This is a genomic window from Streptomyces sp. LN549, from assembly GCF_043203805.1.
Classification (GTDB): Bacteria; Actinomycetota; Actinomycetes; order Streptomycetales; family Streptomycetaceae; genus Streptomyces.
In genome coordinates, this window is sequence record NZ_JAZHRI010000002.1 from 3,548,481 (window position 1) to 3,604,149 (window position 55,669).

52 protein-coding genes, 1 tRNA gene and 2 pseudogenes (2 of these 55 only partly in view) are annotated in these 55,669 nt (G+C 70.6%); 26 read left to right on the forward strand and 29 right to left on the reverse strand.

The window, feature by feature from the left end; genetic code table 11:
- From SH922_RS15850 to SH922_RS15865, 4 genes are all read right to left on the reverse strand, one after another.
- Positions 1 to 204, reverse strand: the 5' portion of a protein-coding gene (locus SH922_RS15850) for an MsnO8 family LLM class oxidoreductase (RefSeq protein WP_393058603.1). The gene continues 798 nt to the left of window position 1, outside the view; the window shows 204 of its 1,002 coding nt (coding positions 1-204); its start codon is at positions 202 to 204; its stop codon lies off the left edge, out of view.
- Positions 201 to 803, reverse strand: coding sequence for a hypothetical protein (locus SH922_RS15855; protein WP_393058604.1), 603 nt, complete (start codon positions 801 to 803; stop codon positions 201 to 203). The genes SH922_RS15850 and SH922_RS15855 overlap by 4 nt, the downstream gene beginning before the upstream one ends.
- 36 nt (positions 804 to 839) lie before the next feature.
- Positions 840 to 1,688: an alpha/beta hydrolase fold domain-containing protein gene (locus tag SH922_RS15860; RefSeq protein WP_393058605.1), complete on the reverse strand. Its 849-nt coding sequence runs from the start codon at positions 1,686 to 1,688 to the stop codon at positions 840 to 842.
- A 130-nt stretch (positions 1,689 to 1,818) separates the two neighbouring features.
- Entirely contained in the window at positions 1,819 to 3,390 is a 1,572-nt protein-coding gene (locus tag SH922_RS15865; RefSeq protein ID WP_393063582.1) for an MFS transporter, read from the reverse strand.
- Between the two features lie 221 nt (positions 3,391 to 3,611).
- On the opposite strand from SH922_RS15865, the gene SH922_RS15870 reads away from it, so the two are divergent.
- Entirely contained in the window at positions 3,612 to 4,280 is a 669-nt protein-coding gene (locus tag SH922_RS15870) for a TetR/AcrR family transcriptional regulator C-terminal ligand-binding domain-containing protein (protein ID WP_393058606.1), read from the forward strand.
- A 319-nt stretch (positions 4,281 to 4,599) separates the two neighbouring features.
- Here the strand turns inward: SH922_RS15870 and SH922_RS15875 are convergent, their stop codons facing one another.
- Together SH922_RS15875 and SH922_RS15880 are read right to left on the reverse strand one after the other, a co-directional pair.
- The gene (locus SH922_RS15875; protein WP_393058607.1) at positions 4,600 to 5,346 is read right to left on the reverse strand and encodes an HNH endonuclease family protein; all 747 of its coding nucleotides are present in this window, start codon (positions 5,344 to 5,346) and stop codon (positions 4,600 to 4,602) included.
- Between the two features lie 132 nt (positions 5,347 to 5,478).
- Entirely contained in the window at positions 5,479 to 6,351 is an 873-nt protein-coding gene (locus tag SH922_RS15880) for a hypothetical protein (protein WP_393058608.1), read from the reverse strand.
- 106 nt (positions 6,352 to 6,457) lie between these two features.
- On the opposite strand from SH922_RS15880, the gene SH922_RS15885 reads away from it, so the two are divergent.
- The 4 genes from SH922_RS15885 to SH922_RS15900 all read left to right on the forward strand — a co-directional run bounded on the left by SH922_RS15885 (position 6,458) and on the right by SH922_RS15900 (position 9,786).
- On the forward strand, positions 6,458 to 7,042 hold the full coding sequence (locus SH922_RS15885) for a TetR/AcrR family transcriptional regulator (RefSeq protein ID WP_393058609.1): 585 nt from the start codon (positions 6,458 to 6,460) through the stop codon (positions 7,040 to 7,042).
- 335 nt (positions 7,043 to 7,377) lie between these two features.
- Positions 7,378 to 8,457, forward strand: coding sequence for an MFS transporter (locus SH922_RS15890; RefSeq protein WP_393058610.1), 1,080 nt, complete (start codon positions 7,378 to 7,380; stop codon positions 8,455 to 8,457).
- A gap of 108 nt (positions 8,458 to 8,565) precedes the next feature.
- A complete protein-coding gene (locus tag SH922_RS15895; RefSeq protein ID WP_393058611.1) occupies positions 8,566 to 9,000 on the forward strand; it encodes a GNAT family N-acetyltransferase in 435 nt (144 codons plus the stop codon).
- 147 nt (positions 9,001 to 9,147) lie between these two features.
- The gene (locus SH922_RS15900) at positions 9,148 to 9,786 is read left to right on the forward strand and encodes a LysE family translocator (RefSeq protein ID WP_393058612.1); all 639 of its coding nucleotides are present in this window, start codon (positions 9,148 to 9,150) and stop codon (positions 9,784 to 9,786) included.
- Positions 9,787 to 9,809: 23 nt separating this feature from the next.
- On the opposite strand, the pseudogene SH922_RS15905 reads toward SH922_RS15900, so the two are convergent.
- A pseudogene (locus SH922_RS15905) lies at positions 9,810 to 9,918 on the reverse strand (IS5/IS1182 family transposase); the annotation flags it as partial.
- A 49-nt stretch (positions 9,919 to 9,967) separates the two neighbouring features.
- Between SH922_RS15905 and SH922_RS15910 the strand changes: the two are divergent.
- Positions 9,968 to 10,480 carry a protein phosphatase gene (locus SH922_RS15910; protein WP_393058613.1) on the forward strand — a complete coding sequence of 171 codons (513 nt, stop codon included), beginning with the start codon at positions 9,968 to 9,970 and terminating at the stop codon, positions 10,478 to 10,480.
- Between the two features lie 68 nt (positions 10,481 to 10,548).
- Here SH922_RS15910 and SH922_RS15915 read toward each other — a convergent pair whose 3' ends face one another.
- Both SH922_RS15915 and SH922_RS15920 read right to left on the reverse strand, forming a co-directional pair.
- Positions 10,549 to 11,334 carry a GntR family transcriptional regulator gene (locus tag SH922_RS15915; RefSeq protein WP_393058614.1) on the reverse strand — a complete coding sequence of 262 codons (786 nt, stop codon included), beginning with the start codon at positions 11,332 to 11,334 and terminating at the stop codon, positions 10,549 to 10,551.
- Positions 11,331 to 11,873 (reverse strand): GntR family transcriptional regulator, encoded by a 543-nt coding sequence (locus SH922_RS15920; protein WP_393063583.1) that lies wholly within the window; start codon positions 11,871 to 11,873, stop codon positions 11,331 to 11,333. Before SH922_RS15920 ends, SH922_RS15915 begins: the two co-directional genes overlap by 4 nt.
- A 154-nt stretch (positions 11,874 to 12,027) precedes the next feature.
- Between SH922_RS15920 and SH922_RS15925 the strand changes: the two are divergent.
- A pseudogene (locus SH922_RS15925) lies at positions 12,028 to 12,417 on the forward strand (ATP-binding protein); the annotation flags it as partial.
- Positions 12,418 to 12,448: 31 nt separating this feature from the next.
- Here the strand turns inward: SH922_RS15925 and mfd are convergent.
- The 4 genes from mfd to SH922_RS15945 form a co-directional block, all read right to left on the reverse strand.
- The gene (gene mfd / locus SH922_RS15930) at positions 12,449 to 15,979 is read right to left on the reverse strand and encodes a transcription-repair coupling factor (RefSeq protein WP_393058615.1); all 3,531 of its coding nucleotides are present in this window, start codon (positions 15,977 to 15,979) and stop codon (positions 12,449 to 12,451) included.
- Between the two features lie 266 nt (positions 15,980 to 16,245).
- On the reverse strand, positions 16,246 to 18,825 hold the full coding sequence (locus SH922_RS15935; RefSeq protein WP_393058616.1) for an ABC transporter permease: 2,580 nt from the start codon (positions 18,823 to 18,825) through the stop codon (positions 16,246 to 16,248).
- The gene (locus SH922_RS15940; protein WP_148019058.1) at positions 18,822 to 19,610 is read right to left on the reverse strand and encodes an ABC transporter ATP-binding protein; all 789 of its coding nucleotides are present in this window, start codon (positions 19,608 to 19,610) and stop codon (positions 18,822 to 18,824) included. Before SH922_RS15940 ends, SH922_RS15935 begins: the two co-directional genes overlap by 4 nt.
- Positions 19,611 to 19,948: 338 nt before the next feature.
- Entirely contained in the window at positions 19,949 to 20,560 is a 612-nt protein-coding gene (locus SH922_RS15945; RefSeq protein WP_393058617.1) for a TetR/AcrR family transcriptional regulator, read from the reverse strand.
- A gap of 74 nt (positions 20,561 to 20,634) precedes the next feature.
- Here SH922_RS15945 and SH922_RS15950 point away from each other — a divergent pair, with 74 nt between their 5' ends.
- Both SH922_RS15950 and SH922_RS15955 read left to right on the forward strand, forming a co-directional pair.
- A complete protein-coding gene (locus SH922_RS15950; RefSeq protein WP_393058618.1) occupies positions 20,635 to 21,327 on the forward strand; it encodes an NAD(P)-dependent oxidoreductase in 693 nt (230 codons plus the stop codon).
- Entirely contained in the window at positions 21,324 to 21,728 is a 405-nt protein-coding gene (locus SH922_RS15955) for a pyridoxamine 5'-phosphate oxidase family protein (RefSeq protein WP_393058619.1), read from the forward strand. Before SH922_RS15950 ends, SH922_RS15955 begins: the two co-directional genes overlap by 4 nt.
- A 166-nt stretch (positions 21,729 to 21,894) precedes the next feature.
- Here SH922_RS15955 and SH922_RS15960 read toward each other — a convergent pair whose 3' ends face one another.
- Positions 21,895 to 22,779 carry an aldo/keto reductase gene (locus tag SH922_RS15960; RefSeq protein WP_393058620.1) on the reverse strand — a complete coding sequence of 295 codons (885 nt, stop codon included), beginning with the start codon at positions 22,777 to 22,779 and terminating at the stop codon, positions 21,895 to 21,897.
- A 14-nt stretch (positions 22,780 to 22,793) separates the two neighbouring features.
- On the reverse strand, positions 22,794 to 23,735 hold the full coding sequence (locus tag SH922_RS15965) for an NAD-dependent epimerase/dehydratase family protein (RefSeq protein WP_393058621.1): 942 nt from the start codon (positions 23,733 to 23,735) through the stop codon (positions 22,794 to 22,796).
- Between the two features lie 70 nt (positions 23,736 to 23,805).
- Here SH922_RS15965 and SH922_RS15970 point away from each other — a divergent pair, with 70 nt between their 5' ends.
- On the forward strand, positions 23,806 to 24,717 hold the full coding sequence (locus SH922_RS15970) for a LysR family transcriptional regulator (RefSeq protein ID WP_393058622.1): 912 nt from the start codon (positions 23,806 to 23,808) through the stop codon (positions 24,715 to 24,717).
- 32 nt (positions 24,718 to 24,749) lie between these two features.
- Here SH922_RS15970 and SH922_RS15975 read toward each other — a convergent pair whose 3' ends face one another.
- On the reverse strand, positions 24,750 to 25,370 hold the full coding sequence (locus SH922_RS15975; protein WP_393058623.1) for a helix-turn-helix domain-containing protein: 621 nt from the start codon (positions 25,368 to 25,370) through the stop codon (positions 24,750 to 24,752).
- Positions 25,371 to 25,708: 338 nt separating this feature from the next.
- Here SH922_RS15975 and SH922_RS15980 point away from each other — a divergent pair, with 338 nt between their 5' ends.
- Positions 25,709 to 27,157, forward strand: coding sequence for an NCS2 family permease (locus SH922_RS15980; protein ID WP_393058624.1), 1,449 nt, complete (start codon positions 25,709 to 25,711; stop codon positions 27,155 to 27,157).
- 152 nt (positions 27,158 to 27,309) lie between these two features.
- Here SH922_RS15980 and SH922_RS15985 read toward each other — a convergent pair whose 3' ends face one another.
- Positions 27,310 to 28,767 carry an MFS transporter gene (locus SH922_RS15985; RefSeq protein WP_393058625.1) on the reverse strand — a complete coding sequence of 486 codons (1,458 nt, stop codon included), beginning with the start codon at positions 28,765 to 28,767 and terminating at the stop codon, positions 27,310 to 27,312.
- A 172-nt stretch (positions 28,768 to 28,939) separates the two neighbouring features.
- Here SH922_RS15985 and SH922_RS15990 point away from each other — a divergent pair, with 172 nt between their 5' ends.
- Complete coding sequence (locus tag SH922_RS15990; RefSeq protein ID WP_393058626.1) at positions 28,940 to 29,395, forward strand: MarR family winged helix-turn-helix transcriptional regulator; 456 nt, start codon at positions 28,940 to 28,942, stop codon at positions 29,393 to 29,395.
- A 90-nt stretch (positions 29,396 to 29,485) separates the two neighbouring features.
- On the opposite strand, the gene SH922_RS15995 is transcribed toward SH922_RS15990, so the two are convergent.
- The 3 genes from SH922_RS15995 to SH922_RS16005 all read right to left on the reverse strand — a co-directional run bounded on the left by SH922_RS15995 (position 29,486) and on the right by SH922_RS16005 (position 33,990).
- Positions 29,486 to 30,379, reverse strand: coding sequence for a cellulose-binding protein (locus SH922_RS15995; protein WP_393058627.1), 894 nt, complete (start codon positions 30,377 to 30,379; stop codon positions 29,486 to 29,488).
- A 192-nt stretch (positions 30,380 to 30,571) separates the two neighbouring features.
- Entirely contained in the window at positions 30,572 to 33,007 is a 2,436-nt protein-coding gene (locus tag SH922_RS16000) for an SUKH-4 family immunity protein (protein WP_393058628.1), read from the reverse strand.
- A gap of 5 nt (positions 33,008 to 33,012) precedes the next feature.
- The gene (locus tag SH922_RS16005; protein WP_393058629.1) at positions 33,013 to 33,990 is read right to left on the reverse strand and encodes an SMI1/KNR4 family protein; all 978 of its coding nucleotides are present in this window, start codon (positions 33,988 to 33,990) and stop codon (positions 33,013 to 33,015) included.
- Between the two features lie 304 nt (positions 33,991 to 34,294).
- On the opposite strand from SH922_RS16005, the gene SH922_RS16010 reads away from it, so the two are divergent.
- Both SH922_RS16010 and SH922_RS16015 read left to right on the forward strand, forming a co-directional pair.
- Entirely contained in the window at positions 34,295 to 34,828 is a 534-nt protein-coding gene (locus tag SH922_RS16010) for a YwqJ-related putative deaminase (RefSeq protein WP_393058630.1), read from the forward strand.
- 10 nt (positions 34,829 to 34,838) lie between these two features.
- Complete coding sequence (locus SH922_RS16015; RefSeq protein WP_393058631.1) at positions 34,839 to 35,372, forward strand: SUKH-3 domain-containing protein; 534 nt, start codon at positions 34,839 to 34,841, stop codon at positions 35,370 to 35,372.
- Between the two features lie 13 nt (positions 35,373 to 35,385).
- On the opposite strand, the gene SH922_RS16020 is transcribed toward SH922_RS16015, so the two are convergent.
- Complete coding sequence (locus tag SH922_RS16020) at positions 35,386 to 36,687, reverse strand: sensor histidine kinase (RefSeq protein ID WP_393058632.1); 1,302 nt, start codon at positions 36,685 to 36,687, stop codon at positions 35,386 to 35,388.
- 199 nt (positions 36,688 to 36,886) lie between these two features.
- Between SH922_RS16020 and SH922_RS16025 the strand changes: the two genes are divergently transcribed.
- The 6 genes from SH922_RS16025 to SH922_RS16050 all read left to right on the forward strand — a co-directional run bounded on the left by SH922_RS16025 (position 36,887) and on the right by SH922_RS16050 (position 41,670).
- Positions 36,887 to 36,958: transfer RNA gene (locus SH922_RS16025), tRNA-Gln, on the forward strand.
- A gap of 109 nt (positions 36,959 to 37,067) precedes the next feature.
- Positions 37,068 to 38,516 (forward strand): bifunctional UDP-N-acetylglucosamine diphosphorylase/glucosamine-1-phosphate N-acetyltransferase GlmU, encoded by a 1,449-nt coding sequence (glmU, locus tag SH922_RS16030; protein ID WP_393058633.1) that lies wholly within the window; start codon positions 37,068 to 37,070, stop codon positions 38,514 to 38,516.
- A gap of 120 nt (positions 38,517 to 38,636) precedes the next feature.
- Positions 38,637 to 39,611, forward strand: a complete 975-nt coding sequence (locus SH922_RS16035; protein ID WP_024490433.1) for a ribose-phosphate diphosphokinase — start codon at positions 38,637 to 38,639, stop codon at positions 39,609 to 39,611.
- A 201-nt stretch (positions 39,612 to 39,812) separates the two neighbouring features.
- Positions 39,813 to 40,391 (forward strand): 50S ribosomal protein L25/general stress protein Ctc, encoded by a 579-nt coding sequence (locus SH922_RS16040; RefSeq protein ID WP_393058634.1) that lies wholly within the window; start codon positions 39,813 to 39,815, stop codon positions 40,389 to 40,391.
- Between the two features lie 113 nt (positions 40,392 to 40,504).
- Positions 40,505 to 41,098, forward strand: a complete 594-nt coding sequence (gene pth / locus SH922_RS16045; protein WP_393058635.1) for an aminoacyl-tRNA hydrolase — start codon at positions 40,505 to 40,507, stop codon at positions 41,096 to 41,098.
- Between the two features lie 101 nt (positions 41,099 to 41,199).
- The gene (locus SH922_RS16050) at positions 41,200 to 41,670 is read left to right on the forward strand and encodes a hypothetical protein (RefSeq protein WP_393058636.1); all 471 of its coding nucleotides are present in this window, start codon (positions 41,200 to 41,202) and stop codon (positions 41,668 to 41,670) included.
- Positions 41,671 to 41,719: 49 nt separating this feature from the next.
- On the opposite strand, the gene ppc is transcribed toward SH922_RS16050, so the two are convergent.
- Positions 41,720 to 44,449 carry a phosphoenolpyruvate carboxylase gene (ppc, locus tag SH922_RS16055; protein ID WP_393058637.1) on the reverse strand — a complete coding sequence of 910 codons (2,730 nt, stop codon included), beginning with the start codon at positions 44,447 to 44,449 and terminating at the stop codon, positions 41,720 to 41,722.
- A gap of 368 nt (positions 44,450 to 44,817) precedes the next feature.
- Here ppc and SH922_RS16060 point away from each other — a divergent pair, with 368 nt between their 5' ends.
- The gene (locus SH922_RS16060) at positions 44,818 to 45,798 is read left to right on the forward strand and encodes an acyl-CoA desaturase (RefSeq protein WP_393058638.1); all 981 of its coding nucleotides are present in this window, start codon (positions 44,818 to 44,820) and stop codon (positions 45,796 to 45,798) included.
- A complete protein-coding gene (locus SH922_RS16065; RefSeq protein ID WP_393058639.1) occupies positions 45,795 to 46,481 on the forward strand; it encodes a TetR family transcriptional regulator in 687 nt (228 codons plus the stop codon). Before SH922_RS16060 ends, SH922_RS16065 begins: the two co-directional genes overlap by 4 nt.
- Before the next feature lie 35 nt (positions 46,482 to 46,516).
- On the opposite strand, the gene SH922_RS16070 is transcribed toward SH922_RS16065, so the two are convergent.
- Positions 46,517 to 46,900 carry a VOC family protein gene (locus SH922_RS16070; RefSeq protein WP_393058640.1) on the reverse strand — a complete coding sequence of 128 codons (384 nt, stop codon included), beginning with the start codon at positions 46,898 to 46,900 and terminating at the stop codon, positions 46,517 to 46,519.
- Entirely contained in the window at positions 46,900 to 47,697 is a 798-nt protein-coding gene (locus SH922_RS16075; protein WP_393058641.1) for a trans-aconitate 2-methyltransferase, read from the reverse strand. Before SH922_RS16075 ends, SH922_RS16070 begins: the two co-directional genes overlap by 1 nt.
- 88 nt (positions 47,698 to 47,785) lie before the next feature.
- On the opposite strand from SH922_RS16075, the gene SH922_RS16080 reads away from it, so the two are divergent.
- Complete coding sequence (locus SH922_RS16080) at positions 47,786 to 48,283, forward strand: MarR family transcriptional regulator (protein WP_326736646.1); 498 nt, start codon at positions 47,786 to 47,788, stop codon at positions 48,281 to 48,283.
- Here SH922_RS16080 and SH922_RS16085 read toward each other — a convergent pair.
- Positions 48,242 to 49,063, reverse strand: coding sequence for a LuxR C-terminal-related transcriptional regulator (locus SH922_RS16085; protein ID WP_393058642.1), 822 nt, complete (start codon positions 49,061 to 49,063; stop codon positions 48,242 to 48,244). The two genes, SH922_RS16080 and SH922_RS16085, sit on opposite strands and share 42 nt — an antisense overlap.
- Before the next feature lie 267 nt (positions 49,064 to 49,330).
- Here SH922_RS16085 and SH922_RS16090 point away from each other — a divergent pair, with 267 nt between their 5' ends.
- Complete coding sequence (locus SH922_RS16090; protein ID WP_393058643.1) at positions 49,331 to 49,774, forward strand: GNAT family N-acetyltransferase; 444 nt, start codon at positions 49,331 to 49,333, stop codon at positions 49,772 to 49,774.
- A gap of 16 nt (positions 49,775 to 49,790) precedes the next feature.
- Here SH922_RS16090 and galK read toward each other — a convergent pair whose 3' ends face one another.
- Genes galK through galT form a run of 3 tightly spaced genes read right to left on the reverse strand, consistent with a single transcriptional unit; the run spans position 49,791 to position 52,974 of the window.
- Positions 49,791 to 50,957 carry a galactokinase gene (galK, locus tag SH922_RS16095; RefSeq protein WP_393058644.1) on the reverse strand — a complete coding sequence of 389 codons (1,167 nt, stop codon included), beginning with the start codon at positions 50,955 to 50,957 and terminating at the stop codon, positions 49,791 to 49,793.
- Positions 50,954 to 51,934 (reverse strand): UDP-glucose 4-epimerase GalE, encoded by a 981-nt coding sequence (gene galE / locus SH922_RS16100; protein ID WP_393058645.1) that lies wholly within the window; start codon positions 51,932 to 51,934, stop codon positions 50,954 to 50,956. Before galE ends, galK begins: the two co-directional genes overlap by 4 nt.
- Positions 51,931 to 52,974, reverse strand: coding sequence for a galactose-1-phosphate uridylyltransferase (gene galT, locus SH922_RS16105; RefSeq protein WP_393058646.1), 1,044 nt, complete (start codon positions 52,972 to 52,974; stop codon positions 51,931 to 51,933). The genes galE and galT overlap by 4 nt, the downstream gene beginning before the upstream one ends.
- A gap of 224 nt (positions 52,975 to 53,198) precedes the next feature.
- Between galT and SH922_RS16110 the strand changes: the two genes are divergently transcribed.
- Both SH922_RS16110 and SH922_RS16115 read left to right on the forward strand, forming a co-directional pair.
- Positions 53,199 to 54,869 carry a sodium:solute symporter family protein gene (locus tag SH922_RS16110; RefSeq protein ID WP_393058647.1) on the forward strand — a complete coding sequence of 557 codons (1,671 nt, stop codon included), beginning with the start codon at positions 53,199 to 53,201 and terminating at the stop codon, positions 54,867 to 54,869.
- Between the two features lie 15 nt (positions 54,870 to 54,884).
- A complete protein-coding gene (locus SH922_RS16115) occupies positions 54,885 to 55,181 on the forward strand; it encodes a hypothetical protein (RefSeq protein ID WP_393058648.1) in 297 nt (98 codons plus the stop codon).
- 36 nt (positions 55,182 to 55,217) lie between these two features.
- Here the strand turns inward: SH922_RS16115 and SH922_RS16120 are convergent, their stop codons facing one another.
- A protein-coding gene (locus tag SH922_RS16120) for a LuxR C-terminal-related transcriptional regulator (RefSeq protein WP_393058649.1) crosses the window boundary here: on the reverse strand, positions 55,218 to 55,669 show its 3' portion. The gene runs 244 nt beyond the window's last position; only the last 452 of its 696 coding nucleotides appear in the window; its start codon lies beyond the right edge, outside the window; it ends in the stop codon at positions 55,218 to 55,220.

Sequence of the window (55,669 nt, forward strand, 5' to 3'; positions counted from 1 at the left end):
GGCGAAGGAGCGGGATTCGTGGTGCTCGGCCAGCCAGTAACGGTGGTAGCCGAGGGCTTCGGCGTACTGGGCGAGCGTGACGGTGGTGCGCAGTGCGTCGGCAGCGGACTGGCCCTCCCCGATCGGGGACTGGTCCAGGACGGAGAGCCGGATCGTGGCCGGGTCGCCGTGGGCGGTGCCGGCGGGGACGGGGTGGGTGGTCATCGCGGCTGGACCTCGTTCGGGGTGGGTGCGGCGGCATCGGCGACCGTGGTCGTCGGCTGATCGGGGTCGGGGTGGGGGTGGGGGTGGTGACCGTGGTCGCGGAGGACGGGGACGATGCGCCAGTCGCGCTGGAAGACGAGGTTGTGCAGGTCGGCGGCGACGATGGCGCGGAAGGTGGGGACGAGTTCGGCGGCCTGCGCGGGGGTGAAGACGTTGAGCGGCCACTCGGCGACGGTCGCGCCGCGCAGGTGCGGGTGGTGGAAGCCGGCGCCGTAGTGGGCGTGCAGGGTGAGGGCGGCGATCCCGGCGCGGCGCTGTTCGGGCCAGGTCAGACGCCAGGCGGCGAAGTGGCCTCCGTACTGGTCGGGGCGCAGGCCGGTGGCGCGGATCGTTCCGGTGCCCAGCAGCAGGTGGGTGTCGAACTCGGCGAGGACCTGGCGGGCGGGGGCGTCGAGGAGCTCGGCGGCCTCACCGAACGCTGTCTCCTTGGACGGCCGGTCGGCGTGTCCGGCGTGGGTGCCTTCACGCAGGTCGGCGAAGTGGCGTACGAGGGCCTCAAGCGGTGCGGGGACGGCGGAAGGGGCAGCTGTGGTGGTCATCGCGGGGTGTCCTTTGCTTCGGTACGGGCTGCTGCTTCAGGTACGGGCTGCGCCGGTGGTGACGGTGCGCAGACGTCCGGCGAGTGCGGGAAGGAGCTTGCTGTCGGAGTGCAGGAGGTCGGCGTGGGCGGTGCCGGGCGGGTGGACGAGATCGACGGGGACGGCGGCGGTACGCAGCCGGGCGGCGTAGGCGAGGACGTCGTCCGCGACCGGGTCCAGTCCGCCGACTGCCAGCACGGTGGGTGGCAGTCCGCGCAGGTCGGGGGCGTCGAGCGGGGTGGAGTACAGGACCCGGCCACCGGCCGTGGGGGCCGGGGACGCGGTGCCGCGCAGAGCCCGCCAGGCGCGGCGCAGGTCGGCGGGTTGAGGGAAGGCCGCCGGGTCGCGTCGGTGGCTGGCCCCGGAACAGGCCGGGTCGAGGGGCGGGTAGGCGAGCAACTGGGCGGCCAGCGGCGCCCGATCCGGGTCCGCGCCCCGGTGGTCGCGGGTGGCCAGGGCGGCCGCCGCGGCCAACGTGCCGCCGGCGCTGTCCCCGCCGACTGCCACCGGTACCGCCTCGGCGCCCGCCCGGCTCCGGGCCCAGTCGAGAACGGTGAGAACGTCCTCCAGGGCGGCGGGATGGCGGTGGGCAGGGGCGAGCCGGTAGTCGACGCTCAGCACCCGCCACCCGGAGAGCTCGGCCAGCCGCTGTGTGACGGGGTGCCATTCGGCCGCCGATCCCCGCTGCCAGCTCCCTCCGTGCGCCCACACCAGCCACCCGCCACGGCCCGTGCGCCCGGTGCCGGCCGGGGAGTGCAGACGGGCGCGGACGGGCCGTCCTCCCGGGATCGTCACGTCGGTCCACTGGGCCGGGCTGGTCCGCCGGCGCGCGTTGGTCGTGTTCATCGGGGAGGTTCCTTCCGGGAGCGGGGTGGAGGGTGATCGGGAGGGGGAGGCGGCGGCGGAGCGCGCCGGGCCCGCCTCCGCCGCCGGTGGTGCCGGGGGCGGGGCCCTGCGCGCACGGCGGGGCCTGCCGTCAGGCGTTCTGCGCGACAGCGGGGGCGTCCTGCGACTTCTCGTTCGCCACAGCGGGGGCGTCCTGCCACTTTTCGTTGGCGCCTGCGAGGGCGTCCTCGGGCTTCTTGTTACGGAGGAAGAGCGCCGCGATGACGACCCCGAGGGCGACGAGGGCGGCGTTGACGGCGATGGCGACGGTGACGCCGTGGTGGATGGCGGAGGCGGAGGCGGCACCGGCGGTGGTCGCCGTGACGACCGTCGACATGATCGGGGTGCCGAGGGTGATGCCTACCTGCTGGGACATCGAGGCGAGCCCGGTGGCCAGGCCCTGTTCCTTGTCGGGCAGACCGCTGGTGGCGGTGACCATGAAGCCGACGATGACGAGCATGTTGCCGATGCCGCCGAAGAAGGTGGCGGGCAGGAGCAGGGCGAGGGCGGTGCCGGTCGTCGTACCGAGGAAGAGCAGTGAGGCGGTGAAGACCGTCTGGATGATGCCGCCGGCGATCAGGGCGGTCAGGGTGGAGGTCCTTGCGATGACCTTGGGGGCGAGCAGTCCGCCGGCAACGGTGCCGATGCCCAGGACGCCGAAGGAGATCCCGGCGGTGAGCGGCGAGAAGTCCAGCGTCTTCTGCAGGTAGAGGGTGAGGAGGTAGACGAGCGAGGTCTCGGTGACGAAGGCGAGCATGCCCAGCACGTTGCCCCAGGCGACGTTGCGGCGGCCCAGGGTCTTGAGCGGGACAAGTGGCTCGGCGACCTTGCGCTCGATCAGGAAGAAGGCGGCGAGGAGCGCGGCGCCGCCGACGAGACCGGTGACGGCGTGGGCGTTGCCCCAGCCGTGTTCGCCGGCCTGGGTGAGGCCGTAGACCAGGGCGAGCAGTCCGCCGGTGACGGCGAGCGCGCCGGGCAGGTCGAGCTTGGGGCGGGTGGCGGGCTTGGACTCCTTGATGACGGCAGGTGCGATGAGGACGACGGCCAGCGCCACGGGGACGTTGATGAAGAACGCCCAGCGCCAGGAGAGCAGGTCGGTCAGGACGCCGCCGAGGATCGCACCGGCGGTGAACCCGGCGGACATCAGAGCCCCGTTGATGCCGAGCGCCTTCTGACGGAGCGGACCCTCGGGAAAGATCGTGGTGAGGAGGGAGAGCCCTGCCGGGGTGGCAGCGGCGGTGGCCAGGCCCTGGGCGACGCGGGCGATCAGGAGCATCTCGGGAGTGGTGGCCAGCCCGCCGACGAGGGACGAGGCGCCCAGCAGCACCAGGCTCCCGATGAAGATCTTCTTGCGGCCGATCAGGTCGCCGATCCGCCCGAAGAAGAGGGTGAAGCCGGCCGCGCTGAGCGCGAACGCCGTCGCGATCCACTGCAGGTTGGAAAGGGAGAACCCGAGGCCGTCGCCGATCGCAGGGAGCGCGACGTTCAGGATCGAGAAGTCGACGGCCAGCATGAACTGGGCCACCAGCAGCACCGTCAGGATCAGCTTCAACCGGCCGGTCAGGCGCTGCGGTTGATTTTCCGGGGCGGTCGCCCGGGGGGTGGGGACGGGCCGGGACGGGCGCTGCTTCCCGGGGACAGCCCCCGAGTTCGCCTTAGTCATAGACATGACAGGAATTCCTTTCTTCCCGCCGCTCGCCGGCACGGCGGGGCACGGGAGGGCAGGGCGGCATGGGCTTCAGAACCGCAACCCCTAATGGGCCTGCCGTTCCGTTACGCCATGAAAGTAGCACTGCGGCTCGCCAATGGGAACCCTAGTCCCGATAAGATGGAGTGGCGCCGTGAGAAATCAGGCGCCGTGAGAAACATCAGAAGGAGATCGCCATGCCCACACCCCCGGCCACCCCGCCGGCCGGCAACCAGACGGCCCCGGCCACTCCCCCGGCCCCTGTCGGCACCGTGCGTCCCGGCGGCCGCACCGCCCGGGTCCGCGAAGCCGTACTCAAGGCGGCCGGCGACACCCTCGCCACCGACGGCTTCGCCTCCCTCGACCTCACCGAGATCGCCCGCCGCGCCGACGTCGGCAAGACCACCGTCTACCGCCGCTGGGGCACCCCCGGCGCGCTGGCCGCCGACCTCCTCAGCGACATGGCCGCGACCTCCCTCCCCCGCGCCGACACCGGCACCCTCGACGACGACCTCACCGCCAACGCCCGCCTCGTCGTCAAGACCCTCACCGATCCCCGCCAGGGCCGCCTCTTCAAGGCCCTGATCGCCGCCTCCCTCTGCGACGACCAGGCAGCCGAGGCCCTCCACCACTTCTACGAGGTGCGCATCGCCGAATGGTCGGGCTGCGTCACCGACGCCATCGACCGCGGCGAACTCCCCGACGGCACCGACCCCCACGCCGTCATCGGCGCCGTCTCCGCGCCCCTGTACTACGCCCTGCTCAACACCGGCCGCGCGCTCACCGAGGACGACGCGGACACCGCCGCCCGGAGCGCCGCCGAAGCGGCCCGGGCCGGCGTCTGGCAGTCCCCTCGGCCGAACTGACGTGGCGGGGCAGGACCAGGGCTCCACACCGATGGCGACATCGCAGGCCGTGCCGCCGGACCACCGGCCCGCGACACGCAGAGTTGGCCTTGCGATGTGCCCGCCGCCAGTCCACCGGACGCAGCCGGCCCAACAGCCGGTCCCACTCATCCCCGGTCATCTTGCCCAGCGGGTCATGCCGAGGGGAAGGGACAGCCGTTGGGCCCCGGGAAGGTCCGACAGCCTCAACGCCTCCGGTCCATCCGCCAGTCATCGACCAACCATGGCCCGAACGTACCCAGGCACGTTCAGCAGACCGTCTCCGGACTTCCCGGCCCCTTCAGGCTCCGCACTGCCGCAGCATCATCTGCTTGTCCGCCGCAGTCACCGGCAGCTCGTACTTGAGAGAGACCTGGGCGAACCGAAGCGAGTACGAGCACCGGATCTGCTTGTTCGGCGGCAGCCAGGACGCCGGACCGGAATCGCTCTTGGAACCGTTGGTCGGTCCGTCGACCGGGATGAGGTTGAGCGGGTCATTGGCGATCCGCTGCCGCTTGGCGTCGTTCCAGCGGGCGGCGCCCATCTGCCAGTCGTACGAGAGCGGCATGACGTGGTCGATCTGGACCTTGGTGGCCTGCTGCTTGCGCCACTCGATGGTCGAGCCGGTGTACGGGTCCTTGAGCGTCATGGCGACGACCACACAGTCGGAACCCGAGCGGAGCGCGATGTCCTTGCCGTCGCGAGCCAGCAGGTCGTTTCGCGTGTCGCAGCCGTTCCGCGAGAGCGGGATGCCGTCGACCGAGTCCTTCCAGGCGTACCCGAACTTGTCCCTCTCGTATCCGGTCTTGGGTCCGCGCCCCTTGGTCGCCACCTTCTCGATGACCTTCCGGGCCGCCGCCCGGTCCGCGTCGGAGGTGAGGGGGGCGAGGCCCGGCTTCGTACCGTCGGGGTTGTGCAGCGGGCTTGCGCCGAAGCCGGTGACGGACGGGCCGCCACCGTTCGAGCTGCCGGTACCGGAGGACACCTGCTCGGGGTCACAGCCGGTCAGGGCCAGCACCGCCACCACGCCCAGGGCGGGCACGATCACTCGACAATCGCGGGGAGATATCACTCGAAGCCGTCCTGACGGGGAGAAAGCCGAACCAACTCGGGAATCCTACGGACGTCTTCCCCGCCGGGGCGTGTTCATGGCATCCGCTCACTCCGGATGCGTCCGGAATCACACCTTGCCGATGCCCAGCGTCGTCTCCGACGGCAGCAGTCCGGAGCCGATCACCGCCACCCACAACGGCCCCAGCAGCTCCACGAGCCGCTCCCGTTCCTCATCCCCCAGCGCCCGCCACGGGGCGGCCGCCGCCTCGTCCGTACGCCGCTCGACCTCGGCACGCAGCGCCCTGCCCGTCTCCGTGGCCGCGCCGTCGTCCGCCAACAGCCCCCGCTTGAGCAGTCGTTCACGGGCCTGCGACCACTCCTCGTCGCTCCATCGCCGGCTCGCGAAAACCTCCGGGCGCGCCGCACCGACGGCAGCGAACGAAACCAGCGCCTCGACCGGGTCCAGCTCCGCGTCGGCGAGCGCCGCGAGGTTTCCGTCGCCGCGGTGTTCGCGCAGGACGGTCGCCGCCTGCCAGAGCGCGAGGTGCGGTTCGTCCGGCCAGGGCAGTGCGGCGTTGGCCGCGGCGAGCGGGCGGTCCGTCGTGTCGGCGGCCTCCGCGACGCGTCGCACGAGCGCGGCGGCCTCGGCCGTCTCCGGAGCGGCGGCCGCCTCCCCCAGCAGCGTCCGGTACGTGCGGTCGACGGCCCGGCGCCGGGCGGCGAGCACGGCGTCCGGCGAGGCGACGGACCAGACGGCCGGGACGTACGCGCCCACCATCCGCGGGCTGAAGCTGTAGAAGGTCTCCGCGACCCGGCCGGCCCGGGCCCCCGCCTCCCCGAGCGGCGCCGCCCGCCAGGCGAAGTAGCTCGGCCAGCGCTCGTCCACGGCGTATCCGAGCGCCGAGGCCTCCTCGAAGGCCTCCGGCGCGTAGTAGAGAACAGCGTGCAGGGGCTCCAACAGGTGCCACATCTGCCGTACGCGACCCAGCTCGTCGGACATGTCTCCGCCTTCCCCGATCCCACTTCATCTTGCCACTGACTAGATCCCCAGAGTGCACCTCGCTCCGCAAACTTGTCAATGACTAGATTCCGCGTAATCTGCTGTCATGAGCAGCGACCGCACCTACCACCACGGCGACCTGCGGCGGGCCGTCCTCGGCGCCGCCCTCGACGTCATCCGCACCGAGGGCCCCGCCGCACTGAGTCTGCGCGACCTGGCCCGCAGGGCAGGCGTCTCCCACGCCGCGCCCGCCCACCACTTCAAGGACCGCACCGGCCTGCTCACCACCATCGCCACCGAGGGCTACGAACTCTTCGCCGCCGCCCTGGCCGACGCGCCGGACCTGCGGGAGCGGGGCGTACGGTACGTACGGTTCGCGGCCGAACACCCGGCCCACTTCCAGGTGATGTTCCAGCCCGACCTCTGCCGCGCCGACGATCCGAACCTGCTCGCGGCGAAGGAGCGGGCGTCGGAGGAGCTGCGCGCAGGCGTCACCGAACTCCCCGCCGCCGGACGCGGCGACGACGCCCGCCTCGCCGGTGTGGCCGCCTGGTCCCTGGCCCACGGCTTCGCCACCCTGCTGCTCAGCGGCAACCTGAGCGGGGCGGTGGGCGACCGGGACCCGGAGGAGGTGTTCAGATCGCTCGCGGACCTGCTGTTCGACGATCCGAAGAGTCCTGCCGCCGAGTGACCGGCGAGGGGTGAGGGGCGCGTTTCGGACGTCGGAGAGCCCGGCTCCGGCGGGGCGCCGAGGGCCGGGCGCCTCCCTGGCACTGGTCGGCGGCCTCCCTGTTCTGGCCTGATCAGACGTGTGGCGGAGCGGTGGAGTCGTAGAGTCCACCGCCATGTCCATCGAATCGGCCCGGCCGTCGCTGTGGCGGAACCAGCAGTTCGCACTCCTGGCCTCCGCGCGCGCCGTCTCGGTCCTGGGCAACGGCTTCGCCCGCGTGGCGCTGGCGTTCGCCGTGCTGGCCCTGCCGGGCGCCGGTCCGGGGCCGGTTGTCGTTGGTCCTGGCCTGTCAGGCGGTGCCGCAGCTGGCTCTCGTCCTGCTGGGCGGCGTGATCGCGGACCGGATGTCCCGCTCCCGGCTGATGGTGCTGGCCGACGTGGTCGGCGCTGTGGCGTACGGCGGACTGGCGGTCATGATCCTGGCCGGCCATGCCCCGTTGCTGTTGATGTGCGTGCTGGCTGTGGCCGCGGGCACGGCGACCGCACTGTTCGCCCCGGCGATGGACGGGATGGTCCCCCTGGTCGTACCGGCCGAGCAGCTCCAACAGGCCAACGGATCGCTGCGCGTGGCTACGAACGTCTCGCTGCTGCTGGGCTTGGCCCTGTCCGGTGTCACGGTGGCCTGGCTGGGGGCCGGCTGGGCCCTGACGTTGAATGCCCTCTCCTTCCTGATCAGTGCGGTGCTGACGTCATTGCTGACGATCGGTGAACGTCCACGGAAGCAGTCCTCCGGCTGGGCGGACCTCCGGGAAGGATGGCGGGAGTTCTCCTCCCGGCAGTGGCTCTGGGCCGTGGTCGGCGTGCTGGGCCCGCTGGCGGCCGAGAACCACCTCGGTGGCGCGCGCGCCTGGGCGGTGATCGTCGCCGCACAAGCCCTCGGAGCGGTCGCGGGCGCGGGCCTGGCGGCCAGGGTGCGGGTCGAGCGGCCGATCCTGGTGGCGGTTCTGGCCCTGCTGCCGTCGGCCGTGCCGATCGTGCTGTTGGGGCTCGGGGCTCCGGTGTGGCTCATCGCGGTGGCGATGTTCGGGTCGGGAGTCTCCTCGGACGTCTTCGGCGTGCTGTGGTCCACCACGATGCAGCGGGAAGTGCCGGAGGAGGCACTGTCCCGGGTGAGCTCGTACGACTGGTTCGGCTCGCTCGCGTTCGCCCCGCTGGGCCTGCTGGCCGCGGGACCGGCTGCTGACGCATGGGGTACGGACCGGATGCTGTTCGTCTGCGCCGCTCTGGTCGTTGCGGCGACCTTGGGGGCCTTGCTGGTTCCGCAGGTGCGCACTCTTCGTTCCCCGGCACGGGCCGAGCGGCCTGCGGCGGCGGATCAGCCGGAGATCCGGAAGGCCGTGGGCACAGAATCCATGGGCGAGGAAGCGGCAGGCTAGAGCACGGCTCTGCCGGTCGTGGGTGGCTGCCCCGGGTCAGCCACGCGCCCGTGCACCTCGCCCTGCCGGTACGCCTTCGCGGCCCTGCTCGATGGATAGGCTCCTGCCATGGACGTCCGCGTAGAGATCATCCGGGAAGTCAGTCAGGAACTCGTCGACGCCTTCGGCCGGCTGCTCCCGCAGCTGTCGGCAACGGCCAAGCCCCTGGATCACGAGGCCATCGACCGGATGGTCACGTGGGACGCCAACACCGTGCTGGTCGCCCGGACGTCCGAGGCGATCGTCGGCACCCTGACTCTGGTGCTCCTGCCCTTGCCGTCCGGATCACGGGCCCGCATCGAAGACGTCGTCGTCGACAGTGCGGCGCGAGGCCGCGGAGTCGCCGCACTCCTCACCCAGGAGGCCTTGCGGATCGCCCGGGAGGCGGGCGCACGTACGGTGGACCTCACTTCCCGGCCGGATCGTGCTGCGGCGAACCGGCTGTACGAACGCCTCGGCTTCCAGGCTCGGGAGTCGACGGTCTATCGCTTCCCGATCGACTAAGGGGCTGCAGATCATTAACACGTCGTCTTGATCTTGTTGTGGGGTTCGCCGGTTTGGGCGAGTGTCCTTGCAGCAGAAGCTCACCGGCGCGAATTCCCGAGCACCCGGAAGCGAAGCAGTAGACCCGGCGGGGTAGCCTGGCATTCCATGGCAATAAGCACCGCCCTGTGGTCCTTCGCCCTGGTTGTAGGGCTTCTCACTCTGACTCCCGGACTCGATACCGCGCTGATCTTGCGCACCTCCGCTCTCGGCCGGCGCAGGAGAGCCTGGGGCGTCGTCCTCGGCATCCAGACCGGCACCCTGCTGTGGGGTGCGTTCACCTCGCTTGGAGTGACCGCACTCCTCACGGCCTCCCACCTCGCCTACACCGCGTTGCGCTTCATCGGCGCCGCCTACCTGATCTGGATGGGGGCCCGCATGCTCCGGGACACCTTCCGGGAGCTGCCCACGTCGGACGCAAACGATCCCGCCCTGGCAGCCGGCACGGACTCGGTCACCGGTGGCTGGCGGCAGGGAACGCTCACCAACCTTCTGAACCCGAAAATGGGCGCCTTCTACGTCGCCGTCCTGCCCCAGTTCATCCCCCCAGGCACAAGTCACTTCACCATGGGTCTCCTGCTCACCACGGTGCACATCCTCATCGGTCTGCTCTGGTCTGCCGTCCTCATCGGCTTCGCTCGTGTGCTGCATGGCTGGCTCCGCAAGTCCCAGGCTCGCCGCCTGCTCGATCGGATCACCGGCTCGGTCATCGGAGTCTTCGGCATCAGACTGGCACTCAGTAACTGATCACCCGAGGGTCAAGGCCCAGCGGCGGGCTGCGGGATGACCGCCCCGGATACCGCGTCGCCGAAGGTGCCCACGGATGGCGCGGGAGGATGAGGCGCGATCCGCGAGGACGACTGCACGGCGGGTCACCGGGAACACCGGCGCCTGACCGTGTCGTTGGTCCTCTGGGAGAGGAGCGCCGGTGAAGACGCGCCAGAAAGATCGCGACACCCCCGAACCACAGGCACCGTGGAACGAAGTCAGGCCGCGGTTATGGATTGGCGGACACTTCTGGGCCGACCCCGACGGCACTCTGCAGAATGCGATAGTCGACGGTCAATTCGACCTGGTCATCAGCCTGTTCACTAGAACGGGCCATGGCCCGGCCCTCGGAGTCGAGCATCTGATCAACGAGATCCCCGACAACCCGCTCACGGCCGAGCACCTCCTCTCGGTCCAGCGGCTGGCCGTCATCGCCGCAGAGGCCGTACGGAACGACCGCACCGTTCTCGTACGCTGCCACTCCGGCTACAACCGCTCCGCCCTTGTTGTCGCGCAGACATTGATCGAGCTTGGCCAGGACGCCGCCACCGGGATCCGCCTCATCCGACAGCGACGATCACCCTGGGTCCTGAACAACCGGACCTTCGAGCAGTACCTCCTCACTGGACTCGACGTCGCCTACCTCCTGGCCGGACTCGAAACCCCCACCTGACCAGCAGCACCGGAGGTGGAACACCAAACTCGGCCATCGGCGCCTTCGAGTGCGGGCCGTTCCGACTGTCACCGGTGTGCGGCTGTGAACTCGTATTGCAACTCGTACAGATGGCCCGCCTTCACCATGACGGTCGCCTCGATGGGCCGCTCGGCCTCGCTGTAGACGACACGCAGCGTGCGCAGAACCGGCAGCCCACCGGGCAGCCGCAGCGCCTGGTACTGATCCTGCGTGGGCACCCGTGCGGACACCCGGTCCACGCTGAGCCGGGGTGGGTAGCCCAGGTCGGCGAGCAAGGTCGGCGTGCCGCCAGGGATCTTTCGGCCCTCCGCAATCGCCGTCCCCCGGGCGATCTCCAGCGGGTAGTACGAGGTCACGAGTTCGACGGGTTCGTCGTCGACCATGAGGAGTTGGCGCCGCAGGAGCGCGAGGCCGGACTTCGGCAGCCGAAGCGCTTCGGCGACATCCGCGGGCGGCTCACACTCGACGACGTCAAGGAGTGTGCTGTGCGCGCGGGAGCCCTCCTTTGCAGTCTCGGTCAGCCATCGGTACGGCTCTCCCGAGCCCGCCGGAGCCATGTACGAGGCTGGGCGGACGGTTCGTTGGCGATGCTCGCGGACCGTTACCGAGGCACCGGCCTTGCCGATCACCAACTGCTCTTCCTTGAGCAGCTGGAGCGCCTTCTGAACGGTTGCGTTCGAGGCGTTGAACCGATTCTTGAGCTGCACGGTGGACGGCAGACTGGCACCGGGAGCGAGGTCCCCGCCCATGATCTGGTCCCTGAGGTCGGCCGCGATCCGTTCGTGCAGTGAACGGCGGTCGACGGCATCCGCTTCGGGTCTGGGCACAGTCATCCGATCCTGATCTCGTACCGAAGCTTCTGGCGTCGGGGAGGCATCACCATGACATCGGCCTGAATGGGCCGGTCCGCGTCGTCCAACGTGACCCGGGTCAGTTGCAGTACTGGTTCCCCCGCATCCAGCAGCAGTTGCTCCCGCTCATGCCCGGTTGCCACCCGCGCGGTCACGTCCTCACGCACACGGTCGCCGACGTGACCCAGGTCCGCCAGAAGCCTGATCGCCCCGCCCGGGATCTTGGCAGTCCCGGCCAGACCGGTTCCGCCCGCGATGTCCACGGGGTAGTAGGTGTCCGTCAACTCGCACGGCTCACCGTCGAGATACATGATCCTGCGGCGCGTGACCACATTCTGCCCGGCGGGCAGCCCCAGCAGCTCCGCCACCATCTCCGGAGCCTCTACCTCGCCGGCCTGGACGATGCGCTGGCTGCCCCGGCGCCCCTCTGCGGCGGCCTCCGCCGTCCACGCGTCGCCTTGAGCCGCGGAAGGCGCGGCGAGATACGGCACCGAGGTGCTGGTCCATTCCCTGCCGCCCATGTCCTTCTCCTCCGCACCGATGCCCTGACCAGCCTGCCGCATCACACCGTAAGGGACGCAGGGGGCACTCCCACAGAGTAAACCTTGCCGCTTTTCGGGAATAGCAGTAAGGTCTTGCCCACGTTACGACCCGCGAGCAAGGCGGTGAACCACCGTGTCCCTGTCGCAACAACGACGCTTTCCCCGCAGGCGCACCTCTGTTGGTGCCTCACGCGAATTCGTCACCGGCGTCCTCAACGAGTGGGACCTCTGCCCCCTGGTCGAGGACATAGAGCTGTGCGTCTCGGAGCTCGCCACCAATGCGTTGCTGCACGGCGCGCCACCCGGCCGAGAGTTCAGCGTCGCCCTCCACCGGGCCGAGGAGCTGGTCCGGTTGGAGGTCCGCGACAGCGGGCCCGGTCAGCCGATGGTCCAGCACCCCGACGACGATGCCTGCTCGGGGCGCGGGTTACGCCTCGTGAGCGCACTTGCCGACGACTTCGGGGTCGACGATCACGTCGTCGGCAAGACCGTATGGCTGGTCTTCAAGGCCCCGGCCGCACCGGCACCGGCACCAGCACCAGCACCGGCGACCCTCACGACCCCAGGATCGTCGTCAGGAACTCCCCCGTCCACGCCAGCAGTTCACGTCCCACCACGGGCTTGCCGCCGATCTTGCCGCCGGTGGGGCGCGGGACCAGGATCTGGTGCAGGGCCGGCTTGATGATCGTCTTCGGGTAGAGGCGCTTCAGGCGCAGCTCCTGCGACTCGCGCAGCTCCACCGGGGCGAAGCGGATGTTCGACCCCTGGAGCACGATGTCACCGACCCCGCAGGCGCGGGCCAGCATCCGCAGGCCGGCCACCAGGAGAAGGTTCTCGACCGGCTCCGGGAGCTTGCCGTAGCGGTCGGTGAGCTCCTCGCGCACCGCCCTGATGTCCTCCTCCGAGGAGGCCGAGGCGATCGAGCGGTAGGCCTGGAGGCGCAGCCGCTCGCCGGGGGCGTAGTCGTGCGGGACGTGAGCGTCGACCGGGAGCTCGATCTTGACCTCCAGCGGCGGCTCCTCCTCCACACCGCCTTCGAGGGAGGCCCGGTAGTCCGCGACCGCCTCGCCGACCATGCGGACGTACAGGTCGAAACCGACGCCCGCGATGTGGCCGGACTGCTCGCCGCCCAGGAGGTTGCCCGCGCCGCGGATCTCGAGGTCCTTCATGGCCACGTACATGCCCGCGCCCATCTCGGTGTGCTGGGCGATCGTGGCAAGACGCTCGTGGGCCGTCTCGGTGAGCGGCTTCTCCGGCGGGTAGAGGAAGTAGGCGTAGCCGCGGTCGCGGCCACGGCCGACGCGGCCGCGCAGCTGGTGGAGCTGGGAGAGGCCGAAGTTGTCGCCGCGCTCCACGATCAGGGTGTTGGCGTTGGAGATGTCGATGCCTGACTCGACGATCGTGGTGGAGACCAGGACGTCGAACTTCTTCTCCCAGAAGTCCACCACCACCTGTTCCAGGGCCTGTTCGGACATCTGGCCGTGCGCCGTCGCGATCCGCGCCTCGGGGACGATCTCGCGCAGCCGGGCGGCGGCGCGGTCGATCGACTCGACGCGGTTGTGGATGTAGAACGCCTGGCCCTCGCGGAGCAGTTCGCGGCGGATGGCCGCGCCGATCTGCTTCTCCTCGTACGGCCCGACGAAGGTGAGGACCGGGTGGCGCTCCTCGGGCGGGGTGGTGATCGTCGACATCTCGCGGATGCCGGTGACCGCCATTTCGAGCGTACGGGGGATGGGCGTCGCGGACATGGTGAGGACGTCCACGTTGGCGCGGAGCTTCTTCAGCTGCTCCTTGTGCTCGACGCCGAACCGCTGCTCCTCGTCGACGATGACCAGGCCCAGGTCCTTGAACTTCGTCTCGGAGGAGAAGAGGCGGTGGGTACCGATGACCAGGTCGACGGAGCCCTCGCGGAGCCCTTCGATCGTCGACTTGGACTCGGACTCCGACTGGAAGCGGCTCAGCGCCCGTACGTTGACGGGGAACTGGGCGTAGCGCTCGGTGAACGTGCCGAAGTGCTGCTGGACGAGAAGGGTCGTGGGGACGAGGACGGCGACCTGCTTGCCGTCCTGGACCGCCTTGAAGGCCGCCCGGACCGCGATCTCCGTCTTGCCGTAGCCGACGTCGCCGCAGATCAGCCGGTCCATGGGGACGGACTTCTCCATGTCCTCCTTGACCTCGGCGATGGTGGTGAGCTGGTCGGGCGTCTCCGCGTACGGGAAGGCGTCCTCAAGCTCGCGCTGCCACGGGGTGTCCGGGCCGAAGACATGGCCGGGTGCCGCCATCCGGGCGGAGTAGAGCTTGATCAGGTCGGCGGCGATCTCCTTGACGGCCTTCTTGGCGCGCGCCTTCGTCTTGGTCCAGTCGGCGCCGCCGAGCCGGTGCAGGGTCGGGGCCTCGCCGCCGACGTACTTGGTGACCTGCTCCAGCTGGTCGGTCGGGATGTAGAGCCGGTCACCGGGCTGGCCGCGCTTGGCGGGGGCGTACTCGACGAGGAGGTACTCACGGGTGGCGCCCTGCACCGTGCGCTGCACCATCTCGATGTAGCGGCCGACGCCGTGCTGCTCGTGGACGATGTAGTCGCCCGTCTCCAGCGTCAGCGGGTCGATGGTCTTGCGGCGGCGGGCCGGCATCCGGCCCAGGTCCTTGGTCGCGGTGCGCTGGCCGGTCAGGTCCGTCTCGGTGAGGACGGCGATCCTGAGCTCGTGGTCGACGAAGCCGTGGTCGATGGCGCCGCAGGAGACATGGACGAGGGACGGGGAGATCTCCGCGAGGTCCGCGTCCAGGCGGGCCGGGATGCCTTCGCCGCTCAGCACCTCGACGGTACGGGAGGCGAGTCCCTGGCCCTCGGTGACGTACACCGTGCGCCAGCCGTCGGCCAGCCAGCCCTTGGTGTCGGCGAGCGCGCGGGCGGTGTCGCCGCGGTACGCCTCCGGGGCGTGCATCCGGAGCTTGAGGGTGTCGTCGTCGAGATCCTCGTCCGCGGCGAACGGGGAGATGGACCACCACATCATGTTCAGCTCGCGGGCCCGGTCGCGGACGTCCGCGATGCCGCGCAGCGAGGCCGCGCCGACGTCGATCGGGGCCTCGCCGCCGCCCGCGGTGGCCGCCCAGGACGCCTCCAGGAACTCCTGGCTGGTGGCGACCAGGTCGGCGGCCCGGGTACGGACCCGCTCGGGGTCGCACACGACGGCCATCGAGCCCTTGGGCAGGACGTCGATCAGCAGTTCCATGTCGTCGACGAGGACGGGGGCCAGGGACTCCATGCCCTCGACCGCGATGCCCTCGGCGATCTTGTTGAGGAGTTCACCCAGCTCGGGGTGGGCCTCGGCGAGCGCGGCGGCCCGCTCGCGGACCTCGTCGGTCAGCAGCAGCTCACGACAGGGCGGCGCCCACAGGCCGTGCTCGGCGATCTCCAGCGACCGCTGGTCGGCGATCTTGAAGTAGCGGATCTCCTCGACGTCGTCGCCCCAGAACTCCACCCGCAACGGGTGTTCCTCGGTCGGCGGGAAGACGTCCAGAATGCCGCCGCGCACCGCGAACTCGCCGCGCTTCTCGACCAGTTCGACCCGGGAGTACGCGGCTGCCGCAAGCGCCTCGACGGTCTTGCCGAGATCCGCGGTCTGGCCGATCCGCAGCGCCACGGGCTCCAGATCGCCGAGCCCCTTGACCTGCGGCTGGAGCACGGAACGGATCGGTGCGACGACGACGGAGACGGGACCGGTCTCCGGGTCGTCCTGCCTCGGGTGCGCCAGGCGCCGCAGCACGGCCAGCCGGCGGCCCACGGTGTCGGAGCGGGGCGACAGGCGCTCGTGCGGCAGGGTCTCCCAGGACGGGAACTCCGCGATCGTGTCCGGCGGCAGCAGTGTGCGCAGCGCGGCCGCCAGGTCCTCGGCCTCGCGCCCGGTCGCGGTGACGGCGAGCACGGTCCGCCCGGCGTCCCTTGCCAGCGCCGCCACGGCGAAGGGCCGCGAGGCGGGCGGGCCGACCAGGTCGATGTGCATCCGGTGGCCGTCTCCGGCGGCCTTCACCGCTTCGGACAGCGCCGGGTCATGTACGACGACATCCAGCAGACCGTGCAGGCTCATGAAGGGCTTCCGTCCGGGTAACGAGGGCGAGGTCTGACAGCCGGCTGCTGCCAGGGGGCAACGCGAAGGGCCCGACACGTCAGACGGGCCGGGGTTCCAGCGTACGACTCCGGGGTGGCAGCCGCGTCCGCAACGGGGCTGCGCGCCGCGCCGCAGGGGGACGTAGGTACGGAATCCGGAAAGGCCCCCATGTACGAAATCCGGCCCCGGGGCGTTTGGAGGAACGCCCCGGGGCCGGAACCGTCAGTCTATGCGGACCGCCCGTCTCACCCGTCCGTGGCGATGGCGTTCAGGACGTTCATCCGTCCTGCCCGGAAGGCCGGGACCAGCGCCGCGAACAGTCCGACGAAGGCCGAGGCGACGAACACCGTGATGATGGTCGGCCACGGGATCTCCAGGACGCCGAGGCCCTCCAGGGCCAGCAGCTTCTGGGCCGAGGTGCCCCAGCCCATGCCCAGGCCGAGGCCGAGCAGGGCGCCGAACAGGGCGATCACCACGGACTCCAGCCGGATCATCCGGCGCAGCTGTCGGCGGGAGAGGCCGATGGCGCGCATCAGGCCGATCTCGCGGGTCCGCTCGACCACGGACAGGGCGAGGGTGTTCACGACCCCGAGCACCGCGACGATGATCGCCAGGGCGAGCAGGCCGTAGACGATGTTCAGCAGCTGGCCGATCTGGTCCTTCAGATCCTGCTTGAAGTCGGCCTGATTCTGCACCTTGTACGTCGGGTACGCGTGGAGCGAGTCCTTCAGGGCGGCGTAGGCCTCCTTCTCCTTGCCGTCCTGCGCCTTGGCGAACATGATCATGTTCTGGGGCATCTTGTCGGCCGGGACGTAGCGCTCGGCGGTCGTGGTGTTCATGTACATCGCGCCCTGGTCCACGGTCGTGTCGTCCGAGGTGATCGCGGCGACCTTCAGCTTCGCCGTGTCGCCCGCCTTGAACGCGACGGTGACCGTGTCACCGACCTTGATCCCGTGCTTGGTGGCGTACTCGTCCCCGACCGACATGGCGTTCTTGCCGTACGCCGCGGCCAGCTCACCGGCGACGGTCTCGCGCCGCAGGTCGCTCGGGTACGTCGGGTCGGCGGCGGTGACGTCCTCGTCCGTCGTCGAACCGTCGGGGTTGGTGAGCTTCGCGCCGAGAACCTTGTAGTTCGTGATGTGCTCGATGCCGGGAGCGGTCTTCAGCGCCTTCGCCGCCTGGGGCACGATCAGCTGACCGGGGCCGCCCTGCACGATGAAGTCCGCGCCCACCGACTTGTCCAGCTCGTCCGTGGCCGAGGCGACCATGGAGGAGCCCACCACCGACAGGCAGGCCACCAGGGCCAGGCCGATCATCAGGGCCGCACCGGTCGCACCGGTCCGGCGCGGGTTGCGCAGCGCGTTGCGCTCGGCCAGCCGGCCGACCGGGCCGAACAGCCGCAGGACGACGACGCTGAGCGCCCGTACGACGACCCCGGCGAGCAGCGGGCCGATGACGATGAAGCCGATGAGGGTGAGGACCACGCCCAGGCCGAGGAAGAGGGAGCCGTCGCTCGCCTTGTCCGCCTGCGTCGTCGCCCACAGGGCCGCGCCGCCGGCGCCGGTGAGGACCAGGCCGATGCCGGCCCGGATCCAGCCCGACTTGGCGTCCGCCGGCGTTCCGGCGTCGCGCAGGGCGGCCATCGGGGAGACCTTGCCGGCCCGGCGGGCCGGGATGTACGCGGCGAGGACGGTCACGATGATGCCGAGCGCGAGACCGATCGCGGGGGTCGTCCAGGCGATGGTGAGGTCCTCGGTGGACAGCTCCATGCCCATGGCGCCCATGAGTTTCATCAGCCCGATGGCGAGCCCGACACCCGCGCCGACGCCGAGGATCGATCCGACGATGCCGAGGAGCACCGCTTCGAGGAGCACGGACCGGTTGACCTGCTTGCGGCTGGAGCCGATGGCCCGCATCAGACCGATCTCGCGGGTCCGCTGGGCGACCAGCATCGAGAAGGTGTTGACGATGAGGAAGATGCCGACGAGGAAGGCGATCCCGGCGAAGCCGAGCATCGCGTACTTCATCACGTCGAGGAAGGAGCCCATGGAGTCCTTGTTGGCCTCCGCGGCTTCCTTCTGCGTCTGGAGTTTGTACGCGGTCGAGCCGTCCAGCGCCGTGGCGACGTTCTGCTTCAACTGCGTGTCGCTGACGCCGGGTTCGGCGGTGATGGAGACATGGGTGAAGACGCCGGGGCTGCCGAGCAGCTTCTGCTGGGCGGTGGCCGTGTCGAGGTAGACGATCGCCGCGCCCGGGTTGGTGACCTTGAAGGCGGCGATGCCGCTGATGTGCGCCCTGATGTCACCGGTGACCGCGATGGTGCGCAGCTCGTCACCGATCTTCAGGTCGTGCTTGTCCGCGGTGTCGGCGTCGACCATGACCTCGGTCGGGCCGCGCGGTGCGTGGCCGGAGGTGATCTCCATGGAACGCAGGTCGTTCTGCGTCCAGTTGCCCGCCATCGTGGGGGCGCCGCTCTCGGAGCCCATGTTCTTGTTGTGGCTGTCGACGACCGTGACCGCCATGCTGACGACGGCACCCTCGGCCTTCTTCACCCCGTCGGCCTTCTCGACCTGGGAGACGACGGAGGCGGGCAGCGAATCGGGCTTGCCGTTCTCGGGGGTTTCGGCGACCTTCGCGCTCTTCGGGCTGACGGTGACATCGGCCGACGTCGCGGCGAAGAGCTTGTCGAAGGTGGTGTTCATCGTGTCGGTGAAGACGAGCGTCCCGCACACGAACGCCACCGACAGCAGGACGGCGACGGCGGAGAGCGCCATGCGTCCCTTGTGCGCGAAGAAGTTGCGCATCGAGGTCTTCCAGACGGTCATGACGTCCGCCCGCGCGCGTCGAAGTCCTTCATGCGGTCCAGCACCTGGTCGGCGGTGGGGTTGAGCATCTCGTCGACGATGCGTCCGTCCGCGAGGTACAGCACACGGTCGGCGTAGGAGGCGGCGACCGGGTCGTGGGTGACCATGACGATGGTCTGGCCCAGCTCGTCGACGGACTTGCGCAGGAAGTTCAGCACCTCGGCGCCGGCCCGGGAGTCCAGGTTCCCGGTCGGCTCGTCACCGAAGATGATCTCCGGCTGGGCTGCGAGTGCCCGTGCCACCGCGACACGCTGCTGCTGGCCGCCGGAGAGCTCGGTCGGACGGTGCTTGAGCCGCTCGGCGAGGCCGACGGTCTCGACGACCTGCCGCAGCCAGGCGGCGTCCGGCTTGCGGCCGGCGATGTCCATCGGGAGCGTGATGTTCTCCAGCGCGTTGAGCGTCGGCAGGAGGTTGAACGCCTGGAAGATGAAGCCGATGCGGTCGCGGCGCAGCTGGGTGAGCTTCTTGTCCTTGAGCCCGGTGATCTCGGTCTCCGCGAGGTGGATCTGCCCGGAGGTCACGGTGTCCAGACCGGCGAGGCAGTGCATCAGCGTCGACTTGCCGGAGCCCGACGGGCCCATGATGGCCGTGAACTGGCCGCGGGCGATGTCGACGTCGACGTGGTCGAGCGCGACGACCCGGGTCTCACCGACCCCGTACGCCTTGACGACCTGCCGCGCTCGCGCAGCCACGGCCGTACGCCCTCCAGTGCCCCCGTGCCTGGGAATGGTTACAGCCGTTGTCACGGTTCTTCTCCTATGTCGGTCGGCGACGCGTTGTCGCCGTCTGCTGTGAAGTCTGGTCGCTGGAGGGGGTCCGGCGCGCTGGTGCCCAGCGCAGTCTTCGGGTGGGGTTTTCCCCACCCCGCCCCCTGTGGTCTGCCGCAATCGCGGTGCGATCTCGGTACATGACCACGCTACGGAGCGGGCGGGTCCCGGCACGTCCTCCGCCGGGAGGAACGGCCCCTGGCCCGAAGTAGGGAGCTCCCCCTAGGGGTCTGGGCCCCTGGGTGGAGAGGTCTCTCAGGGGCTGCGCCCATGGGTCCACACCCCTGGGTGGAACGGCAGGGCCGGCAGGGAGCGCTTCAGGGCCTGCGGTCTGCTCCGGTGCGCGGCCTCGGGGCCAGTGCCGCGCGCAGGGCCGGGGTGAGGACGGTGCGCGTCTCGGCCGGGGTGAGGGCGGCGGGGGTGGCGAGCGGATTGAGATAGCGGGTGTAGATCAGTCCGCCGAGGATCGTCACGACGGCGGTGGCACGGGCGGTCGCGTCCCGGCCGCCGAGAAATTCAACAAGCCGGGCCAGCAGTTCGCGTTCCAGGTACTCGCGGATCACGTCGGCGGCCTCGTCGCCCTGCGCGGTCAGCCGGCGGAAGTCGGCGTCCTCCCACAGGTCCGTCACCGCGTCGATCAGCCGGCCGGGGAGCGTGGCCGGGTCGCCGCCGAGGACCTCGTCCACGGCCAACGCGTTGGCGCACTGGAACTGCATCACGTCGGCGAACAGGCCTTTCTTCGACCCGAAGTGGTACGCGATCAACGCCGGGTCGACCCCGGCGGCCCCGGCCACCGCGCGCAGGGTGGTGGCCCGGTAGCCGCGCTCCAGGAACAGCGCACGGGCCACCGGGACGATCGACTCGCGGGTCGGCGGATTCCCGCGGGGGCGGCCTCGGGTGCGGGCTGAGGCAGGGGCGGCGTTATTCATCAGCGTTGAGCCTGCGTTTCGTGATCGGCACAGTCAAGGGCGTTCCTGCCACCACACAAAGGACCATCGTCACCATGCGTATCGCAGTCTTCGGCGCCAACGGAGCGACCGGCAGCCACCTCACCGAACAGGCCCTCGCCGCCGGTCACGAGGTCGTCGCCGTGACCCGCCGCCCCGGCTCCCTGCCCGCACGGCCCGGCCTCACCGTGGCCGTCGCCGATGCCACCGATCCGGCGGCCGTCGACGCCGCGATCGGCGGCGCGGACGCCGTGCTCTCCGCGCTGGGTGCACGGTTCAGCAAGGAGAGCATCAGCACGTACTCGGCAAGCGCCACAGCCATCACCGCAGCCATGGCCCAGCACGGCATCAAGCGTCTCCTGGCCATCAGTTCCAGCATCGCCGACCCCGACTGGCAGCCCACCGGTGCGCACTTCTTCAACCACGTGCTCGACCCGCTGGTGAACCGCCGCCTCGGCCGCACCCTCCACGAGGACATGCGCCGCATGGAGGACGTGATCCGCGAAACCGGCCTCGACTGGACCCTCGTACGGCCGTCGGGCCTCTTCGAGCACCCCGTCGTCACCGACTACCGCACCGAACGGACCAGCGCCGACGGCGTCTTCACCGCCCGTGCGGACCTCGCCGCGAGCATGCTGCGCGAGCTGACGGAGCGGCGCTACGTCCGTACGGCCATGGGCGTCATCACCACCGAGGTGAAACCGAACATCGCCAAGCTGATCTGGAACGAGGCGGTGAAGAAGAAGTGAACCCGACTGGCATTGCACTCTCCGCAGCTGCCCGGGAGTTCCTCACGCTCCCCCGCACGGCCGCCTTCACCACGCTGCGCCCCGACAACACCCCGCACGTCACGCCCGTCCGCTTCACCTTCGACGCGTCCACCGGTCTGGCCCGGGTGACCACCAGGGCGGGAGCCCGCAAGGCCCGCAACGTGTCGGCGGGAGGCGTGGCGGCCCATGTCGCACTCTGCCAGGCGGACGGCTTCCGCTGGATCACCGTCGAGGGCCGGGCCACGGTCAGCGACGACCCCGTACGCCTGGCCGAGGCGGTCGACCGCTACACCGCCCGCTACCGGGCGGCGCCACCCGCTCCGCCGGACCTGGTCGTCGTCGAGATCGCCGTCGACCGCGTCCTGAGCCTCGGTCTCTGACCCCGTTCCGCATGGATCCCGTTCCGCATGGATCCCGTTCGGCATGGACCCCGTTCGGCATGGACCCCGTTCGGCATGGATCCCATTCGGCATGGATCCCATTCGGCATGGATCCCATTCGGCATGGACCCCGTTCCGCGTACGTCCCGTGCGGAACGCATCTCCACTACGGAGCGCGAACGTCGTCCAGTCGCGCGGCCTCCGCCTCGCTCAGCTCGATCTCCGCGGCCCCGGCCGAGTCCTGGATCGATGCCGGGCGACTGGCTCCCGGCACGGGAATGACCGCCGGGGATCGGGCCAAAAGCCAGGCCAGGACGACTCGTTGCGGACTGACCCCGTGCTCGGCCGCGATGTCGTGGAAGGCGGTGCCCGCGGAGGTCGGCCCGGGAGGGCCGTCGAGTGAGCTTCGGGTGATGCCGCCCAGCGGACTCCACGGCAGGAAGGCGAGGCCCAGTCGCTCACTCAGCCGGAGCTCCGGCTCGCTGCCGCGTACGGCGGGCGAGTACTGGTTCTGTACGGAGACCAGGCCGTCGCCGAGGATGGCGTGCGCCTCGCGGATCTGGCCGGTGGTCACGTTGGAGATTCCGGCGGCCCGGATCGTGCCGGCGTCGAGCAGGTCGCGCAGCGCTCCGACGGACTCGGCCCAGGGCACGGCCGGATCGGGCTTGTGCAACTGGTAGAGGCCGATCGCCTCGACGCCCATGCGCCCGGCGGAGGCCTCGGCGGCGCGCTTGAGGTGCTCGGGGGTGCCGGTGACCGTCCAGCTGCCGTCGCCGGGCCGGCCGCGGCCCCCCTTGGTGGCGACCAGGACGTCGGATGTGTCGCCGCGGTAGCTCCGCAGCGCGCGGGCGACGAGGAGTTCGTTGTGGCCCCGCTCACCGGCATGCCAGTGGTAACTGTCGGCGGTGTCGATGAGCGTGACGCCCGCGTCGAGGGCGGCGTGGAGGGTGGCGATGGCCCGCCGCTCGTCCGGGCGCCCCTCGATGGAGAGGGGCATGGCGCCCAGGCCGATGGCGCCGACCGTGATGTTCCCGATGGTGCGCTGTCGCATGACGGGTGTGCTCCTCAGGCCGCGGGGGTGGTGGACGCGGTGACGGACTCGGCGACAGCGCCGGGCAGCCAGTCGACGGTGCGGGAGAAGACGAAACCCAGTGACTTCGCCCGGTTGTTGCTCATGGCGTAGTACCGGTCGGCGGAGAACGGGCCGGCCGGCTCGCCTGCGGCGACGGTCCGGTACGCGGGCTGCCGGCCGGTTTCCGCGGCGACGGCGGCCGCCACGTCGCGCACGTCGAGCAGTCCGTCGGAGCAGGCATTCAGCGGGCCGGTGAAGCCGGTGGCCGTTGCCGCCCACTGGAGCAGGTCCGCCAGTTCCTCATAGTGGATGAACACTGTGGGCTGCTCCCGCGCGTGCACGACGATCTCCGTGCCCCGGGCGAGGCGCTCGACGTAGTACGCCAGGCGCCCGGTGAACTCCCGGGCACCGCCGCCGAGTACGTGGGCGCTGCGCACCGAGGCGAACGCGAACCGGCCCTCCCGGGTGAGGACGGCCTCCGCCTGCCGCTTGCCCTCGGCGTAGTGGGCCTCCAGAAAGGCCTCGTCGTGCCAGGGCAGGTCCGTGCGCACCGGCCAGGCCGCGGGATCGACGCGCTCCTCCGGCACCGGGGTGTCCTGCACGGCGGCAGGCAGGGCGGCGGTCGCCGGGTCGTAGACCTCGATCGTGGACGTCATGACGTAACGCCGGGTTCGGTCACGGAAGGCGCGGACGGCGATCGCGGCCTGCACCGGGGTGTAGCAGACCTGGTCGACGACCACGTCGAAGGTGCGCGTGCCGAGCGCGGCGGTGAGGGCGGCCTCGTCGTCGCGGTCGGCGACGAGGTGCTCGACGCCCGGGGGCGGCGGGGTGGAGCCGCGGTTGATGACCGTGACCTGATGCCCGGCGGCGTGCAGCCGCCGGACGAGGAGCTTTCCGAAGTACCGGCTACCGCCGATGACGCAGATCCTTTGCATGCCCCCATCCTGGGGACGTACGGTCGCCAGCAGAAGTGCTCACTTACTGGCTACGCATTAAGGAAAACTGTTGATCGATGTGCAGCGGCTCCGCGTCCTGCGGGCAGTGGCGGAGCACGGCAGCTTCAACCGGGCGGCGGCAGCCCTGCACCTCACCGCCTCGGCCGTCTCGCAGCACGTGGCCGCTCTGGAGCGCGGCCTCGGCTCCCAGGTCGTCACGCGCAGCACGCGCGGGGTCAGCCTCACCCCGGCCGGCCGGATCATGGTCGGTGCGGCCGAGTCGGTGGCCGCCGAGATCGAGCACGCACGGCAGCAGGTCACCGAGCTCGGCACGGGCCGGGTCCAGCTCACCGTCGCCACGTTCACCAGCGGCGGCAGGCTGTTGCTCCCCGGCGCCCTCACCGAGCTGACGGCTGCCCACCCCGAGACCGTCCTCCATGTAAGGGAGTTCGAGCCCGAGGACAGCCTGCCTCTGGTCCGCCAGGGCGCCGCGGACCTCGCGCTCGCCTACCACTTCGACGGCCCGCTGCCCGGGCAGTCGGGCAGCGGCCCCGCCCTGGAGTGGACCGCGCTCATGGACGACCCGCTGCACGTGGTCCTGCCCGAGGCGCATCGTCTGGCCGGCCGCGAGGTGCTCGACCTGGCCGAGCTGGCTGCCGAACCCTGGGTGCTCGGCTGCCTCAGGACCGAGGCGTACCTGCGTCGTTACGCCGAGAGGGCGGGCTTCGATCCGGAAGTGCGCGGCACGACGACCGACTACTTCTTCGCCCGTTCGCTGGTCGCCGCGGGGATGGGGGTCTCGCTGATCCCTTCCATCGCGCTGACCCCGCAGGTGCCGGGCCTGCGCACCGTCCCGGTCAGGCCGCCGGCCCCGGCCCGGCACATCGGTGTGGCCACAACCGGCCACCGCCGCGCCCATGCCGAGGTGGCGGCTCTGGTGCGGGCCCTCCAGAGGCAGGCAGCGGAGCCGGCCGGGCACTGAACCGCGAGAGGGGTTCCGGCCCTGCCGGGAGGCTACGACTGCTCGGCCAGCCTGGCCCAGAAGTGGTCGACGATCTCCTCGACGTAGCGCCGCCCGTCCTCGCCGGAAGCGGTGGCGCCACTGGCCCGGCTGAGGGTGGCCGCCATGAGGGCCTGGTACTCGTGGTACATCGAGTCCAGCGGCTCGTGCAGCTGCTTGCGGTCCACGGAGACGAGCTTGGCGATGGCGCGAACATGCGCCTGCCACCGGGTGCTGACGGCTTCGGTGAGCAGGCGGGCGAGTTCGTCCTCGTGCCCGGTGACGGCGACGTGGTCGCGCGGCGGGAGGCGGAGCAGGCTGCCGAGTTTCGCGGACTGCCTCTGGTCACCGGTCCACTGACCGGTCTCCTCCATACGGACGTAGGCGTCCAGGGGAAGACCCGTCCCACGAGCAACGTCCTCGGCCGACAGCCCGCAGGCGACGCGGTGCTCGCGCAAGGTACGCGGGTGCCCCATGATCTCGCTCGGGTGACACCACAACGCGCCTGCCAGCGCCGCGAGTTCATGCGGATCGGGCAGGGCCGTGCCGCGCTCCCACGCCGCGATGTGTTCCGGGCTGACGTGAGCCGTCCCGAAGGAGGCCCTCATTGCGTAAGCGACGTGGCCGTGGGCCATCCCGAGCTTCTCACGCAGGGCTCGGGCAGCGCGCGCATTGAAAGGGGGTGGTGGGTGCACGCACAGAACGTATGGGCATCGTCACCAGAAAATCCACGACCGCTGTCGCCTGAATCACGGTTTGGCTCATTAGATCACCGGCGATTCCGTAGGAACCGACAGTCTGTTTCGAGTCATCAACAACGGTATGCGGTAGAGCCCTTGAGCGTGCAGCCATGGCACGTATGATCCGCTCGCAAGGCGCCGCATGTGTGTTCGCACAACTGCCTGTCACCTGTGCCGGGCAGCAGCGGCTCCCCCCTTCCCCCTTGTCCGTTGCAGGCCCAGGAGACGTATCCATGCACCCCAGCAAGACCAGCCCGGCCCCCATACCACCGACCAGATCCGGTGATGGTGCCCTCGACCGGTTCTTCCGCATCACCGAACGCGGATCGACCTACGGCCGGGAAGTTCGCGGTGGCTTCGCCACCTTCTTCACCATGGCGTACATCCTCGTGCTCAACCCGATCATTCTCGGCGGCGCGAAGGACAAGTTCGGCGACCAGCTGGACACTGTGCAGCTGGTGACCGCCACCGCCCTCGTGGCGGCGGTGATGACCCTGATCATGGGCGTGGGCGGTAACCTGCCGCTCGCCCTGGCCGCGGGCCTGGGCCTCAACGCTGTCGTCGCGTATCAGGTCGCCCCCCTCATGGCCTGGGACGACGCGATGGGCCTCATCGTGCTCGAGGGCCTGCTGATCTGCGTACTCGTGGCGTCAGGCCTGCGCGAAGCGATCATGCACGCCATCCCACAGGCTCTCAAGCAGGCCATCAGTGTCGGCATCGGCCTGTTCATCGCGTTCATCGGTTTCGTCGACGCCGGGTTCGTCACCCGCATTCCGGACGCCGCGAACACCACCGTTCCCGTCCAGCTCGGCAGCGGCACCCTCACGGGCTGGCCCATGCTCGTCTTCTGCCTCGGCGTGATCATGACGATCGTCCTCCTCGCCCGCAAGGTCAAGGGCGCCATCCTCATCAGCATCGTCGTGATGACCGTTCTCTCCATCATCATCAACTCGATCGCCGACGTGAAGTCCTGGGGTCTGACCGTCCCCTCCATGCCCGACAAGCCCGTCGCAGCGCCCGACTTCGGGCTGCTCGGCCAGTTCGACCTGCTGGGCTCGTTCGGCGAGATCAGCGTCCTGACCGTCATCCTGCTCATCTTCACGCTCATCCTGTCGGACTTCTTCGACACGATGGGCACCGTCGTCGGCGTCACCGCCGAAGCCGGACTCCTCGACGAGCGGGGACAGGTGCCGGGTCTGGGCCGGGTCCTGCTCATCGACGGTGCGGCCGCGGTCGCCGGCGGTGCCGCGTCCGCGTCGTCCGCCACCACCTATGTCGAGTCGGCCGCAGGTGTCGGCGAGGGCGCCCGCACCGGCTTCGCCAACCTCGTCACGGGCGGCATGTTCGCCCTGGCCCTCTTCTTCGCCCCGGTCCTGACCATCGTGCCCATGCAGGCCGCATCGCCCGCACTCGTCGCGGTCGGATTCCTGATGATGACCCAGGTCAAGCACATCGACTGGGACCGCTACGACCTCGCCATCCCGGCGTTCCTCACCATCACCGTCATGCCGCTCACCTACTCCATCACCAACGGCATCGGCGCCGGCTTCGTCTCCTACGTCATCATCAAGGCGTGCCTGGGCAAGGCCCGTGAGGTCCACTGGCTGCTCTGGGGCACCGCGGCACTCTTCCTCGTCTACTTCGCGATCGACCCGCTGCAACAGCTCCTCGACCTCAAGTAGTACGCAGGCCGTTGCCGAGGCGGCCCTCCCCGGACGCGAACCGCGCCACCCCGGAGGACCGCCTCGCGGGCTATGACGCCGAACTGCCCGGCTCCGGGCCCCTTGTCGGGGACGGAGCCGGGCAGTTCGGCTTTGCGGGACCGCGGGCCGGGTCAGCCCTTCGCCGCGGCCACCTCCGGCGAGGCGGTCTCGTCAGCCGTCTCACCGGCGACGGCGGACGCGCGGACTGCCGGGATGAACGCCGAGATCAGCACGGCGACGAGGGCGACGCCGCAGCCGAACATCAGGCCGGTACGGAACCCGGCCTCGGAGGTGAAGCTGTAGCCGGCCGTCTCCGTGGTCATCTGCGCGAGGACCGCGCCGATCACGGCGGCACCGATCGACGTGCCGAGCGCGCGCATGAGGGTGTTGAACCCGTTGGCGGCGGCCGTCTCGGACGCCGGGACCGAGCTCATGATCAGGGCGGGCATCGCCCCGTAGGCAAGGCCGACACCGCTGCTGCTGACCATGAGGAACAGCATCAGGCCCCAGGCGGAACCCATCAGGAGAATCCCCAGGCCGTAGGCCGCGGCGATGACCAGCACACCGCTGATCAGCGTGAACTTCGGACCGCGGGCGTCGGTGAGCTTTCCGCCGAACGGGGAGACGATCATCATCATGATGCCGCCGGGGGCCATCCACAGGCCCGCCTGGAGCATCGACTGACCCAGGCCGTAGCCGGTGGCCTCGGGGAACTGCAGCAGCTGCGGCGCGATCAGCATGCCGGCGTACATGCCGAAGCCGACGAAGAGCGACGCGATGTTGGTGATGAGCACGCGGGGGCGGGCCGTGGTGCGCAGGTCGACCAGCGGGTCCTTGGTCCACAGCTCCCAGAAACCCCAGGCGATGAGCACCACGACGGCGGCGACGAACAGGCCGATCGTCGTCGAGGACGCCCAGCCCCACTCGGCACCCTTGGAGACGGCGAGGAGCAGGCAGACCAGACCGACGGCCAGGCCGAGGGCGCCGGGCATGTCGAAACGCTGCCCCTTGGCGGCGGCCGGGACGTCCGGGATCAGGAACCAGACCAGCGCGGAGATCGCGAGGGCCAGCACGGCGGAGCCCCAGAACAGCACCCGCCAGTTCGCGTACTGGGCGACCGCCGAGGCGATCGGCAGGCCGAGGGCGCCGCCGATCCCGAGGGAGGCACTGACCAGGGCGATGGAGGAGCTCAGCTTCTCCCTCGGCACCACGTCACGCAGCAGGGCGATGCCGAGCGGCACCATGCCCATGCCCATGCCCTGCAGACCACGCCCGACGATCATGGGGACGACGGTGGACGAGAGCGCGCAGACCACCGAGCCGGCGAACAGCGGCACCGAACACACGAGCAGCATCCGGCGCTTGCCCAGCAGGTCGCCCAGCCGCCCGGAGACCGGCACGCACACCGCCGAGACCAGCAGGGTGACGGTGATCACCCAGGCGGCGTTGGAGGAGGACGTGTCGAGGAGCTTCGGCAGCTCGGCGATGAGCGGCGTGACCAGGGTCTGCATGACCGCCGCCACGGTGCCGGCGAAGGCGAGCGTGGCAACCACGCCGCCTGATCTGGCTGTCGGCTGGGGGGCATCCATGAGGAGAGACTCCTTGGGGTCGTGGTCCCGTCTACCGGGACAGCGACGTGCATCGTACATGCCCAATGTGTCATACACATCATGTGCCCACTGCACACCTCATGAGAGCATGAGCCGCCGCTCAGAACCCGACGCGCGACCGATGCCGGCGCAGAAGCAGGAGGCCGCAGACATGCCGAGACCCACAGAAGAAGTTGAGTACGAGCAGATGCTGCTCGGCCGCCACAGCCTCGCCGACCACCGGGGCGGACGCCACAAGTACGCCCTCCTGGACCGGAGCGCCTACATCCTGCTGAGCCGCCTCCGCGTCCAGGGCCCCATGTCCAACGGCGAACTGAGCGACGCCTTCGGCCTCGACGCCTCCACCCTCAACCGCCAGACCGCCGCCGTGACACGCGCCGGACTGGCAGAACGCATCGCCGACCCCGACGGCGGCATGGCCCGCAAGTTCCGCATCACCGAGGAGGGCGCCAAGCTCCTCGACACGGAACGCGAACGCGTCGTCCACTCCCTGGACGAGGTCATGAACGACTGGCCGGACGCCGACATCGCCGCCTTCGCCGGCTACCTGAAGCGCTTCAACAGCAGCATCGAGCAACTCTCCAAGCGCCCCTGGCCGCGCCCCTGACCCGGCCGCCGCACGCGACCGCCCCGCCGACGGCGGGGCGGCGACCGGACCGAGCCGGCGCTTCCGGCCCCACGACGCGGCGCGGGCCCCTCAGTCCTCCGCCGGAGCCACCCGCCCGGTCAGCGCCGCCAGCGAGTTACGCACATGCGCCATGTGCGCCTGCACGTCCTCGCGCCCCTCCTCGTGCTCGCGCAGGATCCGCTCCGTCTCCCGCACCACCCGCTCCTCACGCACCCGGGCCTCCGCGATCAGCTCCGCCCCCTGCGCCTCCGCGTCCTCCTGGCCGTGCCGCGCGGCCTCCTCGGCCTCGGCCAGCGCCCGCCGCGCTCCGGCCAGACCGGCCTCCGCCCGCTGCGTCAGCTCCACGTGCTCCGCCGACTGTGCCGCCTCGGCATCCGCAAGCTCCTGCCCGGCGGTCTTCCAGCGCTCGCCGTGCTCCTGCTCCTGATGGGCCAGCACACTCGCCGTACGGCTCCGGGTCGCCGCCATCGCGGCCTCCGCCTCCTCGCGCACCTGCGCCGCCTCCAGCCGGGCAGCGGCCAGCGCTTCACCGGCCGCGCCCTCGGCAGCGGCCAGCACCTGCTCGGCATGGCCCGCCGCGGCCGACCGCATCGCCTCCGCGTCGGCCCTCGCGGACTCGCGCAAGGTCCGCGCCTCCGCGTCCACCTCGTCCCGCAGCGCCTGCGACTCCTCCTGGGCGGCGGCCCGAACGCTCTCCGCCTCGCCCTCGGCAAGCGCCAGGATCTGCTGCGCCCGCTCCCCCAACGACGCGTAGTCCTGCGGCGCCAGCGCGGCGACGGCCTCGTCCAGCCGGGCCGACTCGGCCACCAGCCGCTCCGCCAGCGCCGTCAGCCGCGCCACCTGCTCCAGCGCCCCGTCCCGCTCCGCCGACAGCGCGGCCACCATCCGGTCGACCTGCTCCGGGCGGTAACCACGACCGCGTACGCCGACGAAGCCGTGCGCGGACACCGGTGCAGAACTCATCCTTGACGCCTCTTTCCGACTACCGACCATCGAGCAATACGTCAAGGATGCGGCAATTGGCCCAGAAGTCGGAATCGATTCGATGCTTTCCGGACGGAAGCGACAGGCATCACAGGTCACAGAAGGGGTGTGGCGCCCCTCCCCCGGAGGGAAGGGGCGCCACACCCCGGCACTACCGCGAGGACCGGCCCGTCAGATCAGCCCGTCCCACATCTGCTCCAGCAGCACCGACCACCAGCTCTCCGACGACGCCAGAGCCGCCGGGTCCAAGGCCACCAGCTGCGCCTGGAAATCGACCGTCCAGCGGCCCGCCTGCTCCGGATTCAACCCGAACCGCAGCCGCCACATCCGGCCCAGCAACGCCATACAACGCACGAACTCCGGCAGTCCCGTATTCACGAACTGCGGCGGCACCGACTGCCCGCCCGGACCCGCCTCCACCGGCACGGCCACGATGTTCGCCGTCCCGTACTGCACACAGATCGCCCGGCCGAAGTCCGAACCCATCACCAGGTACGACCCCGCATCAGGAGCCGCCTGCACCTGCCGCTGCGCCGCCAGTTCCGCCAGCGTCGGCACCACGGGCTGACCCGGCTGCGCCCAGAAGAACGGACCGAAGTCGGCGGGCAGCCCCGCCCACACCAGCGTCCGCGCCACGATCTCCGGCACACCCTGCCGGGACACGGCTCGCTGATCGAAGCGCAGCACCCCCTGCGGGCCGAACGTCTGGAGCATCTCCTCCGCGACGGCCTCCGGCGGCACCTGCATCGCAGGCGGCACCTGCGGCAGCGGAGCCCGCACCGGCGCCGGACGCGCCGGACCGTCCGCGACCTGGTGCAGCTCCCCCTGATGCGTGAGCAGATGCTGCATGCCCTGCTGCCGGCTCGCGTGATCCGTGCCGTACGGAGCGACGCTCGTGATCCGCACCTGCGGCCACGTCTCCCGGATCATCCGAGCGCAGTAACCACCCGGCAGCTCGCACGACTCCAGCTCCGTGTGCAGCTCGATGACCTGCTGCGGCGGCACGTTCATGGCCCGCAGCTCGTGCAGCATCTGCCACTCGGGGTGCGGAGTGCCCGGCGCCGAACGACGGATCAGCTGCTGCTCGCTGCCGTCCGGCGCGCGAAAGCGCAGCACGGCCTGGTAGCCGGGACCAACGGTCGGCTGACCGGCCGGCGCCTGCGGATAGCCGTACGCCGGCGGGGGAGTGTGACCCGGCGGCGGTACGGGCCCCGGGACCCCGCCCATCGGCGCACCCGGCGGACCGGGCGGACCCGGCGGACCGGGCGGCCGCGGAGCCGACGGCCCGACCGGACCCGGCTCGGCGAACATCGTCGCGGCATGGTGCACATTGCCGCCACCGGGCGGCGGCGTGGAACCGGGCGGCGCCGGAGGCGCCGGAGGCGGCGGCGCACCGGGAACCCCGGGCGGCCGCGGAGCCGACGGCCCGACCGGACCCGGCTCGGCGAACATCGTCGCCGCGTGGTGCACGTTGCCACCGCCGGGCGGCGGCGTGGAACCGGGCGGCGCCGGAGGCGCCGGAGGCGGCGGTCCACCGGGCGGGCCCAGCTGCGACACGAGCTGCGTCGGTACGTACCCGCCCGCCGGAGCACCCGGCGTACCCGGCCCCGAGGGCGGCGGCAGCGGCGCACCGCCCGGCCGGGCGCCCGGAGTACCCGGGGCACCGGGCGGCGGCGGAGTCGTCGAGCCACCGCCACGCGCACCGCGCGGCGGAACGACCGCCTTGCTGGTCGCCTCGTCCGAGATGTCACCGGCACCGGCACGCGGGCCCGGACCGGCGACACGGTTCGGCGCAGGACTGCTCGGCGCAGGAGCCGGCGGCGGAGCACCGGGACCACCGTGCACGGGCGCGGCCGGGGCCGCAGGACCGCCCTGCGGGGGCAGCCCATGAGCGATCGCAGTCGGAGGCAGCTGGCTGCCACCCGACATCAGCGCCGTCGGCGCGTCGGCCGACACCACCCGGGGCGGCGCGCCTTCGTCGTCGGCACCCGAAAGCGGCGGCGCGAACACGGTGGCGGGCAACCCCACCTCGCCCTCGTCCGAGCCCGCATTCGTGTCGGTACCCGCCCACGGAGTGGCCCCGAGGGGCGGCTGCGGCGCGGACGCCTGCACAGCCGAGGAAGCGGTGGGCTCATACGGAACCGGCCCACCCTGCGCAGCAGGGGAAGAGGCCGGGGCCGCGGGGGCGGGGGCGGGCGGAGGTGTCCGGTCGGCCGCTTCCGCCCGCCGGTCCGGGATACCCAGCTTGTCCGCCGCCTCCTGGAGCCACTCCGGCGGGCTCAACAGGAACGACGTCTGATTCAGGTCGATACGCTGCGGCGGCTCCGGGGCCGGCGGCGCACCGTCCAAGGACCCGTACTCCTCCTCGTACCGCCGGATCACCTCACCCACCGGCAGCCCCGGCCACAACGTCGCCTCGCCGCTGTCCCGGGCGATCACCAGCCGCTGCCGGCCACCGTCCGAAACCGGGCCCTCGGCACGGTCCTCGGCCCACACCACGAAGCCCAGCTCGAACTCACGCACCCGCACCTCACGGTGCTGGTACGCCGGAACGTCGCCGTTGACCCACTCGTCCGCGCGCTCCTGCGCCTGCGCAAAGGTCACCATCGCGCTCACCCCTCCACCGGGACAGCGCGCGCGAAGCCGCCGTCCACCATCAGGTTCGCCACCGTCTCCAGCTCCGGCGGATTGCCCGCGAGGCGCTGGAGAAACGCGTCGAAATCAGCGCCGCACGGCAACAGGAGCCGTTCCACCCGCTCCTGCACGCTCCAGCCGTCCTGGTCACGCGCGTCGTCGTACGCACAGAACCAGACCGAACCGATGCCATCCCCCCGGACCTTCACCGCGAGAATGCCGCCCTGAACGAAACCGACCCCGAGATAGTCCTTGGTCAGATGGTCCCGCAGGCACTTGTTCACGTACACCAGGTCGTTCACGCCGGCTTCCTCGCGCACCGTGAAGAACGGCTGGTCGACCAGAAGACCGAGTTCCGCGTCCAGCGCCGCACCCACCGGGGCCGAACCGCCCGCCGCCTTCAGGAACGAGCGGTACGCACCCGGCAGCCGGTAGCCGAGGTCCTCCTCGACACCCTGGATCTGCTGCTCGCTCACCGCCACGGCGCCCTTCGGCAGCCGGAAGTGCGCGGGCCGGGTCTCCTGCAGCGGACGCGTACCCCGCTTGTTCTGATCCACCGCGGTCGTCGCCAGGCCGCCGTGATGCCGCAGCAACGCCTTCACCTCGACCGGAACCAGCTCCATCCGCCGGCCGCCCGGCACGTGATGCCAGGTCCAGCCGTGCGGAGTGGCCACGGCGGGAATCGTGCCCCACAGTTCGTGCCCGCTCGCCGCCAGCGCCGCGTTCGCCGACACATAGTCCGTGAGCCGCAGCTCGTCCACACCGAACCCCTGCGGAGGCTCGGCGATCTCCGCGGCGGCGCGCGCGTACGGCGCGAACTCCGGGCAGCCGTTCCCGTCCATGCGCACACCTCTGGGGTGGCGGGACGCCCGGACCGGATCCGGGAAGTGCACGAGCTGCCCGGCGTAGGCCGCGTTCGGTGGCGCGGCTTGCTGCCCGAGCCGACCTGTCGTCATGGCGGTTGCCCCCTGCTGCGTCTGGCTGATGAGGACCGACCTGCCCACGGGGGCGGTCCAGGCACAGCCTATGCGGTGAGCCCGTAACAGACCCCGCCCCTCCGCCCCACGACCACATCCGTCACCAACCGTCACAACGGCGTGACGGACGGGCGACGAACAGGCCACTGAGTCGCGACACGCAGACACGTTTCACCGACCCAGCTTTCACAGGACCCGACACATTTGGCAGGCTGTCACCCGCATACACGGGGGCGTGCACATCCGGCAGCAGCCGCTGCGGGCACGGGAGGGACACAGCACCATGCACACCGCACACTCTGCACAGACCGTCACCACCGGGGACCCACGACTCAGCTGGAGCAGCAACGAGACCGGCCACACCCCCCGGCTGACCCACCGCCGCGACGGCATCCTGCCCGCGGTGGCCGCAGCGCTGTCCGTACGCGGCGAAACCCTCACCTGCACCGCGGGCAAGGGGGACCAGCCGCCGGTACTCCACCACCTCGTCCAGGACTTCCTCGACACCCTCCCCAGCGGACAACGCGAACGGTTCACCGGCCGCTGCCCCGAGGCCATACTGCTCTCCCGGCACCTCACCGCCGCCGAAACCGGCCGCTCCAAGCGAGCCCAGCGCAAGCCCCTCACCAACGGCGAGGCCCGGCGCGCGCTCAAGCACGCCCGGCTCACCGCACGCCGCATCCGCGAGGACGGCGACCCCCTCCACGGCAGCTACGCAGCGCCCTGCCGCTCCTGCTCCGTCATGCTCGCCCACTTCGGCGTACGTCCCGTCGACCTCACCACGACCGGAACGGCGACCACCGCCGAGAAGGGCTGACCACGCCCCCATGCGCGACCGAACCGACCTGCCCGCACAAACAGGCCCGGCCGACCACGACCGCCACAGCTCCACCCGCTTCCCCGTCGCCGTCGATGCCGCCCTGCGCGCCGCCGGGTGGCAGCCCGGCCGCTGGGACATCCGCCAGGCCGAGGAGTGGGCCGACGCCCTGCGCTCCCACGCCTCACCCGCCGGACACCAGCACGCCGTCTTCCCCGCCGCGGTGGAGGCCTGGGCCGAGTTCGGCGGACTGCACATCACGGCCACCGCACCCGGACGGCAGATCGCCCCGGCATCGGTACGGATCGACCCACTGAGCGGACTCCACCTGGCCCGGACCCTGGGAGACCTCGGACGCGCCCTGGCAACCGAGGTCGCACCCCTGGGCGAGGAAGGGGACGGACAGGCCGTCCTCGCCATCGACGCGGACGGCCGGGTCTACAGCATCGACCACACCGGCGACTGGTACCTCGGACCCGACATCGACGGCGCCCTCGCCACACTCGTCACCGGAATCCAGCCGGAGCGCCTGGTCTCGGGCTGAGGACGCGGCGCCGTCACGCCGCGTCGACGTCCGGCAGGACCGCCGACACCCGGAAGCCACCGGCATCCGTGGGACCGGACACGAAGACGCCCCCCAGCCCCAGCACACGCTCCCGCATGCCGAGCAGCCCGTTGCCCCCGCTGGGCAGCCCCGCATCCGCCGTGGCCGCGTCCGACGGGCCGTTCTCCACCTGCATGGCGACCTCGGAGGCCCGGTGCGCAAGCCGCACCCACGCCTTCGCGCCCGCCGCGTGCTTGTGCACGTTCGTCAGGGCCTCCTGCACCACCCGGTACGCCGTCTGCTCGACCTCCGGCGCATACGAACGCGCCTCCCCCTCCACCGACAGCTCCACCGTCATCCCCGCCGCCCGTGACTCCCCCACCAGAGTCTCCATCTCGTCGAGCCGCGGCCCGTCCTCCGTCGCCACCGGCACCGCCCGGCCCACGGAAGCGAGCGGCACCTTCGTCACCCGCGCCATCATCGGCTCCCCGGTACGCAACACACCGAGCATCTCGCGCAGCTCCGTCAACGCCTGCCGCCCCATGTCTCCCACCAGCGCCGCATTGCGCACCGCCTTCGCCGGGTCCTTCGGCGCCACCGCCTGCAGGGCCGCCGCGTGGACCACCATCAGGCTCACCCGGTGCGCGACCACGTCGTGCATCTCACGGGCGATCCGGTTCCGCTCCTCGGTACGCGCCCACTCCGCCCGCTCCTCCGCGCGGTCCGCGAGCAGCGACAGCTCCCGCTCCAGCGAGTCCGCCCGCTCCCGCAGGCTCTCCATCAGCCGGCGCCGCGCCCCTATGTAGAGGCCGAACAGCACCGGCGGCGCGGTCAGGCCCACCGCCATGAAGAGGGACAGCACCGGGACGTACCAGTCACCGGGACCGAAGTCCGCGTCGGCGTCGACGCCCTGCCGCAGCCGTACGTACGTGACGATGAACGTCCCCACCAGCGACATGCTCATCAGCACCGCGGTGATCCGCCGCGGCACATCGGACGCGGCCAGCGTGTACAGGCCGGCCAGGCCCATCAGGAAGCCCATCTCGGCCGGCGTCGTCGCGATCGACACGAGCACCACGGCGATCGGCCACTTCCGCCGTACCAGCAGCACGGCCCCGGCGAACAGCCCGAACACCACCCCCAGCGGCACCGGCAGCCCGGTGTCCCCCGCGAATTCCACCCCTTCCAGCGCACACTCCAGCGCCGATACCAGCGCCAGTCCCACATCCAGTGCGACACTCCGTCGCCGTTCCCACCACCAGTAGCCGCGGGTGGTCGGTCCCGCCGCTTCCCGGTCTGCCCCCGTTGCGGTCATGGCATCCAGCGTACGGGCGGGTGCACCTCATTTTCGGGTGACCTGCACAGCACGTCGCGGCGTCGAACGGATTCGAATGAGTGGTGTGCGTCCGAACGAAAGCGCAGACCTATACCGTCGCGTCGAAGGCCGGTGGTACGGCATAGTGTTGGGTGCCGATCCGGCGAGCTGACGCAATGTCCGGTTAGTTCGCCTTTGTTCCCCCATGGTGTAATTGGCAGCACAGTAGCTTTTGGTGCTATTTGTCCGGGTTCGAGTCCTGGTGGGGGAGCCTCTTGGCGCGGGCCCCGACCTCACCGGTCGGGGCCCGCACCCATGTCCGGCCCAGCACCCCCCGGTATCCTGCGGATGTCCACCACCCGAAGCCGAAGGGCATATCCGTGAGCTCCGTACGCCCGGCAGCCGTCGTCGTCCTCGCAGCGGGTGAGGGCACCCGTATGAAGTCGAAGACCCCCAAGGTCCTGCACGAGATCTCCGGGCGCTCGCTCGTCGGACATGTCGTCGCAGCCTCCCGCGAGCTGGACCCGCAGCACCTCGTCGTGGTCGTCGGCCACGCGAGCGAGCAGGTCACCGCCCACCTCACCGCCGCGGACGCCCAGGTGCGCACCGCCTACCAGGCCGAGCAGAAGGGCACCGGGAACGCGGTGCGCGTCGGGCTCGACGAGCTGGGCGGGACCGTCGAGGGCACCGTGATCGTCGTCTGCGGCGACACCCCGCTGCTGTCCGGCGCGACGCTCGCCGCCCTCGCCGCCACCCACACCGCCGACGCCAACGCCGTCACCGTGCTCAGCGCCGAGGTGCCCGACTCCACCGGCTACGGCCGGATCGTCCGCGACGCGGCGACCGGCGCGGTCACCGAGATCGTCGAACACAAGGACGCCACCGACGCGCAGCGCGCGATCCGGGAGATCAACTCCGGGGTGTTCGCGTTCGACGGGCAGCTCCTCACGGACGCGCTCGGCAAGGTGCGTACGGACAACAGCCAGGGCGAGGAGTACCTCACCGACGTGCTGTCCATCCTGCGTGAGGCCGGGCACCGGGTCGGCGCGTCGGTCGCCACCGACCACCGGGAGATCCTCGGGATCAACAACCGGGTGCAGCTCGCCGAGGCCCGCCTGCTGCTGAACCAGCGGCTGCTGGAGCAGGCGATGACGGCGGGTGTGACCGTGGTGGATCCGGCGTCCACGCTGATCGACGCCACCGTCACGTACGAGCGGGACGCGCTCGTGCACCCGGGCACCCAGCTGCTGGGGACGACGCATCTCGCGGAGGACGCCGAGGTCGGTCCGAACTCGCGGCTGAGGGACACCGTCGTCGGCGCGGGTGCGCGAGTGGACAACACGGTCGCGGACGGGGCCGAGATCGGTCCGGGTGCGACGGTCGGCCCGTTCGCGTACCTGCGGCCGGGGACGCGGATGGGCGCGAAGTCCAAGGCCGGTACGTACGTGGAGCTGAAGAACACGACGATCGGCGAGGGGACGAAGGTCCCGCACCTGTCGTACGTGGGCGACGCGACGATCGGTGACCACACGAACATCGGCGCCGCGAGCGTCTTCGTGAACTACGACGGTGTGAACAAGCACCACTCGACGATCGGCTCGCACTGCCGGACCGGTGCGGACAATATGTTTGTGGCGCCTGTCACGGTCGGGGACGGCGTCTACACCGCTGCGGGCTCGGTCATCACGAAGGACGTGCCGGCCGGTTCACTGGCCGTGGCCCGTGGCCAGCAAAGGAATATCGAGGGTTGGGTGGCCCGTAAGCGTCCGGGCAGTGCGGCCGCGCAGGCGGCCCAGGCCGCGGCAGAGGACACCGGCAGCGAAAGCTGACCGGAAACAGGTGCGCCGCGCACGGCGTACCGTGATAGATGCTCACCCCATTTCGGCTGGCTCGTTGCACATCGGGACATCTGCGTGCAGCGCCAGATACACGTCTGAGGAGACTGTGCTGTGACCGGGATCAAGACGACCGGCGAGAAGAAACTGATGTTCTTCTCCGGCCGCGCCCACCCCGAGCTGGCCGAGGAGGTTGCGCACCAACTGGGTGTGGGCCTCGTGCCGACGAAGGCCTTCGATTTCGCCAACGGTGAGATCTACGTCCGTTTCCAGGAGTCCGCCCGCGGCGCCGACTGCTTCCTGATCCAGAGCCACACGGCTCCGATCAACAAGTGGATCATGGAGCAGCTGATCATGCTGGACGCGCTGAAGCGCGCGTCGGCCCGTTCCATCACGGTGATCGTGCCGTTCTACGGCTACGCCCGTCAGGACAAGAAGCACCGCGGCCGCGAGCCGATCTCGGCCCGTCTGATCGCGGACCTGATGAAGACGGCGGGTGCGGACCGCATCCTCACCGTCGATCTGCACACCGACCAGATCCAGGGCTTCTTCGACGGCCCGGTCGACCACCTCTTCGCGCTGCCGATCCTGGCCGACTACGTCGGTGCGAAGGTCGACCGCTCGAAGCTGACGATCGTCTCCCCGGACGCCGGCCGCGTGCGTGTCGCCGACCGCTGGTGCGACCGCCTGGACGCCCCGCTGGCGATCGTGCACAAGCGCCGCGACAAGGACGTCCCCAACCAGGTCAGCGTCCACGAGGTCGTCGGCAACGTCGAGGGCCGGGTCTGTGTCCTCGTCGACGACATGATCGACACCGGTGGCACGATCTGCGCCGCCGCTGACGCCCTGTTCGCGCACGGCGCCGAGGACGTCATAGTGACGGCGACGCACGGTGTGCTCTCGGGTCCGGCCGCTGACCGGCTGAAGAACTCGAAGGTCAGTGAGTTCGTCTTCACGGACACGCTGCCGACCCCGGGCGAGCTGGAGCTCGACAAGATCACGGTGCTCTCGATCGCGCCGACGATCGCGCGCGCGGTGCGTGAGGTGTTCGAGGACGGTTCGGTCACGAGCCTCTTCGAGGAGCAGTAGGCACTTCCCCTCCGGGGCGAAGAGCGTCACAGAAGATCCACTTTGGGTGCGGCCTCCCCGCCGGGTAGACTCAGCGAGTTGCTCGGCGAGGGAGGCCGTACTCATAGGTACGGCGGTCCGTTATCGACGCGCTCTTCGTAGCAGGCCTGTCGTGGGCCGGGTGACCATCCGCAGTTTTGTCACCTTACGAGGAGTGCAGTCATGGCCGAGATCAAGCTCAACGCCGCGGTCCGTTCGGAGTTCGGCAAGGGCGCCGCCCGCCGCACCCGTCGCGCCAACCTGGTCCCCGCGGTCGTCTACGGCCACGGCGCCGACGCGGTCCACATCACGCTGCCGGCTCACGAGCTGCACCTCGCGCTCCGTACCGCCAACGTCCTGATCGGTCTCGAGATCGACGGCAAGGACGCCCTGGTCATCCCGAAGGCCGTGCAGCGCAACGCCCTCAAGGGCAACATCGAGCACGTCGACCTGCTGACCGTGAAGCGCGGCGAAAAGGTCGAGGTCGAGATTGCGGTGCACGTCGAGGGCGAGCTGGCCCCGGGCGGCAACCTGCTCGAGTACGTGCAGAACACCCTGCTCGTCGAGGCCGAGGCCACCCACATCCCCGAGTCCGTCACGGTCTCCATCGCGGGCCTGGACGCCGGTGACTCGATCCTCGCCAAGGACGTCCCGCTGCCCAAGGGTTCCGTGCTGGCCGGTGACGAGGACGCCGTCGTGCTCCAGGTCGTCGCCGCTCAGGTCGAGGAAGCCCCCGCGGAGGAAGCTCCCGCCGAGGCCTGATCCTCACCCCACCTGCTTGACTGACGGGGCGGCGGTCTCCCTCCAGGGGGCCTGCCGCCCCGTTTCCCTGTTCCCTGTCTGCCACCCGCCCGTACGCGAGGAGACCCAGCGCCATGTCCGACGCCAACGACCCCTGGCTGATCGTGGGCCTGGGCAATCCCGGTCCCGAGTATGCGGCGAACCGCCACAACGTCGGCTTCATGGTCGCCGACCTGCTCGCGGAGCGGATCGGCGGGAAGTTCAAGCGGGCCCCCAAGGCCCAGGCTCAGGTGCTGGAGGGGCGGATCGGTCCGCCCGGGCCGTTGAGCCGCCGGGTGGTGGTGGCCAAGCCGATGTCGTACATGAACCTGTCCGGTGGCCCGGTCTCTGCGCTGCGCGACTTCTACAAGGTGCCGCTGGATCACGTCGTGGCGGTCCATGACGAGCTGGACATCGACTACGGGGCGCTGCGGCTGAAGCTGGGCGGTGGCGACAACGGCCACAACGGGCTGAAGTCGATGACGAAGTCGCTGGGACCCGACTACCACCGGATCCGGTTCGGCATCGGGCGTCCGCCGGGGCGGATGCAGGTGGCTGACTTCGTACTGAAGGACTTCTCGTCCACGGAGCGCAAGGAGCTCGCTTTCCTGGTGGACCGGGCGGCGGACTCGGTGGAGTGTCTGCTGGCGGAGGGGCTGGAGCGGGCGCAGAGCGCGTACAACTCCTGAGCTGCGCGGGCGTGCGCGAATCCCGACATACCCACTGGTAACCATGCTGTTTTCAGCCATGGCTTGACCGACCGCATGGCCCTGGCCAAAGATCGGCCCCCATGAAGCGCAGCTCCTCCCACCCTGCCCTGCAGTACGGCCGAAGCGCGGCGCTCGGCCTTGTCGTCCTGCTGCTGCTTGTCGCGGGTGTGCTGTCCTCGTGGGACTCGGCCCATCACATCGTGCTGGCGAAGGGGCGCGAGCACGGGACGATGACGGTCACGGGCTGCGGGGCCGATGTCTGCACGGGTCCGTTCACGCCGTCGGACGGGGCTGTGGCGCGTTCCCGGGTGACGGTGGACAAGTCCGTCGCGGCCCGTAAGGGCGACCGGTTCCCGGTCGTCGTGAAGCCCGGCACCGATGACGTGGTACGCACCGGGACGCCGGGTTTTCTGCATGCGTGGGTGCCGTTGGGCGGGGCGCTGATCCTGGCCGCGCTGCTGATCGGCGGCGGTCTGCGGCTGCCCCGCATCGCCTGGGGAACCGGGATCGCGGGCGGGGCCCTGCTCGTGGCGACGTTCATCGCCCTGTGACAGGACCGCACCCGCGATCGCGTTGGTCAGCCGGTGCTGATGTCGCTGATCAGCCGGTGTTGCGCAGACCCGCGGCCACACCGTTGACGGTGAGCAGCAGGGCGCGGGCGAGCAGCGGGTCGGCTTCCTCGCCGCGTTCGACCGCCTGGCGCTGGCGGGCCAGCAGGGACACCTGGAGGTAGGAGATCGGGTCCAGGTAGGCGTCACGGATGGCGAAGGTCTGCTGGAGCACCGGGCTGGTGCCGAGGAGTTCGGTGCTGCCGGTGATCCTGAGGACCTCCTGGACGGTCAGCGCGTGCTCGGCCTCGATGGCGTCGAAGACGTGCTTGAGCTCGTCGGGGACGAGCGTGTCGACGTAGTGCCGGGCGATGCGCAGGTCGGTCTTGGCCAGGGTCATCTCGACGTTCGAGAGGAAGTTCTGGAAGAAGTGCCACTGCTCGTGCATCTCTTCCAGGACGGTGTCCAGACCGGCCTCGCGCAGCGCCTTGAGGCCGGAGCCGACGCCGTACCAGCCGGGCACGATCTGCCGCGACTGGGTCCAGCCGAAGACCCACGGGATGGCGCGCAGGCCGTCGAGCGAGACGCCCGAGCCGGGGCGGCGGGAGGGCCGCGAGCCCAGGTGCAGGTCGGCGAGCTGGTCCACCGGGGTGGAGGCGAGGAAGTACGTCGGCAGGTCGGGGTCCTCGACCAGCTTGCGGTACGCGGCGTGGGCGGCGTCCGAGACGGTGTCCATGGCCGCGTCCCAGCGGGCCAGGGCCTCGTCGGACTGGCGGGGCGCGGTGTGCAGCGCGGAGGCCTGGAGGGTGGCCGCGACGGTCAGTTCCAGGTTCTCGCGGGCGAGGGCCGGGATGAGGTACTTGTCGGAGATGACCTCGCCCTGCTCGGTCACCTTGATCTCGCCCTCCAGCGTGCCCCACGGCTGCGCGAGGATCGCGTCGTGCGAGGGGCCGCCGCCGCGGCCGACGGTGCCGCCGCGGCCGTGGAAGAGGCGCAGGCGTACGCCGTAGCGGTGGGCGACGTCGCGGAGCCGGCGCTGGGCGCGGTGGATCTCCCACTGGGAGGTGGTGATGCCGCCGAACTTGGAGGAGTCGGAGTAGCCGAGCATGACCTCCTGCACGTCACCGCGGAGCGAGACGAGGCGGCGATAGGAGGGGTCGGCGAGCATCTCGTCGAGGATGACGTCGGCGGCCTTGAGCTCGTCGGTGGTCTCCAGGAGCGGGACGATGCCGATCTTGGCCCAGCCGCCGTGCAGGTCGAGGAGGCCGGCCTCGCGGGCGAGGACGGCTGCGGCGAAGACGTCGTCGGCGCCCTGGCACATCGAGATGATGTAGGACTCGATGACTTCGGGGCCGAAGCGCTCGAAGGCTTCCTTGATGGTGTGGAAGACGCCGAGGGTCTTCTCGCCCGCGGCGTCCAGCGGGGCCGGGGTCGGGGCGAGCGGCCGACGGGAGCGGAGCTCCTTGGCGAGGAGCTTCTGCCGGTAGTCGCGCGGCATGTCGGCGTAGCGCCAGGACTCCTCGCCGAGGCGGTCGAAGAGCTGGCCGAGCGCGTGGTGGTGGGCGTCGGCGTGTTCGCGTACGTCCATCGTGGCGAGCTGCAGACCGAACGCGGAGAGCGTACGGATCGTGCGGTCCATCCGGCCGTCGGCGACGATGCCGCCCCTGTGCTCGCGCAGCGAGGTCTGGATGAGGGCCAGGTCGGCGATGAGTTCGGCTGTGCCGAGGTAGTCGCAGCCGGGGCGGTGCGGGGTGCCGGATGCGAGGCGCTCGCGGGTGTTGACGAGCTTCTGCCGGATGCAGGTGGCCTTGAGCCGGTAGGGCTCCTCGGCGTTCAGCCGCTTGTAGCGGGGGCTGATCTCCGGGAGCGCCTCCAGGTCGGCCTGGAGGGAGCTGAGGAGCTCGTCGGTGGCTCCGGTGTAGCGGATGGAGTTGGAGAGCAGTCCGCGCAGCTGGTCGACGAGTTCGAGGGCGTCGGTGATGCCGTGCTCGTGCTGGAGGATCAGCACCTCCCAGGTGACGGCGGGCGTCACGTTGGGGTTGCCGTCGCGGTCGCCGCCGATCCAGGTGCCGAAGGTGAGCGGGCGGGTGCCCGCGGGCAGCTCGACGCCGACGCGCTCCAGCTCGGCGGCCAGGTCCTCCAGGACGTCGCCCACGGCGTTGGCGTGGAGTTCGTCGAGGTAGTAGATGGCGTTGCGGGCCTCGTCGGCGGGCTCCGGGCGGACCACGCGCAGTTCGTCGGTCTGCCAGATGAGGTCGATGTTCTCGGCGAGCCGGATGTCCTGGCGGCGCCGGTCGGCCTCGATGACCGGGGTCTCCAGGAGTGCGGCGATGCGGCGGAGCTTGTTGAGTACGGAGCGCCGCGCGGCTTCTGTGGGGTGCGCGGTGAAGACGGGCCGTACGTTGAGGTTCTTGACCGTCTCGCGCAGGTGCTCGGGGTCCGCGTCCTTGAGCCGGTCGGCGGTCCGGGCGAGGAGTCCGCCTTCGGCGGCGCGCCGGTCACGCATCTCGTGGGCGCGGTGGACCTGCTCGGTGACGTTGGCGAGGTGGAAGTAGGTGGAGAAGGCCCGCACGAGCTGCGCGGCGGTCTCCAGGTCCGTGTCGCCGAGGAGCTCGGCCGCGGCCTCGCCGTCGGTACGGGTCAGGGCGCGGACGCGCTCGACGAGGTCGAGGAGCTCCTGGCCCTCCTGGCGTACGAGGGTCTCGCCCAGCAGGTCGCCGAGGCGGCGGATGTCGGCGCGCAGCTCGGGGCTGGCGGCAGGGGTCTGGTCGGCACTGCTCACAGTGTGCGGCTCCTTGCAGTGGTTGAGCACGGGATCCGGGGCCCGCGGCTGGCAGCGGTGCTGACGCAACCCCCCGGGTGGCAGGGTGCGGACCGCGCTGTCCGACCTCTCCAGGATAGGTGTCCGTGCTGTCGGTGCTGTTCGCGCCCCGAGAGGTGCCTGCCTGTTCATAGCGGGTACATGCGGGGTACGCGTCATGTCCCCTACCCCGTATGGCACCCGTACGTGCCAGGTCCATCGTCCTCCCGTGTGGCGGGCCTTCTCGCTGCCATACTTACGACGCCGTAGGTTACGGGTGCGTAGCCCGAGGGTCCGCCGTTCGGAGGCCCTGCCTTTCCGCCGCATTCTCACCCCACAGGGGACTCCCCATGAAGACCAGCCCCGAAGTGATCGAGGCCGCTCAGACGGCCGACGGTCAGGCCCTTCCCCCCGCCACGCTCGGCGGGGACAACAAGCGGTCGATCGAGCAGATCGCGCTCCTGCTGTTCATCGTCGTGCCTTTCGTGGCTCTGGTCGCGGCGGTGCCGCTGGCCTGGGGCCGCGGTGTGAGCTGGCTCGATCTGGGCCTGCTGGTGGCGATGTACTACATCGGCTGCCATGGCATCACGATCGGTTTCCACCGGTATTTCACGCACGGTTCGTTCAAGGCGAAGCGTCCGCTCCGTATCGCGTTGGCCGTGGCCGGTTCGCTGGCGGTGGAGGGCCCGGTGGTCCGCTGGGTGGCCGATCACCGCAAGCACCACCGCTTCTCGGACGCGGAGGGTGACCCGCACTCGCCGTGGCGCTTCGGCGAGACGCTGCCGGCCCTGATGAAGGGCCTCTGGTGGGCGCACATCGCCTGGATGTTCGACGAGGAGCGGACGCCTCAGCAGAAGTACGCCCCCGATCTGATCAGGGACCCGGCGATCCGCGGGATCTCCCGTCACTTCCTCACCTTCACGATCGTCTCGCTGGCCATTCCGCCGCTGGTGGGGGGCCTGGTCACGATGTCGTGGTGGGGTGCGGCGACCGCGTTCTTCTGGGGTTCACTGGTCCGGGTGGCGCTGTTGCACCATGTGACCTGGTCGATCAACTCGATCTGTCACGCGGTCGGCAAGCGCCCCTTCAAGTCCCGTGACAAGTCCGGCAACGTGTGGTGGCTGGCGGTCCTGTCGTGCGGTGAGTCCTGGCACAACCTGCACCACGCCGACCCGACGAGTGCACGGCACGGCGTGATGCGAGGTCAGATCGATTCGAGCGCGCGGCTGATCCGCTGGTTCGAGAAGCTGGGCTGGGCGACCGATGTGCGCTGGCCCGACTCCGCCCGTATCGAGTCCCGGCGCCACCCCGCGCAGGCCGACGCGGCATGATTGACGACGTGGCGACCGACTCAAGCGCAAGCAGCGAGAACACCCGTGCACCCTCCGCCCGGCGAGCCCGCCGGGTGCGGATGACCGGGAAGGAACGCCGCGAGCAACTGCTGGACATCGGTCGCACGCTCTTCGCCGACAAGGGCTTCGAAGGCACGTCGGTGGAGGAGATCGCGGCGCGGGCCGGGGTCTCCAAGCCGGTGGTGTACGAGCACTTCGGCGGCAAGGAGGGGCTCTACGCCGTGGTCGTGGACCGGGAGATGCGTCAGCTCCTGGACATGGTGACCAGTGCGCTGACCGCCGGCCATCCGCGTGAGCTGCTGGAGCAGGCGGCGTTCGCGCTGCTGGACTACATCGAGACGTCCACGGACGGATTCCGCATCCTGGTCCGCGACTCGCCGGTGGCCCAGTCGACGGGCACGTTCGCCTCCCTCATCAGTGATATCGCCACGCAGGTGGAGGACATCCTGGGTCTGGAGTTCAAGGCCCGGGGCTTCGATCCGAAGCTGGCCCCGCTGTATGCGCAGGCGCTGGTCGGCATGGTGGCGCTGACCGGCCAGTGGTGGGTGAACGCGCGCAAGCCCAAGAAGGCGGAGGTCGCCGCCCATCTGGTGAATCTGGCGTGGCACGGTCTGGAGAACCTGGAGTCGAAGCCGCGGCTGATAGGGCATCGCAAGAACTGAGCGGCGGCGTGGCACACGTACCCGACGGGGCCCCGTCACCGGTTCTCCGGTGCCGGGGCCCCGTCCGGTTCCAGGAACTCCAGCCGGTTGCCCACCGGGTCGTGGCTGAAGAAGCGGCGGTGGCCCGGCAGGTCCCCGTCCCATCGCACCTCGGCGCCGCGCTCCGTCAGCCGGGCCGCGTACGCCTCGATGTCCCGCACCCGCAGGCCCGGGTGGGCCTTGCGGGCCGGGCGGAAGTCCGCCTCGACGCCCAGGTGGAGCTGGACCGGTCCGGTCTGGAACCAGCAGCCGCCGCGGGCGGCCAGGACCGGTGGCTTGGGGATCTCCGTCATGCCGAGGATGTGCACGTAGTACGTGCGCAGCGCCTCCTCCGAGCCTGCGGGGGCGGCCAGCTGGACGTGGTCGACGGCGGCGATCATCACTTCTCCCGGTGTGCGACGGCGAAGATGCGGCGGAACGGGAAGACCGTGCCGTGCGGGCCCGCGGGGTATGCGGCGCGCAGCAGGTCGCGGTATTCGCCGAGGAAGGCGTCCCTGGCCTCCTCGTCGTCGGCGAGGGCGGTGAGGACCGGGCGCAGCCCGGTGCCCTTCACCCAGTCGAGGACGGCGTCCTCGCCGTGCAGGAGGTGGAGGTAGGTGGTCTCCCAGACGTCGGCGGTGCGGCCGGGAGCGGTGAGGCGGTCCAGGTAGCCGGCGGGGCTCAGGACCGCGTCCGTGTGGCGCAGACGGCCGCCCAGGCGGGAGCGCCAGCGCGGGGACTCGGCGAGTTCGCGCATCAGGGCGTGCGAGGGCTGGTCGAAGTTGCCCGGGACCTGGAGGGCGAAGGTGCCGCCGGGGGTGAGGGCGTCCAGCCAGTCCGGGAAGCGGTCGGCGTGGCCGGGGACCCACTGGAGCAGGGCGTTGGAGATGATCAGGTCGTGCGGCTGCGCGGGGGTCCACGTCGCGGCGTCGGCCTCGGCGAAGTCCAGCAGGGCGGTGGCGTGGGCGCGGGCCCGGTCCAGCATCTGCGGGGAGTTGTCGTAGCCGGTGATGCGGGCCCGGGGCCAGCGCGCGGCGAGCAGGGCGGTGACGTTGCCCGCGCCGCAGCCGAGGTCGGCGATGCGGGGGGCGGCGGCGTCCGGCAGCTCGGGCACGTGGGCCAGCAGGTCGTGGAAGGGGCGGGTGCGATGGTCCGCGTGGCGCAGGTACTGCTGCGGATCCCAGGTGGGTGCGGTCATGGGGCCAGGATCGGCGAATAAGTATCTTGATGTCAAGACACTTGAATTCAAGAGACTTCATGTCGACAGACCCTCTACACTGATCCACATGGAGGACGAGGTCGACCGACTGGTCGCTGCATGGCGCCGAGAGCGCCCCGACCTCGACGTGGAACCACTCGAGGTCCTCAGCCGCGTCTCCCGCCTGGCCCGCCACCTCGACCGGGCCCGCCGGATCGCCTTCGCCGAGCATCACCTGGAGCCGTGGGAGTTCGACGTCCTCACGTCGCTGCGCCGCGCGGGCGACCCGTACCAGCTCTCCCCCGGCCAGCTCCTCACCCAGACCCTGGTCACGTCGGGCACGATGACCAACCGCATCGACCGACTGACCAAGAAGAATCTCGTCGAGCGGCTCCCCGACCCCAGCGACCGCCGTGGCGTGCTGGTCAGGCTCACCGCCGAGGGCCGCGACAAGGCCGACCAGTCACTGGCCGGCCTGCTCGCCCAGGAGCGCGCCATCCTGGGTGAGCTCTCCCGCCGGCAGCGGGGCGAACTGGCGGGACTGCTACGCCAGTTGACTGCCCCGTTCGACAACATCCCCGGCTAGGACCGGCACCGGGACCGGCGCTTCCAGGTCGGCCGGGCCGACGCCCGCCCGCCGGGCCAGCGCGACCGCCGCCAGCGTCGAGTGCACACCCAGCTTCCCCAGCACGTTCTGCATGTGTGTACGCACGGTGTGCGGGGAGAGGAAGAGCCGCTCCGCCACCGCCTTGCGGCCGAGTCCCGCCACCATGCAGCGCAGCACCTCACGCTCGCGCGGGGTCAGGGACTCGACGAGCTGTTCGCTCTCCGTGCGGTGCTTGCGGTCCGCCATCAGCTCCCGCAGCACGCCGGTGAGCAGCGCGGGCGGCAGATGGGTCTCCTCGCGCAGCACACCCCGGATCACCGCGAGCAGCCGTTGCAGTGAGCTGTCCTTGGCGACCCAGCCGCAGGCGCCCGCCTGGAGTGCGAGCGCGGCCCGGCGCGGGTCGTCCTTCTCGGCCAGGACCACCGTGCGCACCGACGGCCGAAGCGAACGGATGCCGGCCACCAGGGAGATGCCGTCGACCAGGCCGTTCTCCCCGGTGTTCGGAGCGGGCACCGGCACCGGGCCCGCGGCAGGGCGGCCCGGCGGGCGCACGATGCCCAGTTCGGCATCGACCAGTATCACGTCGTAACCGCGCCCCTCGGCCGCCGCCCGTTCCAGACAGCGCAGGGCGGCCGGGCCGCTGCCCGCCGCGGCCACGTCGACGTCCGGCTCGGCGGCGAGCGCCGCGGCGAGTGACTCGGCGAAAATGCGGTGGTCGTCGACGACGAGAACCCGGATACGGGCCACAGACACCCCCATGCTGCGCGTTCTGGGGCGCCCGAAGCGTGCGACCCCCGGAGGGGACGGACCGGCGCGGGTACGACGCCCGGAGCGGGGAGTTGAACCGCAGTCCACGGCCGCCGCCGTGCTCCGACTGCCATCCCGCCCGGGCGTCGCACCCGGCTGTCTCGTACCCCTGAATCAGCACCGGCCCCCGCCGGTGCTGTGCATCAGCGTACGGGCGGCGGCCCGGAGCGGAAGGAGAATCACAGAACTGACGGGCAGTCGGGTCCTAGGGTGTTGTTCATGTTCCGTCTTGAGACAGAAGTGGACAAAGAACGACGTCAGCTGCTGAACAGGTGGCTGCGTGACGACAACACCGCACGCTCACCGCGGATCCGCGCCCTGCGCGATACGCCGGCCGCGCTCGAAGTCCCTTTGGAGGTATGGGCGCTGGACGAGGAGGGCCGGCTCGCCGCGGGACTGACCGGCCGCACCTGGGCGTACTGGCTCCATGTGGATCTGCTCTGGGTCGACGCCCGCCACCGCGGTTCCGGCCTCGGCTCGCGGATGCTCGCCGAGGCGGAACGGGTGGCCCGGACGGACCGGTCCTGCACCCGCTCCCGGGTGGAGACCTGGGACTTCCAGGCCCCGGACTTCTACCGGAAACGGGGTTACGAGGTGAGCGGGCGGGTCGACAACTACCCGCCAGGAGTCACCGAGTTCACACTCACCAAGGAGCTCGGCTGAACGGTTGGCGCCCGGCTCAGACGAGCCGGCGGGCCCCAGCCGACGGCGTCGCGGGGAACACGCCCGGGGCCGCGTAGCCCGCCGCGGCGAACGCCTCCTGCACGGACTTGGTGACCGTGTCCGCCTGCGACTCCTCCACGAGCACGATCGCCGAGCCGCCGAAGCCGCCGCCGGTCATCCGCGCACCGAGCGCGCCGGCCGTGTTCGCCGTCTCGACGACCAGGTCCAACTCCACGCAGGAGACGCGCAGATCGTCGCGGAGCGAGACGTGGCCCGCCGTGAGGACCGGGCCGGCCGCGCGCACCTCGCCCGCGTCGAGCAGCGCGATGACCTGCTCGACGCGCTGGTTGTCGCCGACCACGTGCCGTACGTAGCGCACGACGGACTCGTCCGCGCCGGCCGCGGCCAGGGTTTCGAGCGCGGCACCCAGTCCCTCGTACGGAAGCTCGCGCAGGGTACGGATGCCGAGCAGGCGGGCGCCCTCCTCGCAGCCGGCCCGGCGCTCCGCGTACGCGCCGTCGCCCAGCGCGTGCTTGACGCGGGTGTCGACGACCAGGAGCCGCAGCCCCTGGGCGGCCAGGTCGAAGGGGACCTGGCGCTGGGTGAGGTCGCGGGTGTCCAGGTGCAGGGCGTGGCCGTCGGTGCAGCAGGCCGACGCCATCTGGTCCATGACGCCGCAGGGGACGCCGACGAACGCGTTCTCGGCGCGCTGGGCGAGGACCGCGAGCTCGGCGGGGGTCAGCCCGAGCCCGAAGAGGTCGTTCAGGGCCAGCCCGGTCACCACTTCGAGGGCGGCGGACGAGGAGAGCCCGGCGCCGGTGGGGACGGTGGAGGACAGCTGGATGTCGGCACCGGTGATCTCGTGGCCGGCCTCGCGCAGCGCCCAGACGACACCGGCCGGGTAGGCAGCCCAGCCGTGGCCGGAATGCGGGGCCAGCTCGTCGACGCGGAGCTGGACGACGCCGCCCGGCACATCGGTGGAGTGGAGCCGCAGCTCGCCGTCGGCACGGCGGGCGACGGCGGCCCGTGCGGTGTGCGGCAGCGCGAGCGGCATCACGAAGCCGTCGTTGAAGTCGGTGTACTCGCCGATCAGGTTGACCCGGCCGGGGGCGGCCCAGACCCCCTCGGGGGCGGTCCCGTAGAGCTCGGTGAAGGAGGCGGTCAGCTCAGCGTGGTCGGTCATGGTGCGGTGGGCTCCTCTCGGCGGGCGAACGTCCAGGCGTCAGAGACGATTCCGGCCAGGTCGGCGCGGGACGGCTGCCAGCCGAGGCGCTCCCTGGCGGTTGCGGCGGAGGCGACGAGGACGGCCGGGTCGCCGCCGCGGCGGGGGGCCGCGGTCTCGGGGACCGGGTGGCCGGTGACCTGGCGGACCGTCTCGATGACCTCGCGGACCGAGAAGCCGTTGCCGTTGCCGAGGTTGCAGATCAGGTGCTCGCCCGCGGTGGCGGCGTCGAGGGCCAGCAGGTGGGCCTCGGCGAGGTCGGCGACGTGGATGTAGTCGCGGACGCAGGTGCCGTCCGGGGTGGGGTAGTCGTCGCCGTAGACGGAGATCGACTCGCGCTGGCCGAGCGCGACCTGGAGGACCAGCGGGATGAGGTGGGACTCGGGGCTGTGCCGCTCGCCGCAGCTGCCGTAGGCCCCCGCCACGTTGAAGTACCGCAGCGAGACCGCGGCCAGTCCGTGGGCGGCCGCCTCGCCGGTGATCATGTGGTCGACGGCGAGCTTGGTGGCGCCGTACGGGCTGGTCGGGGCGGTGGGGTCGGCCTCGGTGATGGGGCTGGAGACCGGCTCGCCGTAGGTGGCGGCGGTGGAGGAGAAGACCAGGGTGCGCACCCCGGCGTCACGCATCGCGGCGAGCAGGGCTGTGGAGCCGCCGACGTTGTTGACCCAGTACTTCTCCGGGTCGGCGACGGACTCGCCGACCTGGGAGTACGCGGCGAAGTGCAGCACCCCGTCGTAGGAGGAGTCCAGCCACTTGGCGGCGTCCTGGATGCGGCCCTCGATGAACTCGGCGCCGGCCGGGACGCCCTCGCGGAAGCCGGTGGAGAGGTCGTCGAGGACGGTGACGGTGTGACCCGCCTCCAGCAGGTGCTGGGCGACCACACTGCCCACGTATCCCGCGCCGCCGGTCACCAGGTACTTCTTCGGGGACTTGCTCACTCGCTCGCTACCTCTCGCAGTCGCTGGGCCGCGGTCTCCGGCGGCACGTCGTTGATGAACACGTTCATGCCGGATTCGGAACCCGCGAGGAACTTCAGCTTGCCGGAGGTACGTCGGATGGTGAAAAGCTCCAGATGGAGCGCGAAGTCATCCCGTCCCTCGACCCCGAACGGCGCCTGGTGCCAGGCGGAGATGTACGGGGTCGGCGGCTCGCCGGGGCCGAAGATCCGGTCGAATCGCCTCAAGAGTTCCAGATAGACCTGTGGGAACTCGCGTCGTGCGGCCTCGTCGAGCTCCCGCAGGTCGGGGACGCGGTGGCGCGGGTAGAGATGGACCTCGTACGGCCAGTGCGCCGCGTACGGCACGAAGGCCACCCAGTGCTCGCCGGCGAGCACGATCCGCGAGCCGTCGGCCTCCTCGCGGGCCAGCACGTCGTCGAAGAGGTTGCCGCCGGTCTCGGCGCGGTGGGCGGCCGCGGAGCGGAGCATCAGTTCGGTGCGCGGGGTGACGAAGGGGTAGCCGTAGACCTGGCCGTGCGGGTGGCCGAGCGTGACGCCGATCTCGGCGCCCCGGTTCTCGAAGCAGAACACCTGCGTGACCTGCGGGAGCTCGGCGAGCTCCGCGGTGCGGTCGGTCCACGCCTCCAGGACGAGTGCGGCCTGCTCCTCGGTGAGGTCGGCGAAGGACGCGTCGTGGTCGGAGGTGAAGCAGACGACCTCGCAACGGCCGGAGTCACCGGCGAGCGAGGGGAAGCGGTTCTCGAAGACGGCGACGTCGTAGTCCGGCTCCGGGATCTCGCTCTGCCGGCCCTCCCGCGAGGGGCAGAGCGGGCACTCGTCGGCCGGCGGGTGGTAGATCCGGCCCTGGCGGTGCGAGGCGATGGCGACGCTGTCGCCGAGGAGCGGGTCGCGGCGGACCTCGGACGAGGTGGAGACGGGGTCGAGCGGACGCCGGTCGACTGCGTCGCGCACGACGTCGTCACGGCTGTCGTAGTAGATCAGCTCCCGGCCGTCGGCGAGCGTCGTAACCGTCTTCTTCACCAGACTCCTCCCAAACAGAACCGAACACAATGAACCACAAATCAACAGGCTCGTCAATGAGTCCGCGGCGGTGACGTGACGGGAATCTCGCGGGGTCGAGGCCGGAGTTTTCGGCAATACGATCACAATCCAACAAAGAACCTCATGGGAACTGTTCATTTTCTGAACACAAGAGCGTAGTTTCCTTCGGGTTCAGTTCGCGCAACGAAGCGAGTACCCCCCACATGCAATATCTGGCTGCAGGGCTCCGGCTCCCCACCAACGGGCTCGACTACACGATCCTGGCGATCTACTTCGCCGTCGTTCTCGGCATCGGCTTCGCCGCCCGGGCGAGCGTGAGGACGAGCCTCGACTTCTTCCTCTCCGGACGGTCACTGCCCGCCTGGGTGACCGGTCTGGCCTTCGTCGCGGCGAATCTCGGTGCCACCGAGATCCTCGGCATGGCGGCGACCGGCGCGCAGTACGGCGTCGCGGTCGTCCACTGGTACTGGATCGGCGCCATCCCGGCGATGGTCTTCCTGGGCCTCGTGATGATGCCCTTCTACTACCGGTCGAAGGTGCGCTCCGTACCGGAGTACCTCCTCCAGCGCTTCGACAAGTCGGCGCACCTGCTGAGCTCCATACTCTTCGCCTTCGCGGCGATCCTGATCGCGGGCGTCAACCTGTACGCCCTGTCGATCGTCGTGGAGGCGCTTCTCGGCTGGCCGCAGTGGGTCGCGATCGTGGTCGCGGGCTTCTTCGTGCTGATCTACATCACCATCGGCGGGCTCTCCTCCGCGATCTACAACGAGGTGCTGCAGTTCTTCGTCATCCTCGCCGCGCTGATACCGCTGACCCTGCTGGGCCTCAAGCGCGTCGGCGGCTGGGACGGACTGAGCGGTTCGCTGGAGAAGAGCCACGGCCAGGACTTCATGTCCGCCTGGGGCGGCACCGGCATCGGCGACGCCAACCCCCTCGGGGCCAACTGGCTGACGATCATCCTCGGCCTGGGCTTCGTGCTCTCGTTCGGCTACTGGACGACCAACTTCGCCGAGGTGCAGCGCGCCCTGTCCGCGAAGAACCTCTCGGCCGCGCAGCGCACCCCGCTGATCGCCGCGTTCCCGAAGATCTTCATCGTCTTCCTCGTGATGATCCCGGGCCTGGTCGCCGCCGTCCTCGTACCGAAGATCGGCACCCCGGGCTCGGACCTGACCTACAACGACGCGATCCCGCTGCTGATGCAGGAGCTGCTGCCCAACGGCGTGCTCGGCATCGCGGTGACGGGCCTGCTGGCCGCGTTCATGGCGGGCATGGCCGCCAACGTCTCCTCGTTCAACACCGTGTTCACCACGGACATCTGGGCGCGGTACGTGAAGAAGGACCAGCCGGACGCGTACTACCTGCGCTTCGGCCGGCGGATCACGGTGGTCGGTGTGCTGGCCTCCATCGGCACGGCGTTCATCGCCGCCAGCTTCTCCAACATCATGAGCTACCTCCAGACGCTGTTCTCCTTCTTCAACGTCCCGATGTTCGTCGTCTTCATCATCGGGATGTTCTGGAAGCGCGCCTCGATGAAGTCGGGCGTCTGGGGCCTGGTCGCGGGTACCACCGCCGCGATGATCAACTACTTCGTGATCTACAAGCAGGGTGTCATCGACATCCCGACCGACCAGGGCGCCAACTTCGTCTCCGCGATCGTCGGCTTCGTCGCCGGTGCGGTCGTCATGGTCGCCGTCACGCTGTTCACGGCCCCCAAGCCCGAGGCCGAACTGGCCGGTCTGGTCTACGGAACCGAGTCCCCCGACGCCGACGAGGTGCCCGATGAGGGCGACAGCGCCTGGTACCGCAGGCCCGCGCTGCTGGGCTGGGGCGCGATCGTGCTCGCCGCCCTGTGCTACGTCCCGTACTCGTTCTGATCGGAGTCACCCACCATGTCCGACCTGCACAAGGAAGTCTCCGATCTGGAGAAGAAGTCCGCCACGGCGGCCCGTCTCTTCGACATCCGGACGATCATCGGCGGTCTCTTCGTGGTCTACGGAGTCATCGTCACCATCGCGGGGATCAACCCGTCCGACGCCGACCTGAAGAAGGCCGAGGGCGTCCACATCAACCTGTGGACGGGTCTCGCCATGCTGGCCCTGGGGCTGTTCTTCCTGGTCTGGCTGAAGCTGCGCCCGGCCCAGCCGCCGGCCACCGCCCCGGACGCCACGGACGCGCCCGGCAACTGAGGCTCCGTCGCCACCGCCCGCAGGGGCCGGACACCGTCAGCCGACGGGGTCCGGCCCCTGCGGCGCCCCCAGGACCGCCCGGTCCAGCAGGCCCGTGCGGGCGGCGAGCGCCGCCGCCTCCAGCCGGGAGCCGACGCCCAGCTTCATCAGCACGCGCTGCACATGCGTACGGGCGGTGCTCGGCGCGATCCGCATACCGGCCGCGATCAGCCGGGTGTCCTCACCTTCGGCGACCCGGACCAGGACCTCGACCTCGCGCGGGGTGAGCATCTGCAGCAGCCGCCGGCCCTCGTCGTCCGGCTGCGCCGCCGGGTTGAGCAGTTCGGTGAACGCGCCCTGGAGCAGCTGCGGGGCGATGGCCACCTCACCGGCGCGCGCCTTGGCGATGGCCCGCTCGACGCCCTCGATGCGCTCGTCGTGCCGGACGTATCCCGAGGCGCCTGCCGCGAACGCGGCCGCGATGCCGCGCGGACTGGGCACCGGACCGA

Coding starts and splice junctions, on each gene's coding strand:
- SH922_RS15880 (WP_393058608.1), bottom strand. CDS start 6,351: ATGTCCGACGAGCTGGGTCGCGTACGGCAGATGTGGCACCTGTTGGAG.
- SH922_RS15975 (WP_393058623.1), bottom strand. CDS start 25,370: ATGGCCCACGGCCACGTCGCTTACGCAATGAGGGCCTCCTTCGGGACG.
- galK (WP_393058644.1), bottom strand. CDS start 50,957: ATGACCGACCACGCTGAGCTGACCGCCTCCTTCACCGAGCTCTACGGG.
- SH922_RS16110 (WP_393058647.1), top strand. CDS start 53,199: ATGCAATATCTGGCTGCAGGGCTCCGGCTCCCCACCAACGGGCTCGAC.
- SH922_RS16060 (WP_393058638.1), top strand. CDS start 44,818: ATGAAGACCAGCCCCGAAGTGATCGAGGCCGCTCAGACGGCCGACGGT.
- SH922_RS15965 (WP_393058621.1), bottom strand. CDS start 23,735: ATGCAAAGGATCTGCGTCATCGGCGGTAGCCGGTACTTCGGAAAGCTC.
- SH922_RS16080 (WP_326736646.1), top strand. CDS start 47,786: ATGGAGGACGAGGTCGACCGACTGGTCGCTGCATGGCGCCGAGAGCGC.
- SH922_RS16005 (WP_393058629.1), bottom strand. CDS start 33,990: ATGACGACAGGTCGGCTCGGGCAGCAAGCCGCGCCACCGAACGCGGCC.
- SH922_RS16085 (WP_393058642.1), bottom strand. CDS start 49,063: ATGGGGGTGTCTGTGGCCCGTATCCGGGTTCTCGTCGTCGACGACCAC.
- SH922_RS16075 (WP_393058641.1), bottom strand. CDS start 47,697: ATGACCGCACCCACCTGGGATCCGCAGCAGTACCTGCGCCACGCGGAC.
- SH922_RS15870 (WP_393058606.1), top strand. CDS start 3,612: ATGCCCACACCCCCGGCCACCCCGCCGGCCGGCAACCAGACGGCCCCG.
- SH922_RS15995 (WP_393058627.1), bottom strand. CDS start 30,379: ATGAGTTCTGCACCGGTGTCCGCGCACGGCTTCGTCGGCGTACGCGGT.
- SH922_RS15920 (WP_393063583.1), bottom strand. CDS start 11,873: ATGGGCGGCAGGGAATGGACCAGCACCTCGGTGCCGTATCTCGCCGCG.
- SH922_RS15935 (WP_393058616.1), bottom strand. CDS start 18,825: ATGACCGTCTGGAAGACCTCGATGCGCAACTTCTTCGCGCACAAGGGA.
- SH922_RS16090 (WP_393058643.1), top strand. CDS start 49,331: ATGTTCCGTCTTGAGACAGAAGTGGACAAAGAACGACGTCAGCTGCTG.
- SH922_RS15895 (WP_393058611.1), top strand. CDS start 8,566: ATGGACGTCCGCGTAGAGATCATCCGGGAAGTCAGTCAGGAACTCGTC.
- SH922_RS15865 (WP_393063582.1), bottom strand. CDS start 3,390: ATGACTAAGGCGAACTCGGGGGCTGTCCCCGGGAAGCAGCGCCCGTCC.
- SH922_RS16010 (WP_393058630.1), top strand. CDS start 34,295: ATGCACACCGCACACTCTGCACAGACCGTCACCACCGGGGACCCACGA.
- mfd (WP_393058615.1), bottom strand. CDS start 15,979: ATGAGCCTGCACGGTCTGCTGGATGTCGTCGTACATGACCCGGCGCTG.
- SH922_RS16115 (WP_393058648.1), top strand. CDS start 54,885: ATGTCCGACCTGCACAAGGAAGTCTCCGATCTGGAGAAGAAGTCCGCC.
- SH922_RS15860 (WP_393058605.1), bottom strand. CDS start 1,688: ATGAACACGACCAACGCGCGCCGGCGGACCAGCCCGGCCCAGTGGACC.
- SH922_RS15945 (WP_393058617.1), bottom strand. CDS start 20,560: ATGAATAACGCCGCCCCTGCCTCAGCCCGCACCCGAGGCCGCCCCCGC.
- SH922_RS15960 (WP_393058620.1), bottom strand. CDS start 22,779: ATGCGACAGCGCACCATCGGGAACATCACGGTCGGCGCCATCGGCCTG.
- SH922_RS15980 (WP_393058624.1), top strand. CDS start 25,709: ATGCACCCCAGCAAGACCAGCCCGGCCCCCATACCACCGACCAGATCC.
- SH922_RS16000 (WP_393058628.1), bottom strand. CDS start 33,007: ATGGTGACCTTTGCGCAGGCGCAGGAGCGCGCGGACGAGTGGGTCAAC.
- pth (WP_393058635.1), top strand. CDS start 40,505: ATGTCCGACGCCAACGACCCCTGGCTGATCGTGGGCCTGGGCAATCCC.
- SH922_RS16065 (WP_393058639.1), top strand. CDS start 45,795: ATGATTGACGACGTGGCGACCGACTCAAGCGCAAGCAGCGAGAACACC.
- SH922_RS16020 (WP_393058632.1), bottom strand. CDS start 36,687: ATGACCGCAACGGGGGCAGACCGGGAAGCGGCGGGACCGACCACCCGC.
- SH922_RS16015 (WP_393058631.1), top strand. CDS start 34,839: ATGCGCGACCGAACCGACCTGCCCGCACAAACAGGCCCGGCCGACCAC.
- SH922_RS15915 (WP_393058614.1), bottom strand. CDS start 11,334: ATGACTGTGCCCAGACCCGAAGCGGATGCCGTCGACCGCCGTTCACTG.
- SH922_RS15885 (WP_393058609.1), top strand. CDS start 6,458: ATGAGCAGCGACCGCACCTACCACCACGGCGACCTGCGGCGGGCCGTC.
- SH922_RS16050 (WP_393058636.1), top strand. CDS start 41,200: ATGAAGCGCAGCTCCTCCCACCCTGCCCTGCAGTACGGCCGAAGCGCG.
- SH922_RS16040 (WP_393058634.1), top strand. CDS start 39,813: ATGGCCGAGATCAAGCTCAACGCCGCGGTCCGTTCGGAGTTCGGCAAG.
- SH922_RS15855 (WP_393058604.1), bottom strand. CDS start 803: ATGACCACCACAGCTGCCCCTTCCGCCGTCCCCGCACCGCTTGAGGCC.
- SH922_RS15950 (WP_393058618.1), top strand. CDS start 20,635: ATGCGTATCGCAGTCTTCGGCGCCAACGGAGCGACCGGCAGCCACCTC.
- SH922_RS15990 (WP_393058626.1), top strand. CDS start 28,940: ATGCCGAGACCCACAGAAGAAGTTGAGTACGAGCAGATGCTGCTCGGC.
- SH922_RS15900 (WP_393058612.1), top strand. CDS start 9,148: ATGGCAATAAGCACCGCCCTGTGGTCCTTCGCCCTGGTTGTAGGGCTT.
- SH922_RS16070 (WP_393058640.1), bottom strand. CDS start 46,900: ATGATCGCCGCCGTCGACCACGTCCAGCTGGCCGCCCCCGCAGGCTCG.
- SH922_RS15985 (WP_393058625.1), bottom strand. CDS start 28,767: ATGGATGCCCCCCAGCCGACAGCCAGATCAGGCGGCGTGGTTGCCACG.